Genomic DNA, 57,671 nt, shown 5'->3' with positions numbered 1-57,671 from the left:
GGATAACCGTCGAGCATTACCACTACGCTGTAGTCTTTCAGCTTTTCGTAGGTGTATGTGGAGAGATCCATGGTGAAGTCCAGTACAAAGCCGTCACCATAGTTCAGTTTCTTGAAGAACTCTACTGCCTGCAGGGAGAATTGATAGTGTGCTTCTTCCGCATGTTGCGTATAATAAACCAGTGCTTTGAAACGCGGTGCATTGGCATAATTGGCCGGATAGCCTTGAGGAGTTTGCGCATTTACCAGAAATGTGCAGACAGCAAACAATAGAGTAAGATAGAATTTGATTGTTCTCATAGCATGTATATTTTATATGATTAATAATTTCTTTCTTAATATTCAGCGATAAGCGATAACCATTTTCCGGCGGAGGTCACCCACACTTCCTTGTAACAGGCATTGTTGGTCTGCGGCCAGTAGGGGATGTCATCATTGCCCAGTGTACGGATACCGACAGGCATCTCGCCGGTCATCTCGCCGGAAGAAAAAGTGTTCATCTGAGGATAATTGTACCCTTCACCGTATATCAGCGATTGCCCGAAAGGATTCTTGCCGACGGTCCAGTAAAGTTGTTCCCGCCCGATAGTCAGCAACTCTTCGTCTTTGAGGAAGTTTCCGCAGATGGCGGCGGATTTTCCGGTGGAAAGATGGATGGCTGTGTTACCGTTGAAAATGCTGAACCATACGGGGAAACGTTTCAGATAGTGTTCTTTATCGAGCCTGACTCCACGCATCACCTGTTCCGTATATAGTTCTTTAGCATTGGCAGGCGGGAAAAGATGGAGAGAGTAGAAGCTGGCGGAATCTTTATATTCTTCCGCATGATATACCCCGCTCGGAACCATTCCGTAAGGTTGGGTGTATTTCATCAGACCTTTCAGGTAGTTGCCGTACAGTTGTATGGAGTTCGCCCACTTCTGATAATCGGGATGCTCTTTCTGCGTTTCGCAGAGTAAGGTCATGGCTTGCATGTAAACCTGCTCGCGCGACTGATGGATATAGTGTACGATAGATTTCCGTGATTTATCCCGATAGAAGAATCCGCAGGTCCTGCCTTTGTCTTTCAACGGTTCGGTGCGCTGGCAATCGAGTACATACCGGATGGCTTCCGCAGCAGTTTCCGCATAGCAGGATTTCCCCGTCAGTTTATAGAGCATGCTGGCGGACCAGGATATGGTTGCCATATACTGGCTGTGAGAGGTGTTGTAGCTATGTTCGTACATCTGTTTGAACAGGTCGAAACCATCTTTTTTGAACTTCTCCATAGCGAATGAGAAGTCCTCTTCCGCCACCTTCCGCAGATGCTCTTGCAGCATCGGGTCCCGGTCTATGGTCATAGCGGCATAAGCCTCGTAGCCTGCATAGAGGAAGTTGTCGAATGCCATGTTCTGAACACGTACCGAATGAATATCATCCAATGTATTTAGAACACCATCTTGCCAGATAAGTAATCCCATGCTGCTGGCACGGTAACCATCCCCGTAACGGTTCTTCAAGATAAACTCGACTCCCCATTCAGCCTCTTCCAGTAGGCGTGCTGCCAGTGGTGCATTGATTTCTTTGAGGCGGTTGTAGGCTTCCAATAAGGAGAAAGTCACATCTCCGGTTTGTAATGTCTGTTGCGATAAGTCGCCTGCATCGTGCCATCCGCCCGAGTAAGAGATACTTTTTCCGTCATGCCGGGAAAATAAATCCGTGTGACAGGCGGCGTGTTTGCCGGGAACGGGGTGGCCGCAGCGTTGGCAAAACAGGAAGTTCAGCACTCTCCAAAGGGAGTTATCCCATACGTTTTCACCTATCCGGAACGGGGACGTCATGATGTCGCCTACTTTCAGTTGATAATCTCCCGGCTGATTGAAAGCGGTAAAGTCGATAACTCCGAATTCTCCGATAGTTGTTTGCTGCCGCTCCAGTGAACCTTCGTAGGCAACCTGGTCGTTAGCAGCATTAATCAGTTGGAAATGTTTCCATTGACCACACAATCCGGTGTTGACGATGGCTGTTTTCCGGTCACCTGTTTCATATCCTGTGGTGGAATAAGCAATTGTATGCTTTGCCGGACTCCATCCGCTTACCTGCTCAGGGTTCTTGATTTGTTGCAGTTGGAGGTTATCGATATAATAAACGGCAGAATCACCTGTAGTCCGGTCTTTCCCTTTCAGGGCCGTATCAAAGCTGATTGCCATGACTTTATCCCGTTGATACTCATCTATCTCGAGGAAACAATGGTTCCACGTCTTGTTCACGAGATTGATGAGATGCGAACCGCTGGGAGGGTTATATCCTGCTTTGGGGGTGGAACTGTCGTTTGTAAATGTCAGGTTCATATTGACCACGCGGGCTCCGTCACAGTCGGGATAGATGGAAAAGAAAATCCTATTGTATCCTTCCCAGTTTTTTCCATTGACGTGATAGGTGACGCGGCTGTTTCCATAGGTTGCATAATCGGGGTCGGAGGGGGAACCGGTAGCCCTTTCTCCTGTAGATGTAGGAAAGGACAGACGGATGCTTCCCTTACCCGATACGGACTTCTCTTTAGAAAAAGACATTTCCCCTTGTCCGGAGTGGCGCCATCCATCCGTTCCGCCGGATACCGTAAGCAGTTGGCTGGACAGGATTTCTTTTTTCAGGGCTTTTTCTTCGAAAGACCGGGTGGTGTTCAAGGGTAGCGGAGCATGAATCAATCCTGTTTCATAAACTTGCTTTTCCAGTTGGGTATCCCCCGTCAGAAGATTTTGGCTGAATAGAGAAGAATTGCCGATGAACAACAAGAGTAATATGAATGTTTTTTTTCTCATGATTATGTTAACCTTTTGTTTCCAATGCAAGGTTAGCTATTATTTAGCAAAAGAAGGTTTGATAACCGCCATAAAACCTTTAAATATCATCAAAATGAAGGAAAATGATAGAATCTCGACGTCTTATGATAATATTTAAACTAAGGTATCCTTCTCTTCTTCTTAATTCCCTCTTCCTTTGTCTACGTTCTTTTCTCTTCCGTATATATTGGATATTTTCTCTTAGCAGATTCGGTTCACTCCCGTTAAATATACCATTTAACCGAATTTGTACCGAGTATATACCGAGTTTATACCGAATTTGCTATATACATAATCTTTCCCGATACTTTCTGAATATCATCTTTATTCACTCTGCCCTTCTTCTTGGCTACTGGTTTTCCTTTCCCTCTGCATTAAATGCAATTTAAAATATAATTATAGGATAAACCCTTGTTTCCTATTGGTTGTTTTTGTATTTTTAACGCCTGAATTTGGTGAGACGTTTTCACGACAATTCTCAAAAAAGAATGAACAATCATCTCCTATTTATGTATAATATGAAAAAAGTAATTTTATTCGCAACCGGTGTCATCATGATGTCATGTGCTCAACAACAACAGAAGATTACGTATCCTGAAACCGCGAAGGTGGATACTGTAGATGTTTATTTTGGAACAGAAGTTCCCGACCCGTATCGGTGGTTGGAAAATGATACTTCTGCTGCAACTGCCGCATGGGTGGAAGCCCAGAACAAGGTAACAAACGATTACTTGTCTAAAATTCCCTTCCGTGATGCTTTGCTGAAACGGTTGACGGATGTGGCTAATTATGAAAAGATTGGTACGCCATTCAAAAAACATGGTAAGTATTATTTCTATAAGAACGACGGCTTGCAGAATCAGAGCGTGCTCTATGTGCAGGATAATCTGGATGGCGAACCTCGTGTATTCCTTGACCCCAACAAACTATCGGATGACGGTACCGTGGCCCTGACCGGTATTTCTTTCTCAAATGATGGTAAATATACAGCATATACTATCTCGCGTAGCGGTTCGGACTGGACGGAAATCTACGTACTGGACACGGCAACCGGCAAGCTGCTGGACGACCATATTCAGTGGGCCAAGTTCTCGGGTGCTTCCTGGCAGGGAGACGGATTTTATTATAGCGCCTATGATGCTCCGGTGAAAGGAAAAGAGTTCTCCAATGTCAATGAGAAACATAAGATTTACTATCATAAGATGGGTACGCCACAGTCGGAAGATAAGTTGATTTATCAGAACCCGGCTCACCCGAAACGCTTTTATAGTGCCAGCGTGAATGAAGATGAAACAGTTATGTTCCTGTATGAATCGGGAGACGGACGCGGAAATGCTCTGCACATGAAGGATTTACGCAAACCGAATGCGCCGTTTGTGGCAATGGCTACGGATATGGACTATAACTATTATCCGCTTGAAATAATCGGGGATAAGATGTATATGTTCACCAATTACGATGCACCCAAATACCGCCTGATGGTGGCGGACATCAATAAGCCTGCCTTGAAAGATTGGACAGAACTGATTCCTGAAACGGAAAATGTACTTTCCGGTGCCCAGATAATCGGCGGAAAACTTTTCCTGACATATGATAAGGATGTTGCCAACCATGCCTATGTATATGACCTGGATGGGAAGGAAATACAGGAAATTCAGTTGCCGTCACTCGGCACTGTCGGTTTCAGCGGTGACAAGGATGATAAGGAATGTTTCTTTGGCTTTACGTCGTTCACTACTCCCGGAGCTACTTATAAGTATGACATGGATAAGAATACATACGAACTTTTCCGTGCTCCTAAAGTAGCGTTCAATCCCGATGAATACGTCACCGAACAGGTGTTCTATCCCAGCAAGGACGGTACGAAAATACCTATGTTCCTGACTTATAAGAAAGATTTGAAGAAAGACGGTAAGAATCCGGTGTATCTGTACGCTTACGGTGGTTTCAACATCAGCCTCTATCCAAGCTTCTCCACTTCGCGTATTCCGTTCCTGGAAAATGGTGGTATTTATGCGCAGGCTAACTTGCGCGGTGGTGGCGAGTATGGTGAAGACTGGCATGTAGCCGGCACGAAGATGCAGAAACAGAATGTGTTTGACGACTTCATTTCGGCTGCCGAATACCTTATTAATAATAATTATACTAATAAAGATAAGATTGCTATTGTGGGTGGTTCCAATGGCGGTTTGCTGGTGGGTGCCTGCATGACGCAGCGTCCCGACCTTTTCCGTGTGGCTATTCCGCAGGTGGGTGTGATGGATATGCTTCGTTATCATAAGTTCACCATTGGCTGGAACTGGGCAAGCGATTACGGTACGAGTGAGGACAGCAAGGAAATGTTTGAGTACCTGAAAGGCTATTCTCCACTACACAACCTGAAACCGGGTACCAAGTATCCTGCAACCATGGTTACTACAGCCGACCATGACGACCGCGTAGTTCCTGCCCACTCATTCAAATTTGCAGCTACCCTGCAAGAGTGTAACGACGGAACGAATCCTACCCTTATTCGTATCGACAGCAAAGCCGGACACGGTGCAGGCAAGCCTATGGCTAAAGTTCTGGAAGAACAGGCAGACATTTATGGCTTCATTATGTATAACTTGGGAATGGGAGTGAATTGAAAATTGAGAATTGAAAATTAAAAAATAATAGACTTTGAAGCAGGACAACGCAGTCTATTATTTTTTAATTTTCAATTCTCAATTTTTAATTCACCTGACGTTTTATCATTATTTAATCAAAATGTCGCCGAAAAATGTAGGTAAATTCAAAAGTTTCCCTATATTTGCAGTGTTATTCGTTGACACTTTGTTCGAATGACCTTGAAATCACGAAAGGATAAACCTTTTAAAACGTAATATTATGAATATCGAACGAATTATGTCCTCTTTAGAGGCAAAGCATCCCGGCGAGTCTGAATATCTTCAAGCCGTAAAGGAAGTACTTCTTTCCATCGAAGATATCTATAATCAGCATCCAGAGTTCGAGAAAGCTAAAATTATAGAACGCTTGGTTGAACCGGATCGCATCTTCACGTTCCGTGTTACGTGGGTAGACGATAAAGGTGAAGTGCAAACTAACCTCGGTTACCGTGTGCAATTTAACAACGCCATTGGCCCGTACAAAGGCGGTATTCGTTTCCATGCGTCCGTAAACCTTTCCATTTTGAAATTCTTGGGTTTCGAACAGACTTTCAAGAATGCACTGACTACTCTGCCTATGGGTGGTGGTAAAGGTGGTTCCGACTTCTCTCCGCGCGGTAAGAGCGATGCTGAAATCATGCGCTTCTGCCAGGCTTTCATGCTTGAATTGTGGCGTCATCTTGGTCCGGATATGGATGTGCCTGCCGGTGATATCGGTGTAGGCGGTCGTGAAGTAGGCTATATGTTCGGTATGTATAAGAAGCTGACGCGTGAATTTACCGGTACCTTTACCGGGAAAGGTATGGAATTTGGCGGTTCACTGATTCGTCCGGAGGCTACTGGTTTCGGTGGATTGTATTTCGTGAATCAGATGTTGCAAGCTAAAGGCATTGATATCAAAGGTAAAACCGTTGCTATTTCCGGTTTCGGGAATGTGGCTTGGGGTGCTGCTACCAAAGCAACCGAACTGGGCGCTAAAGTGGTTACTATCTCCGGTCCGGACGGTTACATCTATGACCCGAACGGTATCAGTGGTGAAAAGATAGAATATATGCTTGAACTCCGTGCATCGGGTAATGATATAGTAGCTCCGTATGCAGACGAATTCCCCGGCTCTACATTTGTTGCCGGCAAGCGTCCTTGGGAAGTGAAAGCTGATATTGCGTTGCCTTGCGCTACGCAGAATGAACTGAACGGCGACGATGCCCGCCAGTTGATTGAGAATAAAGTGATGTGTGTAGGTGAAATATCCAACATGGGCTGTACGCCGGAAGCTATCGACCTGTTCATCGAACATAAGATTATGTATGCTCCGGGTAAGGCGGTCAATGCCGGTGGTGTTGCCACTTCCGGTCTGGAAATGTCGCAAAACGCAATGCACCTCAGTTGGAGTGCTGCCGAAGTGGACGAGAAACTGCACGCTATTATGCACGGCATTCATGCGCAATGCGTAAAATATGGGACAGAACCTGACGGTTACATCAACTACGTGAAGGGTGCCAACATTGCAGGCTTCATGAAGGTGGCTCACGCTATGATGGGTCAGGGAATTATTTAAAGGAAAACTTTGTTTAGTTGTATTTGTATTTGTGGTTTGTGCTGCCCTGCCTGCGAAGGTGTAGGGCAGTACTTTTTTAATGAAGAATGAAGAATTTCCGTGCGGTGTACTTGTATAGTGCAACCAAATTCTTCATTCTTCATTCTTTATTCTTCATTTTTTAGTCTACCTTTGCATCTCGAAATTATAAATAACAAAGAGATGTTACAACCGGAATTGAAGTTGAGACGCGATAAGATACGTGTTCTCATGGCTCAACAAGAGATTGACGCCGCTCTTATTACCTGCAATGTAAATTTAATCTATACGTATGGACGTGTTGTCAGTGGTTATTTGTATTTACCGTTGAATGCTCCGGCTCGTTTGTTCATTAAGCGTCCTAATAATATTGAGGGTGAGCATATACACCCTATCCGTAAACCTGAACAATTACCTGAGTTGCTGAAAGAATGCGGCTTACCGTTACCAACAAAGTTGATGTTGGAAGGAGATGAACTGTCTTATACGGAATATACCCGTTTGGCAGCTTGCTTCCCGGAGGCTACTGTGGTGAATGGAACACCTCTTATTCGTAAAGCACGCAGTGTAAAGACGAATATTGAGCTTGAAATGTTCCGTCGCTCAGGCATTGCTCACACAAAGGCATATGAACAGATTCCTACCGTTTATCAGCCGGGAATGACCGACCGTCAGTTGTCTATTGAGATAGAGCGTTTGATGCGTTTGGAAGGTTGTCTCGGAATTTTCCGCACATTTGGTCAGAGTATGGAGATATTCATGGGCAGTTTGTTGGCAGGAGATAATGCTACGGCACCTGCACCTTATGACTTTGCTTTGGGTGGCGAGGGACTGGACCCGTCACTGCCTATCGGTGCAAACGGCGCATTGTTGCAACCCGGGCAGAGCCTGATGGTGGATATGGGTGGAAACTTCAACGGTTATATGGGAGACATGAGTCGTGTGTTCTCTATCGGCAAATTACCGGAAAAGGCGTATGCAGCACATCAGACTTGTCTGGAAATACAGGAAGCCGTCATTGAGAAAGCAAAGCCCGGCGCCGTATGCGAGGAGCTTTATAATACAGCTATCGATTTGGTGACCAAGGCTGGTTTTGCAGATTATTTCATGGGAGCAGGGCAGAAAGCAAAGTTCATCGGTCATGGCATTGGCTTGGAAATCAATGAAGCTCCTGTGTTGGCCCCTCGCATGAAACAGGAATTGGAGCCGGGTATGGTGTTTGCTCTCGAACCGAAGATTGTATTACCGGGTGTCGGTCCGTTGGGTATTGAGAACTCATGGGCAGTGACGGCAGAGGGGGTAGAGAAGTTGACGCTGTGCAAGGAGGAAATAGTAGAAATCTAATTTTTAGAAAAAAAGTAGTTTTTACTTTAGTATATTTATATTCTGCTTTGTATTAGTTATAGAAGCTCGGAGTTAATAGAGACTTTGGGTAGTCTATAACTAATATGAAGTAAATGATGAATATAAATGAAGATTTATTAATACGCTATCTTCAGGGTGAATGTACCTCTGAAGAATCTGTCACCGTTGAGGCTTGGGAAAGTCAGTCGGATGATAATAAAAAGACATTGGAACAATTATATTTTATATTGCAGGCATTTGAACGTTTGCAGAATATGAATGCTGCTTCTCCTGAGTCTGCTTTACTGAACCTGAAACAGAAAATAAGTAGCCGGAGATACTCTTTTCTTTTCCATCAAATTCTCATGGTTACACAGCGCATTGCTGCCGTTTTATTTATTCCTATTCTTATTCTTGCAGGCTACCTTATATTGCAAGATTACAATAACACTCAGCGTTATGTAGAAGTGAAGACAAATTCAGGAATGATATCTTCTTTTGATTTACCTGATGGTTCAAAAGTATGGTTAAATTCTGGTGGTAAGCTTAAATATCCGGCAGAGTTTTCTTCGAAAAAAAGAGAGGTGCATCTTGAAGGGCAAGGATATTTCAGTGTGAAAAGGGATGAAGATACTCCGTTTGTAGTACGTATCGATGATTTTTATTCTGTTGAAGTCTTGGGAACAGAATTCAATATTACTGCCTACGAGGATGATCATTTGATTGAAACGACTCTTGTTACCGGTAAAGTCAAACTAAATATTCATCTTGTCGATGGGCGACTCATCCAGAAACTTCTTGAGCCTAATGAAAAGGCGACATATAACCGTGAAACACATCGGTTATGTATTGCTACCGTTAACACAGAAAGCGATAAGGTATGGAGAGAAGGAAAAATCATATTTTGCCAACATCCCATGGATCAGGTTCTCAAAGTGTTGAGCCGCTATTATAATGTACGTTTTGCGGTGAAGAACCCAAAAATTATGCAATCGGAGATTACTGCTAAGTTCACCAATGAACCTTTGCAGCAAGTATTGGGCTATCTTGAACTAGCTTCAGGTATTAAATTCAAAATCAAGCGTCCTGATAAAATTGAAAATGATACGCTTTCTACAAGTGTTATCGAAGTATATAAGTAAAAGTAGTATTAATCCATAAAATAGAATTGCCTATGAAATAGTAACTCAGAGAATGCAAAAACACGGAAAGATGTTGACGCATCTTCCCGTATCCAAGCTATCAGCTGTTGACGCAGCCAATAATAACTTTTTAAATCCATTTCAAAAGTATGAATAATGTTGTAACCTTAAATGGATTAAGGAATAATTTATATTTTTTTATCCATAAAATCCCCCTTGCCATGAGATTAACTGTAGCCTTTTTATTTCTGTTCATAGGAGGAGCTATCGCAGAAAACACACTTGCACAGAATACGAAAGTATCTTTTCGTGTGCAAAATGAAACCATTGCAGATGTATTGGAAGTTGTGGAAAAACAAACCGATTTTATTTTCATTTATGACAATGAGAATGTGGATGTAAACCGGAAAGTAACGTTGGAAGTAAAGCAACTTTCTCTCTTTGACGTTCTTAACAAGCTTTTCAGAAATACGGATATTGCTTATACAATAGTTAATGAAAAGATAATTCTTAATAAAGAGAAAGCTTTTCTTTCCATGCAACAGCAACAGAAACAAGTGACTGGTACTGTGAAAGATGAAAATGGTAACTCTGTAATCGGAGCAACAGTCTTTGTGGAAGGAACCACAATAGGTGCTGTGACTGATGTAGACGGACGATTTACCATTGAGGCAGATGGAAATAGCACACTCCAAGTGCGCTATATCGGATATATTACAGCCTATGTTCCTGTGCAGAAACGTCAAAATATTGTTATCACCCTAAAAGAGGATAATCAAAGTCTTGATGAAGTAGTAGTAATTGGATATGGAACAGTGAAAAAGAGAGACCTTACAGGGGCTATTTCCGTAGTTAATACTAAAACAATGGGTGAAATCCCCAGCACTTCTGTACTTGAATCGATGAATGGTATGATACCGGGTATTGAGATTAGTATGAATGCCCGCCCCGGAGATACAGGATTTGCTACAATTCGTGGTATTAGTAATTTTACCAACAATACTCCATTGTACGTGATTGATGGTTTGCCTACTAATGATATTCGTGATATGAATGTCAATGATATTGAATCTATGCAAGTACTTAAGGATGCTTCAGCGGCTGCAATCTATGGTTCGCGTGCTGCTAATGGAGTGATCATTATTACTACTAAAAAAGGCTCAAATGGAGCTGTAAAGGTGGATTTCTCTGCTTCTTATGCTATCCAGCATTATTCGCGTCCCTTTGAGCTAGCAGGTGCTGACGAGTGGTCTAAGATTAATACAGTGGCTCGGCAGAATGCCGGACTACCTGTAATGTCACATGATTTGTCTGTAGACACTGACTGGTGGGATGCTATTATTCGTACCGGAAATATTCAGCAATATAATGTCAGTCTTTCGGGAGGTAATGATACGGGCAATTATTATGTATCCGGAGAATATTATACCAATAAAGGTGTACTTTATGGTTCGGGATATGATCGCTTCAGTGTTCGAATCAATACAAATGCTAAAAAGGGGATTTTTAGCATGGGACAAGCCTTAACTTTAAGCAATAATGTGGTTGATCCAACCGTTGCCAATACTATTATGGATGCTCTTTCTATGGCCCCTGTAGTTCCTATTTATAATCAGGAGAATCCGGGTGGTTATGGCTATGGTGATCCGAAGACGAATAATAATATAGGTAATAATCCGATAGCCCAGGATGATCTTGTAGACCGGACTAATAAAAATTTCAGAATCAGAGGTACTATATGGGGAGAGATAGCAATTCTGAAGAGTTTGAAATATAAACTGAATGTTGGTTATGAACTTAATTTTGATAATTCTAAAACTCTCCGGCGTGAAGGGGATTGGCGTATGAATATGGCTTATCAGCCTTCTTATGTCAGTGAAAGTTCGGGACGGTTTGACAAACCTTTGGTTGAAAATACACTTACCTTTGATGAGAAGTTTGGAAAGCATGCCATAAATGTAATGGTAGGTAATTCTTACCAGAAGGAAACTTATAATCAGATTTCCGGTGAAATACAGGATATTCTTCAGACTTCCAGTGGAAAGTATTATGATGTAATGGATGCAGGTACGAGTTTGCCGCAAGCTGGTGGATACCGTAATGTTGCTGTACTACTCTCATATTTAGGGCGTTTGAATTACACCTATGATGATAAATACCTATTGACAGCTACATTCAGGCGTGATGCTTCTTCAAGAGTTAAAAAAGAGAACCGCTGGGGTAATTTCCCTTCTGTATCTGCTGCGTGGAGAATCAGTAAAGAGAAGTTTTTTGCTCCGGTGAAATGGGTGGATGATTTAAAGGTGCGTGCAAGCTATGGTACACTTGGTAGCCTTAATATTGGTTACTGGGATTATGCCCCTGTCATCAATACATTCCTGGCTGCTACTTTCGGTACGGAACAGTTGCAACAGAATGCTGCTATCCAAACGAATCTTGTAAATGAGAATCTTAAATGGGAGTCACAGACTCAACTTGATTTTGGATTTGATGCGACTGCCTTTAATAATCGGCTTACTTTTTCGGCTGATTATTACATATCCAAAACTAAGGATGTGCTTACAGCCATGCCGATTTTAATGACTACAGGTAATGGTGCAGGTAATCCGGTGGTAAATGCTGCATCATTAGAGAACCGCGGATTTGAGTTTAGTCTTGGATGGCGCGAAAAACGCAAGGATTTCTCTTATTATGCTAATCTTAATTTCTCTACGGTGAAAAATAAAGTAACCAGCTTAGGATATGGTCGGGTAGATATTATTTCAGGACAAGGACGTACAGCTGTGGGACGGCCTATCGGAGAATTCTATCTGATAAAGACTGATGGTATATTCCAGAATGACGATGAAATACAATCTTATAAAAATTCAGAGGGAAAGGTGATACAACCGGATGCTAAACCGGGCGATATCAAATATATTGATTTTAATGATGATGGTAAGATTACTGATGCCGACCGCCAAGTATTGGGATCGCCCCACTCTCTTTTCCAAGCCGGTATAAATATGGGCTTTGCATGGAAGAATTTTGATCTGAAGATGAACTGGTTTATGGATATTGGCTCGGATGTATTTAATGCTACTAAACAATACATGATTGGAGCTGATGCTGCCGGAAATGGAGACAGTAATTATTTGAAGAATTTCAACTACTGGACACCGGAACGGCCGACTGATATTCCGAGACCTATTGCCGGGAAGATTACAAATCGCCGTGACAGTGATTACTGGCTTGAAAATGGTAGCTGGGTGAAGTTAAAAACACTTTCTATCGGTTATACTATCCCTGAGAAGTTGTTACATAAAATTCATTTTAATACTTGCCGGGTATATGTGACTTGTCAGAACTTGCTTACTATTTCCAGTTTCAGTATGCAAGATCCTGAATACAGAAAAGACAATATCTGGAACAAAGGTTATCGCGGTGTGGCAGCTTATCCGAATCCTTTTGCCATAAACTTTGGAGTTCAGTTTCAATTTTAATATCTAATGCCATGAAAAAAATATATGTAATAATCTGTTTGTTAGGCCTTACATTAAGTGCATTGCTTAATCAGGCATGTAATCCTGATTTGTTGGATACCGTTAATCCGAACAAACTCACGACTAAGGAATTTTGGCGTACTGAAAAAGATGCTCAACTGGGAGTGAATGCTTGTTATGCCATTTTTTATCGGTTAGGTTCTTGGCATCGATATCTGCATTGGCGTTTTGACCTTCTTTCTGATGAAGGGTATAGTATGAGTCCTATGGTACAAACCGGTGAATGGACTAAATTTATATATTCTGATTATAATCATGATAATAATCAGACCGTGATTTGGAGAGAAGCTTACCGGGGAATATTCCGTGCGAACCAAGTACTGACTTATGTTCCTGGTATTGAAATAGCTGATGCTAAAAAGAAAGATGCTTATTTGGGACAAGCTTATTTCCATCGTGCTTACAATTATTTCCATTTAGCTGTGTTGTGGGAGGAAGTGCCTTTGGTGACCGAATTGCAGAATCCGGGCGATCAACCTCAACAAGTAACATTACCAGAGATTTGGGGGCAGGTTGAGAAGGATTTGTTGGAAGCAAGTAATCTTTTACCGGAGGAATGGACAGGGGCAGAAAAAGGCAGGATAACTAAGGGGGCGGCTAAGGCTTTATTAGCTCGTGCCTATATGCAACAACATTTATGGGGAAAAGCGAAAGAGCAATTATATTGGCTGGTTGAAGGTGAGGGAAAGAAGTACTATGGATTAGTAGATAATTATAAGCATAATTTTTCTCACTTGACAGAAAATAACATAGAATCAGTTTTTGAAATTCAGTTCAGCGATGCCCTTAATGGTGGAGAAAGTGATGATAAAGGGGCGACGAATGGGCATCAACGTTCTATTATTTTCGGACTTAGTGGCATCGGTTTTCGTGATGGCCTTGCTCGTACGTGGTTAGTAGATGAGTATAAGAAAGAACGTACGATTGATGGCAAGCTTGATCCTCGTTTACGCGTTAGTCTTTTATATAAGGACGTAGCAACAGATTTTCCAGATGAAGAAACCGGAAAGTTTTATGGTAAAACCTGGGATGAAGGTAAATGGGGGAATGATGTATATTATCGTAAATATTCACGTGATGATTTCCGTACTACGGAAGATAGGCATTCTCAATTGAATTTCCGGGTAATTCGTTATGCTGATGTCTTGCTGATGTATGCCGAGTGTCTGAATGAGTTGGGAAATACAGAAGATGCTTATACTTATGTTAATAGGGTACGTGCACGTGCTCAGATGCGTCCTTTGCAGGAGGCTTATCCTGAGATAGGAAGTGACAAACAGAAATTCTTGTCCCGTTTACAGACAGAGCGTGTTCTGGAGCTTAATGGTGAGTGTGTACGTTGGTTTGATATCAAGCGTTGGGAACTTTATAATACTCCTGAAGGATTGGCAGCCTTGATAGCCCGTGATCCGGACTATAAAAACTTTGTAGTCGGAGTTTCTCACCGGCAACCACTGCCTTCCAATGAAGTTGCTAATAATCCTAATATGAAGCAGCTTGACGGTTATTAATTAATTAAATAGAAAACGAATGATAAACATATATAAATATATGAACTTATTAGTACTCATATTCCTGAGTACGGGAGCTGTGGCACAATCAATAGGTATTCAAAATAAACCAGCTTTTCTAAATCAGGAAATGAGTATGGAAGCCAGAGTAGCCGACTTGATGAGTCGGCTCACCCTGGAACAGAAAGCTCAGTTGCTTAATCATAGTGGCAAGACAGTGGTTGTTGATGGCTTCTCTATCCGGGCAGATCAATGGAATCAATGTTTACATGGGGTGAAATGGACTGAACCTACTACTAATTTTCCTACAAGTATTGCGTTGGGAGCAACTTGGGATACTGAACTTATTCATCGTGTAGCAACTGCTATTTCTGATGAAGCCCGTGCCATATATAATGGTTGGAAACAAGATCCGGAGTTTCGTGGTGAACATAAAGGATTGATTTACCGCTCTCCTGTCATTAATATCAGCCGTAATCCTTATTGGGGCAGAATTAATGAAATCTTTGGTGAAGATCCTTATCATACGGGAAGGATGGGAGTAGCGTACGTAAAGGGACTGCAAGGTGATGATCCTTGTTATCTTAAATTAGCTTCCACCCTTAAACATTATGCAGTGAATAATGTAGAGGTAGACCGGATGAAACTCAGTGCTCAGGTTCCTGAAAGGATGTTGTACGAATATTGGCTTCCCCATTTTAAAGATTGTATTGTAGAAGGCAAAGCACAGTCTGTGATGGCATCCTATAATGCTATTAATGGTGTGCCTAATAATATAAATAAGTTGCTTTTGACTGATATTTTAAAGAATCAGTGGGGACATGAAGGATTTGTAGTATCTGATTTAGGTGGAGTGAAAACAATGGTTGAAGGGCATCATCAACGTCAAATTTCATATGAAGAGGCTGTTGGACGTAGTATCATGGCAGGGTGTGATTTCTCGGATGCTGAATATGAAAAATATATTCCTAATGCTCTCAGAAAGGGTTATTTAACAGAAGAAAGATTGAATGACGCTCTTCGCCGGGTTTTGCTGGTACGTTTTCGATTGGGGGAATTTGATGACTTTAAGTCGGTTCCCTATAGTCGTATTTCCCCCGATGTTATCGGTTGTAAAGAACATAGGAACCTATCTTTGGAAGCTGCGCGTAAGTCCATTGTTTTGCTTAAGAATGAAAAGAGGTTATTGCCGATAGATAGAAGCATCATTAAACGTGTTGCCGTAATAGGTCCGTATGCTGATTTGTTCAATCAGGGTAATTATGGTGGAGTTCCGAAAAATCCGGTAACCCCCTTACAAGGAATTAAACACGCTGTAGGGAATAATGTGGAAGTGCTTTATTGCAAAGGAGCTCAGATAACTCCGGTAAGGGTACGTAAAGGTCGGCTCATTCCACCTCGGTTCGATAAAGAAGCTGAAATGAAAAAGGCGGTTGAGATGGCAAGAAATAGTGATATAGTCTTTTTGTTCGTTGGTACCACAGCGGACATTGAAGTTGAAGGACGTGATCGCAAAACTTTGATTCTTCCCGGAAACCAGAATGAACTGATAAAGGCGGTTTACGAGGTTAATAAGAAAGTGGTAGTGGTGCTTATGAGTGCCGGTCCTCTCGCAGTTCCTGAAGTTAAAAAAAATATACCGGCTGTTTTACAAGCTTGGTGGCCTGGAGATGAGGGAGGAAATGCCATTGCCGATGTACTTTTCGGAGATTACAATCCTGGGGGAAAACTTCCTTATACGATGTATGCATCTGATGAGCAGGTTCCCTCTACGGATGAATATGATATCTCTAAGGGATTCACTTATATGTATTTAAAGAAGAAACCGCTTTTTGCTTTCGGGTATGGGTTAAGTTATTCGAAATTCCATTATTCGGATTTACAAATATCTTCTCCCGTTGTATCGGTCAATGATACGGTTTCGGTGGCCTTAAAAGTAAAAAATATGGGAAATAGAGCAGGAGAAGAAGTGGTTCAACTCTATGTGAGAGATGTGAAAGCGAAAGTAGTACGCCCAACTAAAGAACTCCGTGGTTTTAAGAGAATAGCTCTTCAACCCAATGAAGAACAAGAAATCCGACTGATGCTTCCGGTTAAGTCCCTTGCTTTTTATGATGAATCTATTGGAAACTTTTTCGTGGAGCCCGGAAAGTTTGAGATTCTTTTGGGAAGTGCCAGTGATGATATCAGGCTTCAAAGTAAATTAATCGTTAACTAAATAAAATTAAAAAGAATATGAAATATCTCCATTCTATAATTAAGAGTTTTATTCTCTGTTGTTTTATGTGTGTTAATCTCTGTTTAACAGCTCAAGAAATGCAGCCCGCACAGACTGTCACTTTCGAAGTTGATGTACAGAAAAAGATAGAACCAATGAAACCTATTTGGGCATGGTTCGGGTATGATGAACCCAATTATACCTATATGAAGGATGGCAAAAAACTTCTTACCGAGTTGTCCGAGATGAGCTATACTTCGGTTAATGTACGTGTACATAATCTTTTGACTACAGGTGATGGAACTCCGGCATTAAAATGGGGTTCGACCAATGCTTATACCGAAGATAAGAAAGGGCGTCCTATATATGATTGGACCATTGTGGACAGTATTTTTGATACTTTTATTGTTCGTGGAATGAAGCCTTTGGTAGAGATTGGATTTATGCCCAAAGCACTTTCCGTCAAGCCTGATCCTTATCAGCATAATTGGAGTCCTGCTAATGCTTATAATGATATTTATACAGGTTGGGCATATCCACCGAAAGATTATAATAAATGGCGCGAACTTGTGTACCAGTGGGTGAAGCACTGTGTTGAAAGATATGGTGAAAACGAAGTCGCTTCTTGGTATTGGGAAGTGTGGAATGAGCCTAATATTGGTTATTGGAAAGGAACCTTCGAAGAGTATTGTAAACTTTATGACTATGCAGCTGATGGTCTTAAAAAAGCTTTTCCGAGGGCACGTATAGGAGGACCACATAGTACAGATCCAAGTAATGAAGGTGCTAATGCTTTCTTACGCCGTTTTCTTGAACATTGTGTACGTGGTAAGAATTATGCAACGGGAAAGATTGGTTCCCCATTGGATTATGTTGGTTTTCATGCTAAAGGCGGTCCTCGTGTAGTGGATAATCGTGTTCAAATGAATATTGGACGTCAACTGCTTAATATCTCCAAGGGATTTGAAGCTGTGGCTTCATTTCCGGAATTGAAACATCTGCCTATTATTATCGGAGAATCTGATCCGGAAGGTTGTGCAGCTTGTTCTATTGAACATCATCCGCAAAATGCGTATCGTAACGGAACCATGTATTCCAGCTATACGGCTGCTTCTTTTGCCCGCAAATATGAACTGGCAAGGAAATATGGGGTTAATTTTATTGGTGCTGTTTCATGGTCATTCGAGTTTGAAAATCAGGCATGGTATGCGGGTTTCCGTGATTTGGCAACCAATGGTATAGATAAACCTGTACTGAATGTATTCCGTATGTTTGGTATGATGAAGGGTGATTTGGTTTCCGTTAAATCTTCCGCACCTTTATCAGCAGATGAAATGTGCAAGAATAGTGTAAGGAAGACTGCTGATATTAATAGTATTGCGAGTACCGATAATAATAGTGTTGCTGTTATGGTATGGAATTATCATGATGATGATCTTTCTGCTCCATCTTCTGATATAAGTATTAATGTAAAGAACATAACAGGACGACGTGTATTAGTAACACACTATCGGATTGATGATCAGTTCAGTAATTCTTATGAAGTGTGGAAAGCAATGGGAGAACCTCAAAATCCGTCACCGGAACAATTGAAAATATTGGAGCGTAGCGGACAGTTGCAGATGTATTCTTCACCTGTTTGGAAGGATGTGACTGGTGGAAAAATTAATGTGGATTTTTCGTTGCCTCGTCAAGGTGTGTCACTCATCAAATTGACTTGGTAAAGGAGTTTTTTTCTAAGTTTTAGTATTTCTTGATAAAAGTTTTGTTGGCAGCCCTATTTTTAGGGCTGCCAGGGAACTTATTTTCTTTATTGTGAAAAAGAATCTTTATTTTAAAGTATATATTATGGAAAAATCAAATAAAAAAATGATAGGAATTATTCATGCTGCCCTTATCTCAAGCAAATCGGTCCAACCCTTTATTGATGATATTATTCCTGATGTAACTGTGGCGCATGTGGTGGATGATACAATTCAGAATACCAATTTTGCTTCTAAACCAGGTGTGATTCCTAAAAGCAACTTTTATAAGTTCACAACATACGCTCATTTTCTTGAAGAGGCTGGCGCCAACTTGATTTTACTGGCATGTTCCACTTTTAATCAGGCTGTGGAACTGGCACGTCCCATGATAAATGTTCCGTTACTACAGATAGATCGTCCTATGATGGATCTGGCTGTAAAACAAGGAAGCCGTATTGGATTATTGGCTACTGTCCCCACTACTGTTCCCGCTTCAGAAAGGTTACTTTATACGGCAGCGGCAGAAAGTGGAAAAGAGATTGAAGTTACGACTATACTTTGCTCGGAAGCATTTGAAGCTATAAAACGGGGAGACATTGATTTACATAACCGTTTGCTATTGACTCAAATAGATTGTTTGTCTGAAACAGTAGATGCAATTGTTCTTGCACAGATATCTATGAGTGCATTGGAACCGATGCTTGTCAATACTAAAGTGCCTGTGTATAATAGTGGGCGTACTGGATTTGAAAGAGTGAAACAGATGTTGGATACTTTATAAAAGGATAATGATATGAAAGTTGCAATCGGTTGTGATCCCAATGCTCTTGAGTTGAAAAATATACTAAAAGAGAGTATAATTGCTCAAGGATATGAAGTCGTGGATTATGGAGGAGAGGACCCTATTTATGCAAATACTGCTTTATTGGTAGCTCGTGCCGTTTCTTCTAAAGAATGTGAAAGAGGAATTTTACTCTGTGGAACAGGTTTGGGGATGTGTTTAGCTGCTAATAAAGTTCCTGGAGCCTATGCAGTGGTATGTTCTGATAATTATTCGGTAGAACGTTCTATTTTAAGCAATAATGCAAACATTTTAGCTTTGGGAGCCCAAGTGCTTGGGATAGAGGTGGTAAAACAAATTGTTTTCCATTGGCTGGAACTGCGATATGAACATGGTGGGCGTTCTGAGGTAAAGATACAGCGTATCTATTCCATTGAGAGTGAGTATATGAAGTCTGAATAATTATTCAAAGAATTGCCATGTTTAGGAAAACGAAATTGTTTGATATGCCTGATATTTATACGGTCAATGCTTTTTCTTTAGGTAGTAAATTTTATATTGGTATGGGACCAGAAAAGTCAGGGAATCCATATTTGATAACTTATCCTTCATTGAATAAAATAGAGGCTGGAATAGCTCCTGGAGGGATGATGAGTCTGATTCCCGTTCCAGATAGGACTGATATGCTTGTTTCTGTAATGGGGCTTTTTCCGCCCTTTCAGGGACAAGATGCTGGAGTTTATAGGCATACCTGTTCAGGGGGGATTTGGAATGTAGAGAAAGTGCTGCATTTACCTTTTGCACATCGGTGTGAGATTCTTCGTAAAAATCAGATAAATTATCTTTTTATATCGACTGTAAGCAAATGTAAGCGTGAGCCGACTGACTGGTCGGAGGCTGGAGAAGTATTTCTTACTATATTAACGAGTCCCTTTCAGCCAATGTGGAACGCAGAAAAGATAATGGGAAATATCTTTCGCAATCATGGTATGCTGAAAACCGTTTTGCATGAAAAAGAGGTTGTTTGCGTATCAGGTACCGAGGGAATATTTTCTCTTTGTCCGGAGAGTCATGAAGTAAGAGTTACACAAGTCTTCGATAAAGAAGTTAGTGAATTTACTTTTATAGATATGGATGGAGATGGACAAAATGAGTTGGTGACTATAGAGCCTTTTCATGGTGATTCTTTGAATATTTATAAATTCTTACCTACCGGTTGGGAAAGAATCTATGATGCTCCTTTAGCTTTTGGGCATGGCTTGAATTCCGGAAAATTGTCAGGAATTCCTGTTGTGGTTGTCGGGAATAGGGCTGGTGTGTCCTCTTTAGATTTGTTTTGTATGATACGAGAGGGAAACAAATTCAGACGTTATTGCATAGAAAAAGGCACTGGGACAACCCAAACTCAGATATTTCACTATTTGGATGAGGATTATATACTCAGTGCCAATCAACTTAAAGGTGAAGCAGCCTTATATTGTCTGAGACAGGGGGCTCTTACAGAGTGATTTTTTCTTTTAGAACTGGTGTGGATAAAAAATATAAACTGATTCGTAGAACTGATTAATAAACAATTTAATGAAAAATGTAGTATATGAAAATCAAGTGGAAGTACAGCATCTTCCAGGAAGAGATCTTCAATGGCTTTTTACACCGAAACAGAATGTGTCTGAAGCTTTTTCAATGAATGTGGTTGTAATAAAACCCGATTGTACAGTAACTCCGGCACATTCACATCCGGAAAAAGAGGAAGTAATTTATATTGTCGATGGAAGCGGGAAAACATACATTAATGGAGATGTATATGATGTCTGTAAAGGTACTGCGGTTTTATTTCCTAAAAAATCTATACATATGCTTAGGAATACGGGAAAGGTGGATATGAAAGTGGTTTGTTTCTTTACGCCTCAGGCTACTTTAGCAGATTATGAATTCCATGAACAAGTAGTATTCCCCGAATAATATTTATCAATTTATTTAAAGAATAGTATATATGCAACGAATTATAAATAATACTGATCATGTGGTAGAAGATATGTTAGAGGGCTTTATCGCTGCGCATGAAGATATTGTCAGCAGAACTCAAAATCCTCGTGTTTTGAAATATAATCAGGCTCCTGTTCCTGGTAAAGTTGGGATTGTGACAGGTGGAGGTTCTGGCCATAAGCCTGCTTTTATCGGCTATTTGGGTAAAAATATGATAGATGCTGTAGCGGTTGGTGAGATATTTTCGTCTCCTACGGCAAAAGCATTTCTTGATGCTATCAGAGAAGCTGATTCGGGTCATGGGGTGGCTTGTCTTTATGGAAATTATTCCGGTGATAATATGAACGTGAAAATGGCTCGTATGCTTGCTGAAGAAGAAGGCATTGTAGTTAGAACAGTGGTCGCTAATGATGATGTAGCATCTGCTCCTAAAAGTGAAAGAGAAAAAAGGAGAGGAGTAGCTGGGGAGATCTTAATGTGGAAAACGGCAGGTGCTAAAGCTGCCTTGGGAGGTACTCTTGATGAAATAGTACAGGTAGCTCAAAGAACAATTGATAATACTCGTAGTATAGGTATAGGGTTAACCCCTTGTACTATACCAGCAGTGGGTAAGCCCAATTTTTCCATAGCACCCGGTTATATGGAGTTAGGGATTGGTCATCATGGAGAGCCGGGAATAAAGGTCACTGAACTAGTGACTGCTAAAGAAATGGCCGAGGTCTGTACGGAAAAGATTCTTGATGATATACTGATAGAAGAAGAGAGTGAAGTAGTGGTTCTCGTGTCCGGTTTGGGGAGTACGCCTGTGATGGAATTATATATATTCTTTAATGAGGTGCGCCAATTGTTGGAGAAGTATAAAATACATATCCATCGCTCATATGTGGGTGATTATTTTACTTCGCTCGATATGATGGGGGTTACGCTGACTATTCTTAAACTTGATAAAGAAATGGCGGAATTGATAGATTTTGAAACAAATGCTGTTTCGTTTAAACAATTATAAATAATAAGATATGGAATATTTTTATAATGATCATAATGCAGGTATCGTAATGGATATTATTACTGCTATCCAACTTAACAAGGCATACCTGAGCGATATTGATGGACAAATAGGTGATGGTGATCATGGAATAAATATGAATAAGGGATTCACTATGGCTGGTGAACGTATATCAGCCAGTCAGTCCTTTACAACAGCAATGAAAATATTGGGAGATACTCTTTTGTTGGAAGTCGGTGGTTCAATGGGACCTATTTATGGTACTTTCTTTCGCAAGTGTGCTTTTGCTGTCAAAGATGTATCGGAAATAAATGCTGACTCTTTCTCTCAAATGTTAGAGAGTGCTCTTGAAGGTGTTAAAGATATTGGCGGAGCTAAAATAGGGGATAAGACATTGATAGATACCATGGAACCGGCTACGGTTGCTTTCAAAAGAGAGTGGGATATTTCAAAAGAATTTAGGAAAGCATTGAAAGTTGCTACAGTTGCTGCAGAAACGGGTAAAGAGTCAACAAGGGATATGATTGCTCGGATAGGGCGAGCTGCCAGGCTGGGCGAGCGTTCCTTAGGAGTGCTGGATGCGGGAGCTACCTCTTGTTATATAATCCTAAAGGCTATGTTTGAATCTGTAGCATCTGTTTTAAAATGATATTTTATGAAGTTGAATAGTCGATTATATTTATTCGTACTCCCTTTGCTATTACTGTCTGGATGCACTTCGAATCAGGTAAGTGAACCTGTGGAAAATACTCCCAAACTGGTGTTCCGTCTTTCCAATGAATTAAAGCCAGATAGTAGGATATGGGAAATTTCCAATCTTTTTCGTAATGAATTGGAGAAAGCTTCACCTGATGGGGAAATCAAAGCCGGGGAAATAAAGGTTGTGTTTTATGATCAGGGAACTGTGGGCTCTGAACGACAATTGTTGGAGAGTTGCTATTTTGATGTACTCGAAATGGTTCAGGTTAATTCATCAATTCTAACTACGATTGATCCTGCATATAGTATTTTGGATTTACCTTATTTGTTTGTTACGGAGGAACAACATGCAAAAGTACTAAATGGTGAAATAGGGAGAAAGTTTCTTCAACGTTTGGCTAGATTCAATTTACAGGGTCTGGGCTTTTATAGTACAGGATTCCGTAATCTGTTTTATAAATATCCGGTTGATAGTATAGAAGTAAAGAGTCCTCATGATTTTCATGGGCTTAAGATACGAGTTATGGAGAGTCCTGTTATGATAAATTCTATTAATGCTATTGGAGCTACTGCTACCCCGATTCCTTTTTCGGAACTTTTTCAATCAATGAAAACTGGGGTTGTGGATGGAGCGGAGAATAGTGCCAGGATCTTTATGGCTTATAAGTACTATGAGGCTGGTTGTAATCAGTTTACTTTAACCGAGCATTTTGCCAATCAGCACATTTTGATAGCTAATGCCAAGTGGTTTGCATCTTTGGAGCCTAAGTATCAAAAAAGAATAACTGAGGTCATTGCTATCTCTCAGCAAAAGTTCGATGATATTTGGAGGCATACTACCGAGGAATCGCTATGTGAAATGCAAAAACATGGGGTTATGATCAATGAGATTAAAGATAAGACTCCTTTTATTACTGAAGCCAATAAGGTTATTGAGCGATTCAGTGATAGGTATCCGGTGGAATCGGAAGAATTACTTTTGGATATAATGAATATGCGTAACGAATCTTTTGAAAATAAATAATTATGAAATATATTAATATCGTTTTAGATTACCTCTTATTTATTATTTTGGGAGTGATGTCATTTACTATGGCGATTAATGTAATATGTCGTTTTGGTCTTAATTTCTCGATTTATTGGGCAGATGAGTTGACACAGTCATTGATGTTGTGGCTTACTTTTCTAGGAGCAGCTGTTGCTATACGTGAGCATTTGCATTATTCTTTTAACTATATAGAACAAGTTGCTAAAGGACAAAGGAAAAAGATATTCACAACTATTAATAAGAGTATTACTTTGATTGGTATTTGTGTCTTGTTTTTCTGGAGTATAGAAGTGACCGAGGGTATTGTGGATTGGGTTATGCCTGCCATGGAATTCAGCCGTGCCTGGATATATGGGGCTTGTCCGGTGGGATGTGTATTCATGTTGATTTATTGTATTACTGATATAATATCCAGTTTAAAAACTTCAAATTTATGACAGCTGTATTATTAATAACTTTTCTTGTTTTGCTACTACTAAACGTACCGATAGCATTCTGCATGTTATTGTCTTCATTGGCTGCTTTGCTTTATGCGGATATTAATCCTATAATGGTAGCTTTGGAAACGACTCGTTCATTATCTAATTTCTATTCATTTTTGGCGGTTCCTTTTTTTATCCTTGCAGGTGAAATTATGAGCCAAGGTGGATTATCAATGCGTCTGATTTCATTTGTAAAATCATTTTTAGGGCATAAAAAAAGTGGTCTGCCCTTTGTAACTATTGTGGCATCTCAGTTGTTTGGTGCAGTTTCCGGTGCTTCTGCCGCAACTTGTGCTGCAATTGGAGGAATGATGATACCTGCATTAGAACGTAATGGATATCCGCGTCCGTTTTCTTCTGCATTATCGGCTTGTGCAGGAACAACAGGGGCTTTAATACCACCTAGCATTGCTCTTCTTTTGTATGGAACCATTGCTAATGTTTCTATAGAAAAACTTTTTGTGGGTGGAATTATGCCTGGAATATTGATTGGAATTGGACTAATGACTATAACCAGCAGGTATGCGAAGAAATTTAATGTGGTAGTTGAAGAGAAAACCTGTTTGAAGGAACGAATGAGATGTATTGCTAAGTCTATATGGGTGATTTTATTGATGCTTATTATCTTTGGAGGAATTATGGGCGGTCTCTTTACTGCTACGGAAGCATCGGCTGTAGCAGTTTTGTATGCTTTGCTTGTGAGTATGATTGTCTATCGACAAATAACATTTAAGAACCTTCCAAGTTTGTTTGTTTCTGCTGCAAAAACTACGGCTGCTCTTAGCTTTTTATTGGCGTGTGCGAGTCTATTTGCATGGACATTGAGTATAGGACAAATTCCCGTAATAATATCTAATGCTTTAATATCTTCAAGTGATAGTATTATTGGTTTCTTCAGTGCTGATTTATCACCTGAAACTTATTTTTTCTGGAAAAAGATTATTATTCTTGCTTTATTGAATATTGCTTTATTTTTTATCAGTATGTTTATTGATGTAGCCCCAGGATTATTAATTGTAGTTCCTGTGTTGCTACCTGTAAGTGAGGCTATTGGAATGGCTACAGGATTATCTGCTGTACATTTTGGAGTACTTGTTGTCTCCAATATGATTATAGGTCTTGTGACTCCTCCCGTCGGTAGTACTCTTTTTGTAGCCAGTGGAGTAGGTAAAACTAGTATCAACGAGATGCTTCCTTATGTTTTTCGTTTTCTGATTGTAATGTTGATTGTGCAGTTATTGATTACATACATACCTTTTGTCTCTACTGCACTACCGTCATTGATGGAGTAAATAATTGTGTTAATTACGTTGTTTTTTTATTTGCCCATAATATAATTGCTTAAATTTGTTCTATACGAAGGAAAACACTAGTGATAAACGAAGATAGAGAAATTTTAGAAAAGTTGAAAGCGGGAGATACACAAGCTTTTGACATTATATATACGCAATACTATAGGGGGCTATTTGCATTTGCTTCTCAGTATGTGGATAGATCGGATTGTGAGGAGATTATTCAGGATGTCATGCTTTGGCTATGGGAAAATCACCATGTTCTTATACCTGAATTATCCTTAAAATCTCTGCTATTTTCTGCTGTTAAAAACAAGTGCTTAAATAGAATAGCTCATTTGCAAATGCAACAACGTGTACATGAAAGATTATATGATAAGTATAAGGAAATGTTTGAAGATCCCGAATTCTATATAGAAGGTGAAATTATCAATTTAATTTCTAAAGCTATAAGTGAGTTACCTGCAGACTATCGGAAAGCTTTTGAATTGAATCGATTTGAAAATCTTACTTATAATGAGATAGCGGAAAAGACAGGAGTTTCATTCAAAACCGTAGCTTATCGGATTTCTCAGTCTTTGAGGATATTGAGGGTGAAGTTGAAAGATTATCTTCCATTGGTATTATGGTTATAAGGTAGTAGTTGATAATTCGTATTAGTGATTAGTAATGTACAGATATACTGTAAGTACTAATCACTAATAATTATCCTCACTCTCCTTCGTAATATTCACACAGGAAGTATCGTGCAATAAAGTCCCAATAGTCATGTAACACTTCTTTTCCACCGGGGAAGGGGAGTTGCAGGTCGGGGAATAATCCTTTTGCCATACCATATTTCAGGGCATCAAAAGGACAGGCGCTTGGATAAGTGAATAATTTATATCCTTGGGTTGCGGCTTTTGCTGCATCGTAAGTTGGATTATTAGGATCGCAGAAACAATAAGAAGCATTCGGGGCTATCAGCATACCTTTAGCATTGGCGTAAATCACAAAATTCTTATCATCTCTTAAGTTGGGTAACAGGTTCTCATTTCTGTTAGCCCATTTCAGTTCTTCTACAAAGAACTTGCGTAGCTCATTATAAGTGGCGAAATAAAGTAATGGTTCTCCTTTACTATATGCCAGGCAATTCTCCACATCCTTTGTGAGGGGCGTGCCGGGCTTTATCTCAGGAAGCGGCACCATATCCATTTCCAGTAAATCCAGCCCCATTACCCAAATCGGAATAGATGGCTCATCACTTATGAGAGCTTCCTCGAAAGAGGCATCCATTACATCATATATCTTTTGGCTGAGATCCAATAAATCAGGGTCATGAGGATTGTGGAAAATCACTGTATCTTCCGCAAAAATAGCATATTGGGAGAGGAGAGTCCATAGGACAAATGAGATGTCTTCCACATTGATTTCATCGGGGACATACGAATCTGACAATTTATAGAAAGGCAGATAGGATTTGTATAATTTGTAGTATGCATTCGAGAACTCTTTCCAACCGCCGGATTGGGCGATGGCATCATGCATATAGAGAGTTAACGAGATGGCTGCATCCACTTTCTCATCTTCAGACTTTTTACTGTATAAAGGAGATTGGTCAATTAAGGAAAGTAGTTGGTCGGCGAAGTCCAGATACCAGGAGTCTGTCGATACTTGTTTGGCGCGCTCGTTAGCTCCTAACCAACGCTTCATGTAAATTCTTACTTGTTTCATAATGCTTGTTGTTTATTAGGACAAAGATAGGGCTTTCCCCCGAACTTATTCCCGGGTAGTCGATTTTATTTACCGTGTTAGTGAGAATTTCATACTGAAACCGAAGTCGGCACTGACCACCGGATAGGAACTGGCGGATATTAGCGGAGTGTTTTGCTGGCGGTCGTAGTAAAGGCGTAGTGTCAGCAGACGGCTCAGGGTGTAGTCTGCCGAACAAGAAATTTTCAGGGCTTTGTTGCCATTGGTGGCTTGTGCAAAGCCTTGCTGGATGTCTCGGCAGAGGGCGGACTGGTTGCGGAATGAGATGTCGGCACGGAGGGCAAGGTCATGATTGATACGGTTTTTACTGTCTTTCACATTGCGGCGGCTGAAGAGGTTGAAGTTTATAATTTTATATCCCAGTCCGATAACAAAGTCACGGGAGGCGGTTTCCACCAGTTGGCAGGCGCTCATACTGAGGTTGAGGATGCGGCTGGTTTTATATTCCACTTTGGCGGTGAGCCCGTTTTTGAGGGTGGCATCCATACCGATGAGCGGTGAGAATTGCTCGTTGATGGATACCATGCTTATATCGAAACGCGATGAAGGAATAGGATTTCCCGTTTGCACATCTTCCACAAAGCCGATGTCGCCCATATAGCTCATGAAACTTTGGAAGGTGTTGTAGCTGCCCACGCTGTAGGTACTGCGGTAGGCATGGTTCAGATTGACACTGCGGAAGTTCTTCTTGAACCAAGCTATCTTGGTGAGCCCGGTATAGGTGACGCGCCAGTTTGGCATCATGGAGAACAGGCTGGGGAAGAAGTCGAGGGCGGAGTTACGGGCGCCCCTGCCGGTGTAAGCGGAGAGGAAGGCCGGTATCATGACATCGGGTGAATGCTTGCTGATGGTTCCGTTTGCCGGGTCGAAGGGCTTTCCGGCAAGAGTGCTGCCTTGCGGATTTTGGCTGCCGATGTAGCGGGCTTCCACACGGTTGCGGATGACTTCGAGGTTGTTGCGGAAACGCTCGAAGGTGCCGGAGTGGTAACCGTCACTTGCACTGGGGCGCTCAAAGGCACTGCCTATTGAGATGATACTCATGGAGAAATTACCGCTACGGGTGTCTGGCATCCCCTCGAACATATACTGCATTTCGCGACTACGGTTGCGGGTACGATTAGCTGTGAGGTCTATCTTGAGGTCGCGTATCGGTTCGAGGGAGATGCGCAATTGCAGGTCTTCGAGGGCATTGCTGCTGGCGGGACTGACGACGGAGTCATTGCAGATGAGCCAATCATTTTGCAGGGCACGGTCGATGTAGCCATCACCGGTGAAGCCGAAGGCAAAGTCCATTCCAGGGGCAAGGAAACCTCCGTGCTTCTTCTGCCCGAACATGTCACCCACTTCGGGACGGAAGCCGGGGAGGGTCATGGCATACGTATTCTTATAAGTAAAGCTGAAATTGCGCACACTCATGGCAAAGCGGGCGGCATGCTGGCCGAACTTATACCACCAGCCGTCTTCCGGATTGGGACCGGGAATGACGGTGAGTTTGATGCGTGCCGTGTCCTGCGTGTCGATGCGGAGGGAGTTGGCGTTCAATACCTTGTAGCGCACAGGGTAATGACGCCCGTCTACCGTGAGTGCTGACACTTTGGGACGGCGGGAGTTCATGCCATGGTTGACGGTCAACGTGGTATCTGCCCGTAACTGTATTTCTTTGTCAAAACGGCGCGGCTTTTGCTCTTTGGTCGGGGTGGGTTTACGATAGGAGGCAGAGAAGCGGCGGTTCACCTTCTTTAAATAAGGTATCTTATTGTAGAATGCTTCAAGGTTGAAGCGGGAATTCACGTCGATACTGCGTTGATTGCTGACGGTGTTTCCCATTTCTATACCATCGGACAGTGAGACACCACGATCCCAGTTGTAGGAAGAGGCAAAGCGGAAGTCGGCACTAATCCAGTCGGTGATGGGGAATTTGTCGAACGGGAGTTTATAGGTGGCATTAAATGTTTGCTGGAAGTCGATGGGACGGCCGAGTGATAGCAGGCTGCGGCGCACGGTATCCTTCCAGGCGGTATATTCATCGGGGTAGAGGTCTTTGTTTACTACGCCGTAGGGTTCTTGAATCTCGGCATGGGTGGCGGAAGTGAAGTTGAGGCGCAGATTCTTCGTCAAGTCCCAACGCAGGGCGAAGTCACGGTTCCAGAGGAATTCTTTGGCGATGGAGATGGGGATACTTTCGATGCCTGTATTTCCGTTGTCAACGGATATCCCGGATGTGAGGGCTTCGAGGTCGCGAAGCTGGAGCTCATAATAATGGCGCGTCATGTCGGTGTTGAACGCGATGCTTTGGGGCAACCAGTTCAGATTGAGCTCTTTGATGAAACGCATCCACGGGGATTTGCTTTCCATCTTTTTGAAGGGCTCCCAAGGACGGTAGACGGGAGCGTAATTGTAGCTCATGGCGGCGCGCCAGTCGGTTTCGTTCTCGTAGGCGGTGGTGCTACCCTGGTTGTGGCGCAGGGAGCGTGAATAGCTGATGGTAAAGTTACCCGGGTCGTATGGCATCGGGTTCTTACTGATGATGCCTAGGCGGGCGTTGCTCAGGCTGAAGTTGCGGTAAGTTGTTATCTCACGGGCAATGTTCATCAGCGAGTCGCGTTCCCAGTCGGTGGTGAAGGCATCGAGGGCATCGTCCAGCAACATATCTTTGTCCAGCGGATTATACTTGGGCGTAGTGGCTTCCTTGGAGTAGGAGAAATAGATGGGCGCGGTGAGCCGGGCTTTCTTGGGAAAGAAGCGTCCGAGGTCGAACGTGGTGGTGAAACTATACTGATAATAATCGTCCAGCCGGCGTTCGCTGACGCTTTGTTCTAGTCCGCCGAAGCCTGCCGTTTCCACATGTCCGGCAAGGTTGATGCTGCCGATGTCGGAAAGTTGCACGTTGAGGTTGCCTTGTGCCGCCCAGCCGCCATCTTCATTGAACTCGGTGAGGCGAAGTTCATTCACCCAAATCTCTGCCGACTTGACGGTGCGGGCATTGTTTCGCACACCAATCATCAGAGTTTTTACTTCCGCCAGTGAGGGGTTGCCGATGACGCTTATCTTATTGGCAGGTTTGTCAGGGTCGTATTCGGAGTAGACCTTGGCATAGGTCACACCACTATTCGGGGTGTTCTTCAGTCGGTTGCGGTTTTTTTTCACATTGGTGAGTAGGCTGAGGTCGATGTCCAGATTGTTGGCTTTGGGCCAGACGGCGAGGCATCCGGCGGTGGTGCTTCCGTTGTATTCTCCGTGCGGGGTGAGGGTGAGGGGGATTTCATACTCGTAATAGTTGCCGCGATAGTCCGAGCCGAGGCGGATGAAGACGGACAGTTCACCGTCCTGCGGGTCGGTGGTTAGGTCGGGTAGGGCTTCGGCATGGGCAAACATTTGCAGGCGTCGGTACTGGCGCATGTCCATACCGGTGTTTTTGTAGACGGCACGGGCATCACCGGGAGCCAGCTTCTCAAGTTTCAGGCTCATGGCCTGCTCGTTCTGTTGGCGTAGTTGCGGCTGTCCGGGGTCGATGACGCGCGAGATACCCGGAGGCATGATATAATTCACCGGGGTGCGGTCGCCGTTTTCTTCAATGTTGACGGCGGACACTTCGAGTGTGGCGGAGCTGGTGGTAGAGGCGCCTTGCTGGGTGTTGTTCAGCGCATCGGTATAGGTGCGCCACTCGCCGCGTATCAGTTCCAGCGTGGCGAAGCGCAGCACGACGGGTTTCTCAAATCCGGTCAGGAACATGCGCATGAAGCGGATGGACTTGAAATCTTTGATGCTTCCCACGGCTTCACCACTGCGCACGGGTACTTTGAACTGATACCAGCTCACTTCTTCCGTTTGTCCGTTGCGCAGGCGAACGCTGACAGTACGTTTGTCTGTGATATAGTTTTGACCTACTTTTAAGTCAGCAGGGGCGAGGTGGATTTTATACTGGAAATACTTCTCCGTTTCGTTCAGGGTGTTGTCCTGATTGATGTCCTCTACATCGGGCACGGTTTTTGAAGAAATGTCATATCGTTCCGGAGAGTCTTCCGAGGCAGTGGAGTTGCCTTCGGTATTGTTGTAGTACTTGTAGCGTTCCAGAATGCTACGTTCCTCTCGGTCGTAGTCGCTACCGCGGAAGTAATGATAGTTGTCGCCCGAGGGGTCGTTATAGAACTTCTGATAGGTTTCAGTATCAACCAGGCCTTGCACTTGCGACAGATACTTCTGATAGGTAGGAAAAGTGCGTTCGTCATCGGTTGAAAGTCCGTTCAGACCGACATCCTGGCGGCGGCGGGCACCGGCAGCGTTGTCGAAAGCATATACCACGCTACGGTCGCGCGGCACACGTCCCCAGACGGTTTCTTCGGTCTTAGTCACGTCTCCGTCCGTGGGCAGACCGTTCTCAAAGAACTTCTTGCCGTCTTTCAGGATGTCTTCGGATACCTCGCCCAGATTGAGGTAAAGATACCCTCCGCGAGAGGCTGAAAGTGCCGCCTTAGATGTCACTGAGGGTGCTGAGTCTGATGTTACTGTGGATGCTTTAAATTCTTTATTATCAGTGTCTTCATAAATGAAGGGGTCGAGCAACCAGAACGTGACATATTCAATGTTCGCCGCTTCAAAATCACTCGTGTCCAGTTTGCGCATCATGCCCCCCCAACGCTTCTCCGGATTGCGCAACGTGCCGTCGGCATTTAGGTTTGTATCCAGGTTGTAGGGACCCCGTTCCTGCGGATAGTATGCCAGGTTCAGCACGTTCATGGCGGCGGATTCCTGATAAGGAGTTTCCTTATTTGGGAAAAGCTCCTGTTCGTACACTTCGCGCACGTAATGGTTGCTGAGCTGGTTGAGGTCGTTCTTGATGTGCGTGGGTGTCAGCGAGGAGTTGCGGCGGGTGAAGAGACCGTCGATGTGATACCACGCCAGCAATGCCCGGTTTTTCCCGTAGGCGATATTGTTGCTGAGCGATGCCTCCGGGAAAAGGGCGGAGGCGGAAGGGCTGTAAGGCGTGCTTGCCAGCATCCAGTACGATGGTTGGCGCAGGTCGATGCCACTTTGCGTGCTTTCGAAGTCGTCGATGTACGAAGCATTCTGTTGCAGGCCTTTGGCATGTCCCGGGACGAGGTGGGCAAATTCCACGCCAAGGTTGATGCTACTGGGTGCGGTGGCGGTGACGAAAGGCAGCTTGTCCAGCATGTTCGTTAGCCATTGGCTTTCTTTCTTCCACGAAGCATTCAGTCCCCACAGGGTGTTGGAGAGCGGCTCATCACCCATTGCCACTTTGCTTGTCAACGGCTTCTCGCTGAGGTGCATGATACTTCCGCCGAAGGAGAAGTTCTGCGAAAAGTCGTAGGTGAAGTTCAAACCCATCATCGTTTTGCGCTGCATGCTGTAGAGGGTGTTACTTTCCAGATTTACGCTGATGGCAGTGCCCGCATCAATAATGCCTTGGTTGAGGATGGTGACCACGCCCAGTGTATAATCCACCGTGTAGTCTGAGTTTTCCATGAGCGTCATGCCACCTGCCGTCACCCGTACCGACCCTTGCGGAACGTTCATGGCTCCCAGACGTATCTCGTTAGCGTTTGAAGCACGGTATTCTCCCGTCAGGCGGTATTTATTCTTTTCTGCCGTCTGCCGTGCCACGGTGCGGGTGGAGTCGTATAGTTCCTGAAACACATATTTGTCTGCCAGTGCATCGTTCCCGATAGCTTTGCGCAGGTGGCTGCCGAAAGGTTCCACTACAGGAAAATAGATGCGACCATCGGATGCCGTTACCGTATACCCCTCTACGAAGTCGAAGAAACCATCCGCGCCCGTCTGGTTCCGGCTGTTCAGCCGGTCGAGGTTCATGACGCGTAACAGAGGCATTCGGGCAATCTTACCTTCGGGGATATAGCGTAGATATACTCCTGTCGTATCACTCTGGTAAGTGATGTTCAACTGGAATTTTTCTTTCTGCACCGAGTAAGCGTTGAGGCTGTAGACGTTCTTCATCATCAGGTCCCAGCAGGCGGCATCGGGAGAGTTGGCGGTGTTTTTCAATAGCTTCACGAATAGGCTCTGCCCCGTCTCCTTGATGTCCGAAGAAAATTCTCCCACCTGGTAGCTTCTTCCCCCGAGCGTAAATTCGAAAGCGACTGCCAATACCTCATCCGGTTGCAAGGTTTGTTTCAGCGAAAGGTAGCCCAGTTTGCTGTTCAGTGTGTATTCCGAGGAAGTGAGCAGGCGGGCACTTTCTATCTTTTCATAATCCATGCCGCCTTCCACACCAGGAATGCTGTTCATGGTGTTGCTCACCTGACTGATGTCGCGAGCTGCGGCATACTGACTAATCATTTCCGCATAAAGATTATTGGCGCTGTTGGCGGGCACATTGACGTTTGATATTGGATTGGATGGATTCCCCGTTCCGTGCCAGGCGGTGGTATTACCAATGTGGAAAGCCTCCCCAAGGTCGGTCAGCGCTACGATGTTCCTTGGATTATCGTAATTATTCCGCTTATTGGTCACCCATACTTCGATACGGTTAATCGTAACTCCCGAAAGAATATTCGGAAGTTGGGCCAGATTCTTGTCGTATGCATCCCGGAAGTAGTGGGCGAGGAAAAAGTGGCGATTCTCTTCGTAGTTGTCAGCAGAGAAATCGAAAGTGGTGGTTTGTGCACCGCCTCGGCTTGTCACAGTCTTGGCTTCACTCTCTTGCTGGCTGATGACTGCTTGCAGCTTCAACTTGCCGAATTGCAAATCCGTGCGAATACCGAATAGAGCCGATGCCCCCCGTATCAGTGAGTTGTTGGTGGACATGTTTACGTTTCCCGCTTCGATTAGTTTGATGATTTCGTCTTCCTTGCCTTCATACTTTAGCTTTAGTTGTTTGGTGTCGAAATCAAATGTAGCGTCCGTATTGTAGTTCATGTTCAGGTTCACCTTGTCGCCCACTTTTCCGTTGACGTTGATATTGATTTTCTCGTCGAAGTCGAAGCCAAGTGTTTTGCGCTGGCTTTCAGGGAGCGAAGGATTCTTCACATTCTTGTAATTCATGCCGAAGCTAAGTTCCGCATTGCCTTGCGTGCGTATTTGCACCCCGCCGGGGCCGAAAAGCTTCTCTGCCGGACCAAGGTTGAACTTCATATCCATAGAGTCGAAGGCTTCTTTTCCTTTACCAATTTGTTCCCCATTCTTCTGGCGATAATATGCCTGCATGGACTGTTTCAGTGTCCAGTCCAGGTATTCTTCGGGAGTGAGTAGCATCGGCACTCCAATCTCCTTGTTACCCAGTTTGGTACGTAGGAGGTATTTGTCTGTTTTAGCATCATATTCCGCTTCTGTCCGCAGGTTCACCGGCGATTGCAGGTCGGCGGGGCGGGGCGAAAGATCCTTTAGTGTGCTTGGCACAGTTTTACGGACGGAGTATCGGGGAGGGATGGTATCTTGTGCAGTTGTTGCTTCTTGTGTATTATTTATATTTGTGCTTTGTTGTGCATTCTGTCCCATAACGACAAAACTGCCGGGCGTTAGCCACAGCAGTAATAACCAGATTATATGTCGTATGTATGAAGACTTCATGTGTATTCAGTTGTACAAATGATAATTTAGCGCGGAGCGCTAAATTAAGTTACGAGCTACGAGCTACCAGTAACGAGTTGCTGCGCTGTACTCGTGGCTGAATAATTATTCGCCCGGCTATCACACTGAAAGGCACTTGTCACTCGTAGCTTGTAGCTTGTCACTTATCGCGCGAAGCGCGATAAATTATCATTTATCAAAGCCGTTTCAGTGCCAGTTTAATCACCTGTTCCACCGGTGCATCCGGTTCTTCCTTCAGTATTGCCAGCACCACCTTTTGCGACGGCGCCTGTGCAAATCCCAGCATTGTCAACGCAGCAATTGCTTCTTCTTGTACCTGTGCATTGGCAGCCGTCAGCATTCCGCCCAGATTTCCTATTGTACTTCCTGCAGCGGCAGCACCTGTCTTGATTTTATCTTTCAAATCCACAATCACCCGTTGCGCAGTCTTTAGCCCGATACCTTTCACCGTCTTCAGCATGTTCGCATTCTCCGTACTGATTACATTCACCAGTTCCGCCGGTGAAAGTGCTGAGAGTATCATTCGTGCTGTATTTCCACCGATGCCCGATACGGAAATCAGTAACAGGAATAACTCCCGTTCCTGTTTGTCCGCGAAGCCATAGAGAATATATGCATCCTCACGTATAGCCTCGTAGATATACAATTTGCACTCCTTTTTACCCTGAATGGCAGCATACGTATTCAATGAAATATTAACGGCATATCCCAAACCGTTACAGTCGATAACTGCGGTTGCCGGGCTGAGCTCGGCAAGTCCGCCTTTGATGTATTCTATCATAATGCTTATATAACGGGCGCGCGCGACGAATATTGTGTTTCCCCATTATAGAGTCGGGAGAGTTTAACAGAACTTTTTCCTTTGGAAATTGTTTTAGAGGGTAAGTAATTGAAGGTGCATAAGTTTGAAACAAGTCTTAATAAAGGAAAAACTCTGTGGAACTCTGTGTTGTTTTGTAGTGAAATTAAATGAAAATGCTTACTTTTGTGCCGATAAGATAGAAAACTGATAAATAAATCCAATAAAAGAATGAAAAAAGTAAGAGCAGCCATCGTTGGCTATGGCAATATCGGGCAATACGTGCTCGAAGCATTGCAAGCAGCTCCCGACTTTGAAATCGCAGGTGTTGTACGCCGTGCAGGAGCAGAAAACCGTCCCACAGAACTGAGTGAATACCCCGTAGTGAAGAATATCAAGGAATTGGAAAGCGTTGATGTAGCTATCCTTTGTACACCGACCCGTAGCGTGGAATCTTTTGCTAAAGAAATCCTTGCCCTCGGCATTAATACGGTTGATAGTTTTGATATCCATACCGGTATCGTAGATTTGCGTCGTACGCTGAACGCTGCTGCCAAAGAGCATAATGCAGTTTCTATCATCTCTGCCGGTTGGGACCCGGGAAGCGATTCGATTGTGCGTACTTTGCTGGAAGCTATTGCTCCGAAAGGAATTACATATACCAATTTCGGTCCTGGAATGAGCATGGGACATACTGTTGCTGTAAAAGCTGTTGACGGTGTGAAAGCGGCCCTTTCCATGACAATTCCTACAGGAACAGGCATCCATCGCCGTATGGTTTACATTGAGCTGAAAGACGGTTATGAGTTTGACAAAGTAGCTGCTGCCATCAAGGCCGACGCTTACTTTGTGAATGATGAAACACATGTGAAGCAAGTTCCCAGTGTAGACGCTTTGCTTGATATGGGACATGGCGTAAACCTCACTCGCAAAGGAGTTTCCGGTAAAACTCAGAATCAATTGTTCGAATTCAATATGCGCATCAATAATCCTGCACTCACAGCACAGGTATTGGTTTGTGTGGCACGTGCTTCCATGCGTCAGCAACCCGGTTGCTATACCATGGTGGAAGTTCCGGTTATTGACCTTCTTCCGGGTGATCGTGAAGAATGGATCGGTCACTTAGTGTAAATAAATAAGACTGGTATTTTACCTTAATAAAATAGACCATCTATCCGACTGGAATAGATGGTCTATTTGCTTTAAACAGATGGTCTGTTTCATCCGAACAGACCATCTGTTTTTATTAGGTAGACTATATGCTAGAACAGGAACCGCAGAATATCGTTGAAGTTTGCCCAAAGCAATAACCCGAACAACAGGAACATACCTACCATTTGTGCACGTTCCATAAACTTGTCGCTTGGTTTTCGGCGGGCCACAATTTCATAAATAAGGAACAGTACATGTCCGCCATCCAATGCCGGAATAGGCAGGATATTCATGAAGGCAAGGATAATGGAAAGGAATGCCGTCATGTACCAGAACTGATGCCAATCCCATGTAGCGGGGAAGATGCTGCCGATAGTTCCAAAACCACCTAATTGCTTGGCCCCCTCTTTGGAGAAGAGATATTTCATCTGTCCTACATAACCTTTCAGCGTTTTCACACCCAGTGCCGCACCGGCAGGAAAAGAGGCGAAGAAGCTGTATTCCTTTTTTACTACGGGAAGTAATTGATTGGTCGTCATGCGCGCCACTACACCTATTTCATACAAAGAATCTGTAGCAAAAGTTAGGGTATCCGTCACTCCTGCTCGTATATACGTCAATGTGATATCATGAGGAGCCAAACCGTCTTTCTGACGGCGTGCTATTTCTCTTTTGAAGTCGAAATAAGCGATATTCTCTCCATCCAATTGTGTGATGCTGTCACCCGGTTGCAATCCGGCAAGGGCGGCAGGGCGATTGGGAAGTATACTGTCAATCACATATGGATAGCGGAATGAGGCGAAACGTACACTGTCGGCCAGCAAACGCTCCATCATATCCTCCTGAATATAAACCGAGGCTTTCTCTCCGCCACGCAGCACGGTTACTTCGCGGGCATCAACAACACTTGTCAACAGGTCGCCATCGTAACGTTCGAAGGGTACACCATCGGCAGAGATGAGTATGTCACCATCGCGGAAGCCGATGGCTTTTGCTGTTTCGTTGAACTCCATACCCAACGGAGCCTTTTGCACCGGCACGTATTCATCACCCCACGTAAAGAGTATCATGGAGTAAATGAATAACGCCAGCAGGAAGTTGAACACTACGCCACCCACCATAATAAGCAATCGTTGCCACGCCGGTTTGGCTCGGAATTCCCACGGTTGCATAGGCTGTTGCATCTGTTCGGTGTCCATAGACTCATCTATCATACCTGATATCTTCACGTAGCCACCTAGCGGCAGCCAACCGATGCCATATTCTGTATCACTGTTTTTGGGCTTGAACTTGAACAGAGTGAACCAAGGGTCGAAGAACAAGCAAAACTTTTCTACCCGGGTCTTGAAGAGGCGGGCGAAGAGGAAGTGCCCTCCCTCATGGACAATAACGAGCAATGAAAGGCTCATAATGAGTTGCAGGGCACGAATCAAAAATGTTTCCATCTAATAAACTTTCTATTTTACTATTTACAATTTACTATATTAAATGCGGCTTATCACTAATCACTTAGACCGCTAATCACTTTATAAGTTCCTGTGCAATCCGGCGCGCCATCGCATCCGTAGCCACATAATCTTCATATTCCGGCTTTTCTACAAACGCCACAATCGACATTGTCTTCTCTATCACATCGCTCATTCCGAGGAACGAAATTTCATCCCGCAGGAAAGCGGCTACTACCACTTCATTCGCCGCATTGACAATGCAAGGCATATTTCCTCCCTTATGCAAGGCCTCGTAAGCCAGTGCCAGATTGCGGAAACGTGTCGTATCAGGTTGTTCAAAAGTCAGGTTCGTACACATCTTGAAATCCAGACGGGGGAACGAGGCTTTCAGGCGTTGTGGATAAGAAAATGCATACTGGATAGGCAAGCGCATATCTGGCATACCCAATTGCGCCTTCACCGCACCATCTTCAAATTGCACCATCGAATGGATGATAGACTGCGGATGTACCACCACTTCAATCTGGTCAGGGCGCACACCAAACAACCATTTGGCTTCTATCACTTCGAATCCTTTGTTCATCATTGAAGCGGAGTCAATCGTAATTTTCGCTCCCATATCCCAGTTGGGATGTTTCAAGGCTTGCGCCTTGGTAACCGTAGCCAGTTGTTCCATTGTGCAGTTGCGGAATGGGCCGCCGGAAGCCGTAAGAATAACCTTTTCTATCGGATTTCCGAGCTCTCCTGCCAAACACTGAAAAACAGCCGAATGTTCGGAATCTACAGGCAATATAGGTGTACCGGAGAGGCGTGCCAAGTCGTTAATCAGTTCGCCGGCCACTACAAGCGTTTCCTTATTGGCAAGGGCGATAGGCTTACGGGCACGTATGGCGTTCATTGTCGGTTTCAGTCCGGCATAACCCACCATGGCGGTCAGAACGATGTCAATCTCAGCATCTTCCACAATCTGGCAGATGGCTTCCGTTCCTGCATATACTTTGATAGGCAGGTCGGCGAGCGCTTCTTTCAGTTGGGCATATTTGGTTTCGTTGGCTATGACTACTGCTTCAGGCTTGAACTTCCGTGCCTGGGCAATGAGTTCTTCTACCCGGTTATTGGCAGTCAGCACATAAGCTTCGTACTGGTCGGATTGCTCCTCAATGACCTGCAATGCCTGTGTACCGATGGAACCTGTGGAACCGAGTATAGCAATTTGTTTCTTCATTTATATATTTACGATTTGACTACTTTGTTAATCACTAATCACTAAAATACAATGTATTGTTCCGGATTTACCGCCCGCCCTTTGTGCCATAGCTCAAAGTGCAGGTGAGGACCGGTGGTCAGTTGTCCGCTGTTTCCCACCAGTGCAATGGCCTCTCCGGCCTGCACGGTATCACCTTCCCGCTTCAGCAGGGAACTACAATGCTTGTACACGGATACAAAGTCCTGGTTGTGTTGTACTTCTATCACATACCCTGTTTCGGCAGTGTAGGTACTCAGTATGACTGTACCGTCCAGCGTAGCCAGTACACTCTCTCCCGGATTGGCTGCAATGTCCGTACCATAATGTCGTCTATCCGCATCAAACTTCTCCGTAATCATGCCCCGCGTTGGGCGATAAAATATCAATCCCTCTATATCAGGGCGGGCAGTGATACTCGTCAGATTATATTTTTCAGTTTCTTCATACTGTTTGCGGAATTCATCTTCCCGCTGTGTGCGCTCCATCAATGAGTCTTCGCGTACGGTGGTCAGAGAGTCCATAGAATGCACTGTATCAACACGGACTGTCCCACGGAAAATATCCTGTATATTCATGATATACAGATTCTGGCGTTCCACCAACTGTTGGAGTGAGTCTGCGCGCAAGGCATTTTCCACAACCTGGGCACGGATGTCACTGTTCATGTATCCCGGCAGGTAATTGCGTAAAGGAGTAAAAGTAATGATAGCTGCGGCAATCAAAAACAGCACTGTTAGTACGGAAAGCAATACCGAGATACCGTTCAGTTTGGATACACGGATACCTACAACTTCCTCAAGTGTATTCTCGTTGATGATAGTCAGTTTATACTTAAACTTGATATTGCTCCAAAAAGCTTTATGCCGTTTCTTTTTTACCATACGCACTAATCTCTTATCACTTTTTTATACCTCTTCTGTTTCATCCAGTGCCAGCAATCCTTCCGGTAATTCCATCGTAATTACTTTATGTTTCCGGTCAATGTCTTTGATGAATTCTTCTTGTGCAGGGATTAGTAGTTCTTCTCCCTGATAGTCTACTACAAACAAGGTGTTGATGGTTGTATTGTCCACTTCCATCACCTCTCCCAGGTCTCCATGTTTCACTTCTTCCACACGACAACCGACGAAGAAATCCCATGTCAGTTCTCCCGGTGCGGCATCCTCGACATATTGGGCAGGAAAGTAAACTTCCACGTTGGTAAACATCCGCGCACGTTCCGCCGTATCTACTCCCTCCAGCTTCACCAGTGCGGTGGAGTCGGAACGGAACCGATACTCTTCCAGAAAGAAAGGTACAAAAATACCATCCAACTGGCAGATGAGGTATTCCGCTTCCACCCGGTCAAAGATATCGTCGGTGAATGTAAAAGATAACTCGCCATGAATTCCATGCGGTTTGTTGAACACTCCTATCTTATATACATCTTCTTTCTTTATCACTCTATCACTACCTTATATTATATTCTTGTTATTCTCGCCCCGATAGCATTCAGTCTTCTTTCAATATCCTGATATCCCCGGTCTATCTGTTCTATGTTATGAATCCGGCTACTTCCTTCCGCACTCATTGCAGCAATCAGCAGTGCAATACCAGCACGGATATCGGGTGAAGTCATATTTCCACCACGCAGTCGCATGGCATGGTTATGACCAATGACAACTGCCCGGTGAGGGTCGCAAAGGATAATCTGTGCTCCCATATCTATCAACTTATCCACGAAGAATAATCTGCTCTCAAACATCTTTTGATGAATCAGTACGCTGCCTTTGGCCTGAGTAGCAACTACAAGTAGCACACTAAGCAAGTCCGGTGTCAGTCCGGGCCAAGGAGCGTCGGCAATGGTCATGATGGAACCGTCGATGAACGATTCTATCTGATACGTTTCCTGTGCGGGTACATAGATGTCATCTTCCCGCTGTTCGAGTTTGATGCCGAGGCGGCGGAAACTTTCGGGGATGATGCCCAGATTCTCATAAGAAACGTTCTTAATGGTGAGTTCACTTTTTGTCATAGCTGCCATACCGATGAAGCTACCCACTTCAATCATGTCGGGAAGTATGGTGTGCTCGGTGCCGTGCAGTTCGTCCACACCTTCAATTGTCAACAGATTGGATGCAATGCCTTGTATCCGGGCCCCCATGCGGTTCAGCATCTTGCAGAGTTGTTGCAGATACGGTTCGCAGGCAGCGTTGTAAATAGTGGTGGTTCCCTTTGCCAGTACTGCTGCCATGACGATGTTGGCAGTTCCGGTAACCGAAGCCTCGTCCAGTAACATATAAGTACCTTTCAGTTCGCTGGCTGAAATCTCATAAGCCTCGCGTCCGGCATTGTAGGAGAAGGCTGCACCCAGATTCTGTATACCTATAAAGTGGGTGTCCAGACGCCGGCGTCCTATTTTATCCCCACCCGGTTTAGAAATCATCGCCTTATGAAAGCGTGCCACCATCGGACCGATAAGCATCACTGAACCGCGCAGACTGGAGCATTTCTTTAGGAACTCATCACTTTCCAGATAACTCAAATCCAGTTTTTCCGCTTTGAAACTATACGTATTGATACCTTTCTTGGATACCGTGACACCCATGTCGCGCATTAGTTGAATGAGATTGTTGACGTCCAAAATGTCCGGAATGTTATGTACCGTCACCTCTTCGGCAGTCAAGAGCGTGGCGCAGATAATCTGTAATACCTCGTTCTTTGCGCCTTGCGGGTGAATCTCACCGGATAATCTGTGTCCTCCTTCAATTACGAATGATGCCATATATAAATTAAAAATTAAAAATTAAAAATTAAAAGATGGAGAACGGGAATGAAGACCTCTGACTGGTCTATTTCTCTATTCTCAATTTTTAATTTTCAATTTAGTTAGTATTTTCTCTTATTGTTCCGGTTATCTCTCCGGTTATTCAGATTATTCACCTTCGGACGATAATTCTGATTGATACGTTCCGCCATCAGTTTGATGATGTCGTCCGTCATTTGCAGTTTGCCGTTGGAGTATTCTGCCAAGTCTTCTGCTATTTTACGGTCGTCTATCGTATCTTTATTCCAGGTCATATAATCCTTTTTCATGTGGTTGCATATCAGTGCAATCAAGTTCTGTTTTTCGTCACCTTCGGGAAATTCAACCGCTTTCTTAATCAATACTTCCAGCGTACGGCCATAGTGGCGGTAACGGATTTTTGTACTGGGATAGGGAATGGGGCCCGGTTTGGTGTTCAGGTTATCTTTGCGGATAATCTCGTACGGATAATCAATATCCAGCTTGAAGTCGGACATGATGGCCAGATGGTCCCACAACTTATGCTTGAAATCGGGTACATCACGCAGATGGGGGAACATGTTGCCCATAATGTTGATGATGGTGTTGGCGCAACGTTGGCGTTCCGCACGGTCTTCAATTGTCAACGCATGGTTAACCATATTTTGGATGCTGCGTCCGTATTCCGGTAAAGGCATCCGTTTTTGTTGAGTGTTATATTGCATACTTATTAAATAGAAAATTAAGAATTAAAAATTGAAAAATATTAGAGAAGCTTCTTAGGTTGGGAGGCTACGAACTCTTTCAGATAGAACGGCTCGAAATAGGCTACGTCCTTGAAGTCTTTTTCAGCCATCGCCTTTTCGGCAAGGGGAAACATCATCTTTGCCAGCGGACGAATATTGTCGATGAAGTGTGCATTGGGATGCGTAATCTTCTCCTTGCACTTGTCTGCTCCGTCTCCGAGGAAATAAACGGGGTGCTGGTTTAGAAATTCCATATATGAGTTCTCGTCTACAATGTCGGCGGCTATGTCGCGTACAGGTTTCAGGGCGCGGTCGTAGATGGCGGCATATACTTCCATGCGGCGTGCGTCAATCATCGGGCACAGCAATGCATCTTCAGGCAGTTCATCATGATAGAGCAGCACCGGCACGCACTGCACCTTCAACGTAGGCAGACCTATCAACGGAATATTGCGTCCGTAGCAAACGCCTTTTGCCATCGAAACACCTATGCGCAGACCTGTGTAAGAACCCGGTCCGCAGCTCACCGCTACAGCATCAATCGGCATTGCGTGACTGTCGGCAAACGACAGGGCTTCGTCTATAAATACTCCCAGTAAAACTGCATGTGAAGGGCCGTTGAGGTCTTCTTTCGTAAAAACATTTTGTCCATCTTCACTTACGGCAACTGAGCATGCGGAGGTGGACGTTTCAATATGTAAAATGCACGACATAGCTTTCTTAATTATTAATCGCTTCTTTATTCTTGATTTTAAATGTGGCAAATTTACAGGTTTATTTTCAGATACACAAGCGAATCTAAAAAGGGTTCAGTATCTTTCTTATGGCATAATTGGGAGTATTTTTAGATTATTTCTATCTTTGCTTCCGATTTTAGGAATAAATACAGAATTCGTTAACAAAAAATAACCGGCACAAGGAGGCTGTTGTATCTATAATTATGATTATAGCTATTATTATTGTAGTTTTAGTTTTGGTGGTGATTTCCATGTATAACTCGTTGGTGAGGAAGAAAAATCAGATAGAAAATGCTTTTTCAGCTATTGATGTGATGTTGAAACAACGCTTTGACCTGATTCCTAATCTGGTGGCAACAGTACAGCAATATGCCAAGCATGAAGCTGATACTTTCTCGGCAATAACGGAAATGCGGAATAAAACTTACACAGCTCTTAATGACAATGAGAAGGCGGACTTTGACAAGATGTTTTCTAAAGTCCGTACACAGTTTTTCGCCGTAGCGGAGAACTATCCCGAATTGAAAGCGTCAGAGAACTTCCTTCAGTTGCAGCGTTCGCTGAATGAAACAGAAGAACAATTGGCTGCTGCGCGTCGCACCTATAATGCTTCTGTGACCGATTATAATAATGCAGTCCAGTCATTCCCCACAAATCTACTGGCAGGTATGTTTGGTTTTAGCAGAAAAGAAGTACTGACGATTCCGGAAGCGGAACGCACAACTCCCAATGTGAAGAATTTATTTAATTCATAAAAAAACAACCGGGCAATGGGGTATGTTGACTTTGATTCTCTGGCGCAGAAACTGACTCCCACGTTACAAGTTCTGGAGAGTAAACGTAAGGAACTCTTAAAAAAAGGTTATTCCGAAGGGATGCGCTATGCTGCCCTTTTTCTGGTGGTAGGAGTTATTATCTTGATAATATTAAAATTGGAAGGGATTCTTGCTCCGATAGTGATTGCTGTCATATCAGTGATTATTTTTATCACTTGTGTAAATAATAAGTCGAAAATAGTTTCTTCTTTTTATAAGGAAGAAGTGGTAAACGAGGTCATTCATGCCTTTTGTCCTGATGCTACATTTTCTCCGGATTCAGGAATCGCTGAGAGTGTTTTTGAAAATTGCGGGCTATTCATTTCCCCCGACCGTTATCATGCAGAAGACCTGATAGAAGGCTGTTTGGGTAAAACCAGTTTCGTTTGTTCGGAAGTACATGCGGAAGAACGCAGGACACGTTCCACTAAAAATGGCGTGCAGCATTATTGGGTAGATATTTTCAAGGGATTTCTTTTTATTGCTGATTTTCACAAAGATTTTCAGGGAGAGACTACCATTTTGCGGAACAGCCTGTTCAAACTTAAAATGGGAGCATCGAGGGTGAAGATGGAGAGTCCTGAGTTTGAAAAGGTTTTTGATGTCTTTTCCACTGACCAGATTGAGGCACGCTACCTGATTACTCCGTCTATGATGGAAAGAATATTGAAACTGGACAGTAATTTCAAGAAAGGAATTACCATCAGTTTCCGTAATTCAACGATTCTGGTTGCCATACCGGATTCTAAGAACCGTTTTGAAGCTGATGTGTGGAGTTCTTTGAATGATATGAGTCTTCTTAAATCGGATTTTGCAGTGCTCCAGTCTTTGTTGGCCATTGTGGAGGAATTAAACCTGAACACACGTGTTTGGAGTAAAGAGTAAACGGTAAACAATATCACTTATTTCATGAATAATTTTCACTAATGAAATTAATCATGTAATTTTGCAGAAAACTAAAAGAATCTTATGATACAATCCATGACCGGATACGGTAAAGCAACCGCTGAACTGCCCGATAAAAAAATCAATGTAGAAATCAAATCGCTCAATAGTAAAGCGATGGATCTGTCAACCCGCATCGCCCCTCTCTACCGGGAAAAAGAAATAGAAATCCGCAACGAAATTGCTAAGGCACTGGAACGTGGTAAAGTGGATTTCAGTCTGTGGATTGATAAAAAAGATGCCTGTGAATTGGTGACTCCTATCAATCAGGATGTAGTTGTGGCTTATTACGAACGTATCCGGGCAATCTCCGAAGCTACCGGTATTCCCGTACCTGAGGATTGGTTCTCCACTTTGCTCCGCATGCCGGATGTGATGATCAAGAACGATATTCAGGAACTGACTGAAGAAGAATGGAAAGCTGTTCATGCAACAGTGCTTCAAGCCATTCAGAGTTTGGTAGACTTCCGCAGGCAGGAAGGCGCAGCTCTGGAAAAGAAGTTCCGTGAGAAGATTGCCAATATTTCCAATCTGCTGACTACCGTAGAACCTTATGAAAAGGAACGCATAGAGAAAATCAAGGAGCGCATTACGGATGCTTTGGAGAAAACTATCAGTGTGGACTATGACAAGAATCGTCTGGAGCAAGAACTTATTTACCACATTGAAAAGCTTGATATCAATGAAGAAAAACAACGTCTCAGTAATCACCTGAAATACTTCATCAATACGATGGAGGATGGAAGCGGACAAGGTAAGAAGTTGGGTTTCATTGCCCAGGAAATGGGACGCGAGATCAATACGCTTGGCAGTAAATCCAATCATGCTGAAATGCAGAAGATTGTGGTGCAGATGAAGGATGAACTGGAACAAATCAAAGAGCAGGTGTTGAACGTGATGTAAAGCGTGCACAAAGTCATCTTAAAACTTTTAATAATAATTCTAAAGTATGGGCAAACTCATTATATTTTCAGCCCCTTCAGGCTCAGGCAAATCAACTATTATCAACTATCTGTTAACGCAGAATCTTAATCTCGCATTCTCTTGTTCTGCTACCAGTCGTCCGCCGCGCGGAACAGAACAGCACGGTGTAGAGTATTTCTTTCTCTCTCCCGATGAATTTCGTACTCGCATAGCTAATGACGAGTTTCTGGAATATGAGGAAGTATATAAAGACCGTTACTACGGAACATTGAAGTCTCAGGTAGAAAGCCAGTTGGCTGCCGGGCAGAATGTCGTTTTCGATGTAGATGTTGTGGGTGGTTGCAATATAAAGAAGTATTACGGTGACCGTGCTTTGTCGGTCTTCATTCAGCCCCCTTCAGTAGAAGAATTACGTAAGCGTTTGGTTGGACGTGGAACGGATGCGCCCGAGGTGATAGAAAGCCGCGTTTCTAAAGCGGAATATGAACTGACGTTTGCTTCTAGGTTTGATAAGATTATTGTGAACGATGATTTGGAAAAGGCTAAGGCAGAAGCTTTACGCGTGATTACAGAGTTTTTATCCGAATAAATCAATCGTATGTATACACCGAAACCTGTTTCCTCCAGGCAAAATAAAATATTGCTGGTTCTTAATGGAATCCTTATTCCTACGACTCTTGCGCTCGGCGGTGTAAGCATTTACTATAAGCAATGGGTGTCGGTGATAGCGATGCTTTTGGTATTATTATCAGCTGTTCTGAATACCTATAATTGCTGGAAACGCTTAAAAGAGAAATCATGAAAACCGGTATTTTCAGTGGCTCCTTCAATCCGGTACACATCGGACATCTTGCCCTTGCCAATTATCTTTGCGAGTATGAAGGGCTGGATGAAGTGTGGTTTCTTGTAACCCCTCACAATCCGTTAAAGGAAGAAGGCGAATTAATGGATGATGCCTTCCGCTTGAAGCTGGTTCAACTAGCCATTACGGGTTATCCCAAGTTTAAGGCTTCTGATATTGAGTTTTATTTACCCCGTCCGTCCTATACCATTCATACACTGGATAAACTGAAAGAAACCTATCCCGAGCGGGAATTTCATCTGATTATCGGTTCGGATAACTGGGTGCTTTTTCCCCGCTGGTATCAGTCGGAACGTATCCTTGCCGAAAATCATCTTCTTATTTATCCTCGCCCCGGTTATCCGGTTTCTTCCGATTCCATTTCAGAGAATGTAAAAGTTGCTTCTTCGCCTACTTTTGAGATTAGTTCTACCTTTATTCGCCAAGCGATGGAGGAAGGGAAAGATGTTCGTTACTTCCTCCATCCTGCGGTTTACGAGGCATTGTTTTCTGCGTTTTCCCGCTAAAAGGAGTATGGCTTATTCTTGATTCCTCTTTATATAAACTACTGAACGTCCTCCACCCCGTTTGCGAATAATGCCTTCTGTCAGATATTCTTGTAAGTCACAACTGGCACGCCTGTCTGTCACATTCGTCAGGCGGGAGTATTCGGCGCGTGTGATGCAGACATTTGCTTCCAGGAATTTCAGCATCATCTCTTTTCTCTTTTCCGGAGCTACTGCCGGTTTCTTTGCCGAAGCCTTTTTGTCTACTCGTTCCAGTTCCATTTGATATCTCACGTACTTTTTGAAGTCTTTGCTTGGGCGGAACTTCACGGTTTCAAACCGTACGGACTCGGCACGAATATCTTTCTTGTTCATGGCGGTCCGCGTGCATTTCAGCGTAGTGCTGAAGTAACCCAGTTCGTCCAACTCCACATTATAGCCGTCGGCAAGCCAGTCGCCCAACGCATTGCTGATGGCTTGCATGATGCCCACTATCATGGCGTGCGGCATATGTTGTTCTTTCATCACCCGCTCCTGGAACTCTTTTGCCGTAATGGTACCTTTGGGGCGCACACGTGCGTGCAACGGTTTTTTCTTTCCTTCGCCACTGGGGTCCGGTGTTTCGTAGAGGTCATAGTAAGTACTCATAATACATGTTTTTAAGAGGTTTATACTTCCGTAGAAACAAACTGGCACCGAGACTGCAAGAAACTAATGTCGGATGTACTACGAACTAATATTTTTCATACTAGAAAATATTCGTACTACAAATATAGTAGTTTCTTACAATAGTTATACTATTCACTTACGATAATTATATAATTTTCTTACAACAGTTGATGTATGAATAATTTTTAGGCAATAAATTATTAGTTCCTTGCGGTGCGGGGATTAGTTCTTAGCAGGTTTGATATTAGTTTTATGGCAGTGGCGGGAGCTGGCTTGAGATGTGCATGAGGATGCAAATATAGTTTTTAATTTTTCTTCTGTTACTGGCATAATATATTAAAGAATAAAGCTATTGTTGCAAAATAGGGATTATCTTTGGAAAGGCATGCAAAAGGCCGGCTAAAATTCACTTCATATATTTGCAAATTCTCCTATTAGTTTGTTCCTTTGTAGGAAGGAGTTTGAGAGAATATGCAAATGGAGCATTCTATAGATGATAATAAGCTGAAGTACATCATGTAAAGAACCAATTAATACCTGTGTATTATGAAATACATTCCTTTATTATTAATCTGTGCACTAATAAGTTGTACACCCGGTAAGAAACAACAAACTTCGACTACCGAGGTTAATGGTGTTGCTGTGATTAATTTGTCCGAAAATGTATCGGATGCTTCTTCGCTGCCGTTGAGCGATGCCGTTGCTAAAGTAGAGTTTGTGTGTTTGGAGGCAACCAATGAGGCACTGACAGCAGGCATTCATCTGGTGCAAGTAACCGATCATGATATTTGGATAGCGCATTATAAAGATAATCGTATTCTACGTTTTTCCCGTTCGGGAAAGTTCTTAAACATGGTGGGCAACATAGGACAAGGACCTGGTGAGTACGTCACTCTGGGTGAATTCTTCATTGACGAAAATCATAAAGAAGTCTATATTGTAGGTGGAGGCATTCTGGTGTATGATTTTGAAGGGAACTTTAAGAGAAACGTTATAGGGTATAATCACTATAATAAATTTGCAGCAACTTATATGCAACATGCACTGTTTGAAAACAACTTTTTCATCGCGCAAAACACAGCTCTGTACAGACCGGTACCCAAAGACTCTTTATGGTCTTTTGCGCTGGTAGACAGTTGCTTTCATTTAAAAAAGATGTTCAAGAATCCGGTTCATAAGGGTAGAGAAGAAGGCATCATTAAGAATCGTGCTCAGATGGATTATTTCGCTAATTATTGGAAAGAGAATCCGACCAATATAGATACTTATGGTAACCAATTAACCCTTAAATATCCCGATACTGATACTATCTATCGATATGACGTTGCTCATGAAAGTTTGAGCTCTCAATATTCCATCTTTACAAAAGAAGAAAAAGGAGATTACGAGCAGACTCATTTATGGTTTAGAGAAAGAAAAGCCTTCGATTACTTCTCTATCTTCTCTTATTATCCAAGCAAAGATTATATCTATTTGGTGGGGAGCAAAGGGGACAAGGTACTGACTTATTGCTACAACAAACAGGATGGAACAGTGAGGGAGCAAAAGCGGCAAGGCGAAATTAAAGAACGCCAAGTGCCCTGGTTCAACATACCTTTACGGCGCATAGAACGTCCTTTTGTTTTGGATAATGACTTGTTGGGAGGTGAATTTACTGTCGATTATCGTTCTGCCGGTAAGTATTGGATAGATGTGCTGGAACCTTTTAGTGAAGATAACTGGATTGATATAGACCGGATAAAAGCCTCCAAGGTAAAGGATGAAGCTAAAAAGAAAGAACTTGTTGAGGCCTTGGAAAATGTTGGCGAGGAAAGTAATCCGATAGTATTGATTGCGACATTGAAGCAGTAAAAAAAGCGGATTTAAGGATGAAGTCTAAGTTGATGAAGAAAATGACGATGACTTATAAAGAGAATCCCCTTCACACCGGGTGCAAAGGGGATTCTCATATATAACAACTATAGCTTTCTTTACACGATACCTTGTGCCATCATAGCTTTCGCCACCTTCATGAATCCGGCAACGTTAGCGCCTTTCACGTAGTTCACATAACCGTCAGCTTCTGTACCATACTGTACGCAGGCTTCGTGAATGTTCTTCATGATGCTCTTCAGTTTTTCGTCTACCTCTTCAGAACTCCAGCTCAGTTTGATAGAGTTCTGAGTCATTTCGAGGCCGGATACTGATACACCACCTGCATTGGCAGCCTTACCCGGGGCATACAGAATTTTGGCATCCTGGAATACTTTGATAGCTTCCGGAGTAGAAGGCATGTTAGCACCTTCGGAAACAGCCATACAGCCGTTTGCTACTAACTGGCGAGCATGATCGCCGTTCAGTTCGTTCTGAGTTGCAGAAGGCAGAGCGATGTCAGCTTTTTCACCCCAAGGTTTAGCTCCTTCTACATACTTAACACCCGGATATTGCTCTGCATATTCGCGGATACGTCCACGGTAGAGGTTTTTCAATTCCATGATGTAATCCAGTTTCTCGCGGTCGATACCTGCCGGGTCGTAAACGTAACCGTCAGAGTCGGACATTGTCAGAACTTTACCACCCAGTTCGAGAACTTTTTCTGCAGTATATTGAGCTACGTTACCGGAACCTGAAATCAGACAAGTCTTGCCTTTCAAGTCGGTACCTTGCTTCTTCAGCATTTCCATCAGGAAGTAGATGTTACCGTAACCGGTAGCTTCCGGACGAATCAGTGAACCACCGAACTCACGGCCTTTACCAGTGAATGTACCGGTAAATTCACGAGTCAGCTTCTTGTACATACCGAACATGAAACCTACTTCACGACCACCTACACCGATATCACCGGCAGGAACGTCAGTTTCAGGACCAATGTGACGCCACAGTTCCAGCATGAATGCTTGTACGAAACGCATTACTTCGGCATTGGATTTACCGCGCGGAGAGAAGTCGGAACCACCTTTACCACCACCCATAGGCAGCGTAGTCAGTGAGTTTTTGAAAGTCTGCTCGAAAGCAAGGAATTTCAGGATTGAAAGGTTTACAGAAGCGTGGAAACGGATACCACCTTTGTACGGGCCGATAGCGTTGTTGTGTTGAACGCGGTAACCCATGTTGGTCTGAATGTTACCCTTATCGTCCATCCAAGTCACGCGGAACTGGTAAACACGATCGGGGATGCAAAGACGTTCAATCAGATTGACTTTGTCAAATTCCGGGTGTTTGTTGTACTCTTCTTCAATTGTAGAAAGTACTTCTTCCACTGCCTGATGATACTCTGGTTCGTTGGGGAACCGTCTCTTCAAATCTTCTAATACCTTAGCTGCGTTCATAATCTATTTCTTTTATTGGTTATTTTTCAGTTGACGAGAGTTCAGTTGACAAGTTGACGAGGGGTTCAGTTGATAAGGCATTTGCGCTGCCGCAGGGAATTCCTTGTAACTTGTTTCCTCGTATCTCGTTTCCCTTTTTCTCTGTTGCGGTTGCAAAAGTACACATAAAAATGAGACAAACAAACAATTTATAAAGAAAATGCGGTAGAAAACAACATTTTTATTGTTTTCTACCGCAAAAAGGAATAAAAAGACATTATTTATCCTCTCTTTAATGATTTTATTACCGGAATGAACACTAACGCTGCCGAAATGATAAGCGTCATGATGACTGGGCCATCAATTCGTTCGACAGTAGTCAGAACTATGTAGCAAAGTGCTGCCCAAAGCAGCACAATGCAAACACTTTGTGATTTCGATAACGGACGTCTCATTTACCTGCTTTCTTTTTGTCCACGATAGCATCGATAACGGCTACTGCGGTGATATTTACGATGTCGCGCACGGAACTTTCGAAGTCGGTGAAGTGGATAGGTTTGTTCAGTCCCATCTGTATCGGGCCAATCAATTCCATTTCCGTATTCATGGCTTGTAACAGTTTGTATGCGGAGTTGGCAGAGCTCAGGTTCGGGAATACGAGGGTGTTCACATCCTTGCCTTTCAAGCGGGTGAAAGGATATTTGGCGTCACGCATCTTGCGGTCCATGGCGAAGTTCACCTGCATTTCACCGTCGATGGCGAGGTCAGGATAGTTCTGCTGCATATATTCCACGGCTTCGTGTACGCTTACCGGACTACCTTCGGTGTCTGCGCCAAAGTTGGAGTAACTCAGCATGGCCATTACCGGGGTATGGTTGAAGAAACGCACGGTATGCTCCGACAGTTTGGCAATATCAATCAATGTTTCGGCATTGGGGTGACGGTTGATTAACGTGTCGGCAAGGAAATACGTTCCTTTCTTGGAGTTCAGGATGTGCATCGTACCGAAATGCTTGTATTGCGGTTGTATGCCGATAACTTCCTTGGCTACCTTGATGGTGTTGCTGTACTTCGTATAAAGACCGGTGATGAATGCATCCGCATCGCCTGTTTCCACCATCATCATACCGAAGTAGTTGCGTTCGAACATCTTGTCGTTGGCTTCCTCGTAGGTGGCACCCTGGCGGGCACGCTTTTCAGAAAGGATGCGGGCATAACGTTCGCGGCGTGCTGCTTCGTTCGGATGGCGCAGGTTTACGATTTCGATGCCTTCCAGGCTGAGGTCGAGTTCCTTTGCCAGTTTCTCGATGGTCTCGTCGTTACCTAAAACAATGGGATGGCAGATACCTTCGGCTTTGGCTTCTACGGCTGCTTTCAGCATATTGGGGTGGGAACCTTCGGCAAATACCACGCGTTGCGGATTGCGGCGGGCTGTGTCGTAAAGCTGGCGGGTGAGTTTGCTTTCGTAACCCATGAGTTCGCGGAGTTGTACGCAGTAAGCATCCCAGTCCTCGATGTTCTTGCGGGCTACACCGCTTTCCATAGCTGCACGTGCCACGGCGCAGGAAACTTCGGTGATGAGGCGCGGGTCAACCGGTTTCGGAATGAAGTATTCGGGACCGAAACTGAAGTTGTTTACGTGGTAAGCCTCGTTCACAACATCGGGTACAGGCTGTTTTGCCAGGTTGGCGATGGCGTGTACGGCGGCAATTTTCATTTCCTCGTTGATGGCCTTTGCCTGAGTGTCGAGCGCGCCACGGAAGATATAGGGGAAACCGATTACATTGTTAATCTGATTCGGATAGTCCGAACGTCCGGTTGCCATCAATACATCGGGGCGGGCTGCCATGGCATCTTCGTAAGAGATTTCCGGTGTCGGGTTGGCGAGTGCGAAAACGATAGGAGACGGGGCCATGCTGCGTACCATGTCTTGTGACAGTACATTGCCTTTGGATAATCCCAAAAATACGTCTGCGCCTTTGATGGCTTCTTCAAGGGTATGGATGTCGGTACGGTCGGTGGCGAAGTAACGCTTCTGTTCGTTGAGGTCGGTACGTGTCTTGCTGATAACCCCTTTGCTATCCACCATTACGATGTTTTCCAGGCGGGCACCCAGCGAAACGTACAGCTTCGTGCAGGATACAGCCGATGCACCGGCACCGTTCACAACGATTTTCACATCTTCAATCTTCTTGCCTGCTACTTGTAAAGCGTTCACAAGTCCGGCACTGGAGATGATGGCCGTTCCATGTTGGTCGTCGTGCATCACGGGGATGTCGAGTTCTTCTTTCAGGCGGCGTTCTATTTCGAAACATTCGGGAGCTTTGATGTCTTCCAGGTTGATACCACCGAAGGTAGGAGCGATGGCTTTTACAGCTTCGATAAACTTTTCAGGGTCTTTCTCGTTCACTTCGATGTCGAACACGTCGATGCCGGCGTAAATCTTGAAAAGCAATCCTTTACCTTCCATTACGGGTTTGCCGCTCAATGCGCCTATATCGCCCAGACCGAGCACTGCGGTACCGTTGGAGATTACAGCTACCAGATTACCTTTCGCTGTATATTTGTATGCGTCCTGCGGGTTCTTTTCTATTTCAAGACATGGTTCCGCCACGCCGGGGGAGTATGCAAGTGAAAGGTCGGTTTGGGTACTGTAGGGCTTGGTGGGCACTACTTCTATCTTACCAGGTTTGCCTTGTGAGTGATACAGCAAGGCGGCTTCTTTAGTTATCTTAGCCATGGTCGTTGAATCTAAGTTGTTAGTTAAAAGTTATAATTTGGGCGCAAAGGTAGGAATAAATGTGATAAAATGTAAGTGTGTGTGCGATAAAAACTATTAAATTGTATGTTTCTTTGGGCTTTTTCCGGAGGAACAGTCGGTTGTTTACTCCATAATATCCCTTATTTCCTTGTCCACATCCGCCCCCTCCGGCAATTCCAGTTTTATCCGCAGCCGATACCTTATTTTCGACACACTGCGCACGCTTATTCCCAGCGTATGTGCCATTTCCTCATTGTTCTGTTTCAGCATGACAAGCATACAGAATAGTTCTTCGTTGCGCGTCAACTCCGGATGTCGGTTACGCAATCGGTTCAGTGCCGAAGGATAGACGGCGGAGAAGTTGCGGCGGAAACGTTCGGTATCTTCTTTGCTGAACAGGCTCTTCTGAAGGCTCTCCATCACAAGGTCCAAATCGCAGGTGTAGTTGCTGGCGGCCTGAATGTCGGAGAGTTGGCGCAGTAGGTCGAGGTTACGGTTGTACAATTGCAGGCGGTTTTCGATGATGCTGTGCAACTGCGTTTCCTTTTCGCGCAGTAGCGTGGCGGCGGATTCCTTCTCCTGTTCGTTCAGCCGGTGGCGCAAGGTGAGGGCACGGTTACGCATCACTCCCCATACAATGATGCTGCCCGCCACCAGTAGACAGAGCGCGCCTATCAGAAATGTAGTGCGCAGGCGGCTGTCCTTCAATATCACCTCGGCGGCAAGGGTACGATTCTCCTGTTCCTTCTTCTCTGTCTCATAACGGATATTGGCGGATGCGAGCTGGCGGATTTTTGCATCGCTTGCCATGGAGTCGGCAAGTACCTGGTAGTGAGGTAGGAACTCGGCGAGCCGGGCATGACGCCCTGCGCGATGATAGCATTCCGTGAGTTGGCGGGCGGCTTCGTAGGCCATCAGACGTTCGGAGATGTTTTCCGATTCGGGCACGGCACGCTCCAGCAACGGTATGGCGCGGGCATACTGCTCCGCACGGACGAGGGCGCTGCCATAATAATAATGATAGAATGCCTGCCGATGTGCCGGTATCTGCCCTTCGTAAGAGGCGAAGATGCGCAGGCTGGCATCCAGCGAGTCGGGCAGGTTGCTCAGTAAATGGGCACGTTCAAGGGTTACTTGCAGTTGGAAGTATTTGTTGTCCGTGCGGTCGAAGCAACTGTCGGCCTGTTGCAGGGCGATGAGGGCTTCGTCAATGCGCTGCATGTCGGCGAGGACGGCGGCTTTGGTGATGTAAGAGCGTCCGTGCAGATTGTTCAGCACTTCATATCTTCTGGGAGCATCGGTGACGATGGAGCTGTAGTGCAGGGCATCTTCGTAAAGTCCCAGCCGACGGTAGATTTCGGTCAGGTTCTCGGCGGCTACGTAATGCCCCTGGTCGCCGAGCTGGCAGTGGTCGAGGGCTTCTTTGCAGAGGGTGATGGCGTCTTCGTATCTGCCCTGGTGCAGGTAGATGTCCGCCAGACGCGCTGTGAAATGGGAGTGGAACTTGCTGCGGAAGGAGGTGCGGCGGGTGATGTCGGCTACGCGTAGTAGGGCATGCTCGGCACGGGTGCTGATGGTATCTACACCCATGTAGGTGCAGCCGGCGGTGCCGCTCCAGTAGCTGTCGTATTCCGGGGCTTCGTTGTCCGTTTCGGCCAGTTTCATGGCAAGGTTCAGGTAGTGCAGGGCCTCGCTGTGGCGGTCCAGGGGCATCAGCATCTGGGCTTTGGCCACGTACAGGCCGCGCAGGCAGTAGCGTTGCATGAAGGGGATGCGCAGGTTGTCCAGGCTGTCGAAGTGTTGCAGGCCGGTGCCGTAGTCCATCAGGATGTTGTAGGTTACCATCAGTTCGTGCAGGGCGCGGTTGCAGAGTGAGCGGGCTTCGAGGGTGGTGAGGCTGTCGGGGTGGTGACTGTCGGGGTTCATGCAGGCGGGTAGCCGGAAGGTGGAGTCCAGGCTGGGGATGGCGTCGCGGTCGCGTTTCTCGGCGTAAAAGATGCGGGCACGTCCCAGGGTACTCATGCTGTCGGCATGGTAGCGGGGGGAATGGGCGCTGGCGTCGCGCCGGGGAGGACTTGCAGGCTGACAGGCGGAGAAAAAGATAATAATAAGGAATGATAGTAGTGTGAGTTTGGTCATATCGTAATGATTATAGGATTATTGATGTTCAATCAGCCACTCGCCCGGGTTCCACTTCTCTTTGTCGAAGGACATTTGTATTCATAACCATGGGATTTGATGAACTGTTTGCAAAGTTAATCCATTCTTGCCGACTAACAAATGTTTTTCTTGCTTTGTTTGCAGGCGTTTACCCGGAAATGTGGTATCGGACGGCCGGGCTGTTCTTTCTATTTTGAACTATACAGCAAGCGGCCGCCCCCCTTCAAGGATGGAAAGTTTTCCCTCTTCCGGGGCAACCGCTTGTGTTTTCTTTGGCTCACCTCTCTTTTTTATCCCGAAGGAGATTGTCTTCAATCTTCATGGTCACTACTCCGGCATCTTCTTTATTATTCATCGGTGCGGGGCTGATGGCCTTCATTGCATTCCGTAACGACACCACCACCTAAGCGGTTTGCATCGCTCGCGGCAGCTCCATCCACAGTGGCAAGATTGGTACAGCAATTGTAGATGGCTCCAAGGATACTTGCATTGCCTGCCAGACCACCGGTATAGGTAGTACCACCACTTCCTCCGGTCACAGTTGCCGATGCTGCGTTGAGGCAGAGATGTAGCGTACCTATGTTGCCTACCAGTCCGCCGCAGTAACTTATGTTGCCTTCAGCTACCTGTCCGCCGGTCACTTTACCTGTGTTTGTACAGCCGGTAAAGGTGAAGGTGGCAGTCGTTCCTGCTAAACCGCCAACGAAACAGT

41 protein-coding genes and 1 pseudogene (1 of these 42 running past the window's edge) are annotated in these 57,671 nt (G+C 44.2%); 25 read left to right on the top strand and 17 right to left on the bottom strand.

Going from position 1 to position 57,671, the window contains the following annotated elements; genetic code table 11:
• Nucleotides 1-299, bottom strand: the beginning of a protein-coding gene (locus QZ135_RS00210; protein ID WP_294604673.1) for a ThuA domain-containing protein. The gene continues 514 nt to the left of window position 1, outside the view; the window shows 299 of its 813 coding nt (coding positions 1-299); its start codon is at nt 297-299; its stop codon lies off the left edge, out of view.
• Nucleotides 300-334: 35 nt separating this feature from the next.
• Nucleotides 335-2,800, bottom strand: coding sequence for a glycoside hydrolase family 9 protein (locus QZ135_RS00205; RefSeq protein WP_294604671.1), 2,466 nt, complete (start codon nt 2,798-2,800; stop codon nt 335-337).
• Between the two features lie 539 nt (nt 2,801-3,339).
• Here QZ135_RS00205 and QZ135_RS00200 point away from each other — a divergent pair.
• The 18 genes from QZ135_RS00200 to QZ135_RS00115 all read left to right on the top strand — a co-directional run bounded on the left by QZ135_RS00200 (nt 3,340) and on the right by QZ135_RS00115 (nt 26,476).
• The gene (locus QZ135_RS00200; protein ID WP_294604667.1) at nt 3,340-5,448 is read left to right on the top strand and encodes a prolyl oligopeptidase family serine peptidase; all 2,109 of its coding nucleotides are present in this window, start codon (nt 3,340-3,342) and stop codon (nt 5,446-5,448) included.
• 241 nt (nt 5,449-5,689) lie between these two features.
• A complete protein-coding gene (gene gdhA, locus QZ135_RS00195) occupies nt 5,690-7,027 on the top strand; it encodes an NADP-specific glutamate dehydrogenase (protein WP_294604664.1) in 1,338 nt (445 codons plus the stop codon).
• Between the two features lie 201 nt (nt 7,028-7,228).
• Nucleotides 7,229-8,389 (top strand): Xaa-Pro peptidase family protein, encoded by a 1,161-nt coding sequence (locus QZ135_RS00190; protein WP_294604663.1) that lies wholly within the window; start codon nt 7,229-7,231, stop codon nt 8,387-8,389.
• Nucleotides 8,390-8,502: 113 nt separating this feature from the next.
• Nucleotides 8,503-9,531 (top strand): FecR family protein, encoded by a 1,029-nt coding sequence (locus tag QZ135_RS00185; protein WP_294604661.1) that lies wholly within the window; start codon nt 8,503-8,505, stop codon nt 9,529-9,531.
• 221 nt (nt 9,532-9,752) lie between these two features.
• Nucleotides 9,753-13,013: a TonB-dependent receptor gene (locus QZ135_RS00180; RefSeq protein WP_294604658.1), complete on the top strand. Its 3,261-nt coding sequence runs from the start codon at nt 9,753-9,755 to the stop codon at nt 13,011-13,013.
• A gap of 11 nt (nt 13,014-13,024) precedes the next feature.
• Nucleotides 13,025-14,584, top strand: a complete 1,560-nt coding sequence (locus QZ135_RS00175) for a RagB/SusD family nutrient uptake outer membrane protein (RefSeq protein WP_294604655.1) — start codon at nt 13,025-13,027, stop codon at nt 14,582-14,584.
• Nucleotides 14,585-14,624: 40 nt separating this feature from the next.
• Nucleotides 14,625-16,802: a glycoside hydrolase family 3 C-terminal domain-containing protein gene (locus tag QZ135_RS00170; protein WP_294604652.1), complete on the top strand. Its 2,178-nt coding sequence runs from the start codon at nt 14,625-14,627 to the stop codon at nt 16,800-16,802.
• Nucleotides 16,803-16,819: 17 nt separating this feature from the next.
• A complete protein-coding gene (locus tag QZ135_RS00165) occupies nt 16,820-18,526 on the top strand; it encodes a beta-xylosidase (RefSeq protein ID WP_294604649.1) in 1,707 nt (568 codons plus the stop codon).
• 124 nt (nt 18,527-18,650) lie between these two features.
• On the top strand, nt 18,651-19,328 hold the full coding sequence (locus QZ135_RS00160) for an aspartate/glutamate racemase family protein (protein ID WP_294604647.1): 678 nt from the start codon (nt 18,651-18,653) through the stop codon (nt 19,326-19,328).
• Between the two features lie 12 nt (nt 19,329-19,340).
• The gene (locus QZ135_RS00155; protein WP_294604644.1) at nt 19,341-19,790 is read left to right on the top strand and encodes an RpiB/LacA/LacB family sugar-phosphate isomerase; all 450 of its coding nucleotides are present in this window, start codon (nt 19,341-19,343) and stop codon (nt 19,788-19,790) included.
• A gap of 44 nt (nt 19,791-19,834) precedes the next feature.
• Nucleotides 19,835-20,836, top strand: a complete 1,002-nt coding sequence (locus tag QZ135_RS00150; protein ID WP_294604641.1) for a hypothetical protein — start codon at nt 19,835-19,837, stop codon at nt 20,834-20,836.
• A gap of 70 nt (nt 20,837-20,906) precedes the next feature.
• A complete protein-coding gene (locus QZ135_RS00145; protein WP_294604638.1) occupies nt 20,907-21,290 on the top strand; it encodes a cupin domain-containing protein in 384 nt (127 codons plus the stop codon).
• Between the two features lie 31 nt (nt 21,291-21,321).
• Nucleotides 21,322-22,320, top strand: coding sequence for a dihydroxyacetone kinase subunit DhaK (locus tag QZ135_RS00140; RefSeq protein ID WP_294604636.1), 999 nt, complete (start codon nt 21,322-21,324; stop codon nt 22,318-22,320).
• A 10-nt stretch (nt 22,321-22,330) separates the two neighbouring features.
• The gene (dhaL, locus tag QZ135_RS00135; protein WP_294604634.1) at nt 22,331-22,969 is read left to right on the top strand and encodes a dihydroxyacetone kinase subunit DhaL; all 639 of its coding nucleotides are present in this window, start codon (nt 22,331-22,333) and stop codon (nt 22,967-22,969) included.
• A gap of 6 nt (nt 22,970-22,975) precedes the next feature.
• Nucleotides 22,976-24,043 (top strand): TRAP transporter substrate-binding protein, encoded by a 1,068-nt coding sequence (locus QZ135_RS00130; RefSeq protein WP_294604631.1) that lies wholly within the window; start codon nt 22,976-22,978, stop codon nt 24,041-24,043.
• 2 nt (nt 24,044-24,045) lie between these two features.
• On the top strand, nt 24,046-24,504 hold the full coding sequence (locus QZ135_RS00125; protein WP_294604628.1) for a TRAP transporter small permease: 459 nt from the start codon (nt 24,046-24,048) through the stop codon (nt 24,502-24,504).
• A complete protein-coding gene (locus tag QZ135_RS00120; RefSeq protein ID WP_294604625.1) occupies nt 24,501-25,841 on the top strand; it encodes a TRAP transporter large permease in 1,341 nt (446 codons plus the stop codon). Before QZ135_RS00125 ends, QZ135_RS00120 begins: the two co-directional genes overlap by 4 nt.
• Before the next feature lie 83 nt (nt 25,842-25,924).
• The gene (locus tag QZ135_RS00115) at nt 25,925-26,476 is read left to right on the top strand and encodes an RNA polymerase sigma-70 factor (RefSeq protein ID WP_294604986.1); all 552 of its coding nucleotides are present in this window, start codon (nt 25,925-25,927) and stop codon (nt 26,474-26,476) included.
• Nucleotides 26,477-26,552: 76 nt separating this feature from the next.
• Here QZ135_RS00115 and QZ135_RS00110 read toward each other — a convergent pair whose 3' ends face one another.
• From QZ135_RS00110 to ruvA, 3 genes are all read right to left on the bottom strand, one after another.
• Nucleotides 26,553-27,554, bottom strand: coding sequence for a DUF3843 family protein (locus QZ135_RS00110; protein ID WP_294604622.1), 1,002 nt, complete (start codon nt 27,552-27,554; stop codon nt 26,553-26,555).
• A 69-nt stretch (nt 27,555-27,623) separates the two neighbouring features.
• Nucleotides 27,624-35,138, bottom strand: a complete 7,515-nt coding sequence (gene sprA / locus QZ135_RS00105; RefSeq protein WP_294604620.1) for a cell surface protein SprA — start codon at nt 35,136-35,138, stop codon at nt 27,624-27,626.
• A 196-nt stretch (nt 35,139-35,334) separates the two neighbouring features.
• The gene (ruvA, locus tag QZ135_RS00100; protein ID WP_294604617.1) at nt 35,335-35,940 is read right to left on the bottom strand and encodes a Holliday junction branch migration protein RuvA; all 606 of its coding nucleotides are present in this window, start codon (nt 35,938-35,940) and stop codon (nt 35,335-35,337) included.
• A gap of 249 nt (nt 35,941-36,189) precedes the next feature.
• On the opposite strand from ruvA, the gene QZ135_RS00095 reads away from it, so the two are divergent.
• Entirely contained in the window at nt 36,190-37,089 is a 900-nt protein-coding gene (locus QZ135_RS00095) for a diaminopimelate dehydrogenase (RefSeq protein ID WP_294604615.1), read from the top strand.
• Between the two features lie 131 nt (nt 37,090-37,220).
• Here the strand turns inward: QZ135_RS00095 and rseP are convergent, their stop codons facing one another.
• The 7 genes from rseP to tsaB all read right to left on the bottom strand — a co-directional run bounded on the left by rseP (nt 37,221) and on the right by tsaB (nt 44,027).
• Nucleotides 37,221-38,555 carry an RIP metalloprotease RseP gene (gene rseP, locus QZ135_RS00090; protein ID WP_009130822.1) on the bottom strand — a complete coding sequence of 445 codons (1,335 nt, stop codon included), beginning with the start codon at nt 38,553-38,555 and terminating at the stop codon, nt 37,221-37,223.
• A gap of 76 nt (nt 38,556-38,631) precedes the next feature.
• The gene (locus QZ135_RS00085; RefSeq protein WP_294604610.1) at nt 38,632-39,783 is read right to left on the bottom strand and encodes a 1-deoxy-D-xylulose-5-phosphate reductoisomerase; all 1,152 of its coding nucleotides are present in this window, start codon (nt 39,781-39,783) and stop codon (nt 38,632-38,634) included.
• Between the two features lie 41 nt (nt 39,784-39,824).
• Entirely contained in the window at nt 39,825-40,685 is an 861-nt protein-coding gene (locus QZ135_RS00080; RefSeq protein ID WP_294604608.1) for a M23 family metallopeptidase, read from the bottom strand.
• A gap of 24 nt (nt 40,686-40,709) precedes the next feature.
• Complete coding sequence (gene rimM / locus QZ135_RS00075) at nt 40,710-41,246, bottom strand: ribosome maturation factor RimM (RefSeq protein ID WP_294604605.1); 537 nt, start codon at nt 41,244-41,246, stop codon at nt 40,710-40,712.
• Between the two features lie 17 nt (nt 41,247-41,263).
• On the bottom strand, nt 41,264-42,568 hold the full coding sequence (murA, locus tag QZ135_RS00070; protein ID WP_294604602.1) for a UDP-N-acetylglucosamine 1-carboxyvinyltransferase: 1,305 nt from the start codon (nt 42,566-42,568) through the stop codon (nt 41,264-41,266).
• A 104-nt stretch (nt 42,569-42,672) separates the two neighbouring features.
• Complete coding sequence (locus QZ135_RS00065) at nt 42,673-43,293, bottom strand: DUF4290 domain-containing protein (protein ID WP_294604599.1); 621 nt, start codon at nt 43,291-43,293, stop codon at nt 42,673-42,675.
• 41 nt (nt 43,294-43,334) lie between these two features.
• On the bottom strand, nt 43,335-44,027 hold the full coding sequence (gene tsaB / locus QZ135_RS00060) for a tRNA (adenosine(37)-N6)-threonylcarbamoyltransferase complex dimerization subunit type 1 TsaB (RefSeq protein WP_294604597.1): 693 nt from the start codon (nt 44,025-44,027) through the stop codon (nt 43,335-43,337).
• Between the two features lie 227 nt (nt 44,028-44,254).
• Here tsaB and QZ135_RS00055 point away from each other — a divergent pair, with 227 nt between their 5' ends.
• From QZ135_RS00055 to nadD, 5 genes are all read left to right on the top strand, one after another.
• The gene (locus tag QZ135_RS00055; RefSeq protein WP_294604594.1) at nt 44,255-44,806 is read left to right on the top strand and encodes a LemA family protein; all 552 of its coding nucleotides are present in this window, start codon (nt 44,255-44,257) and stop codon (nt 44,804-44,806) included.
• A gap of 15 nt (nt 44,807-44,821) precedes the next feature.
• Nucleotides 44,822-45,751: a DUF3137 domain-containing protein gene (locus QZ135_RS00050; RefSeq protein ID WP_294604592.1), complete on the top strand. Its 930-nt coding sequence runs from the start codon at nt 44,822-44,824 to the stop codon at nt 45,749-45,751.
• Between the two features lie 84 nt (nt 45,752-45,835).
• On the top strand, nt 45,836-46,714 hold the full coding sequence (locus QZ135_RS00045) for a YicC/YloC family endoribonuclease (RefSeq protein WP_294604590.1): 879 nt from the start codon (nt 45,836-45,838) through the stop codon (nt 46,712-46,714).
• Nucleotides 46,715-46,760: 46 nt separating this feature from the next.
• Nucleotides 46,761-47,324: a guanylate kinase gene (gene gmk / locus QZ135_RS00040; RefSeq protein ID WP_294604587.1), complete on the top strand. Its 564-nt coding sequence runs from the start codon at nt 46,761-46,763 to the stop codon at nt 47,322-47,324.
• Nucleotides 47,325-47,533: 209 nt separating this feature from the next.
• Complete coding sequence (nadD, locus tag QZ135_RS00035; protein ID WP_294604585.1) at nt 47,534-48,103, top strand: nicotinate (nicotinamide) nucleotide adenylyltransferase; 570 nt, start codon at nt 47,534-47,536, stop codon at nt 48,101-48,103.
• 12 nt (nt 48,104-48,115) lie between these two features.
• Here the strand turns inward: nadD and QZ135_RS00030 are convergent, their stop codons facing one another.
• Nucleotides 48,116-48,730 (bottom strand): HU family DNA-binding protein, encoded by a 615-nt coding sequence (locus tag QZ135_RS00030; protein ID WP_294604583.1) that lies wholly within the window; start codon nt 48,728-48,730, stop codon nt 48,116-48,118.
• A 567-nt stretch (nt 48,731-49,297) separates the two neighbouring features.
• On the opposite strand from QZ135_RS00030, the gene QZ135_RS00025 reads away from it, so the two are divergent.
• Nucleotides 49,298-50,602 carry a 6-bladed beta-propeller gene (locus QZ135_RS00025; protein ID WP_294604580.1) on the top strand — a complete coding sequence of 435 codons (1,305 nt, stop codon included), beginning with the start codon at nt 49,298-49,300 and terminating at the stop codon, nt 50,600-50,602.
• Nucleotides 50,603-50,721: 119 nt separating this feature from the next.
• Here the strand turns inward: QZ135_RS00025 and QZ135_RS00020 are convergent, their stop codons facing one another.
• The 4 genes and pseudogenes from QZ135_RS00020 to QZ135_RS00005 all read right to left on the bottom strand — a co-directional run.
• On the bottom strand, nt 50,722-52,059 hold the full coding sequence (locus QZ135_RS00020) for an NADP-specific glutamate dehydrogenase (protein WP_025834146.1): 1,338 nt from the start codon (nt 52,057-52,059) through the stop codon (nt 50,722-50,724).
• A 430-nt stretch (nt 52,060-52,489) separates the two neighbouring features.
• Nucleotides 52,490-54,778 carry an NADP-dependent malic enzyme gene (locus QZ135_RS00015; protein WP_294604578.1) on the bottom strand — a complete coding sequence of 763 codons (2,289 nt, stop codon included), beginning with the start codon at nt 54,776-54,778 and terminating at the stop codon, nt 52,490-52,492.
• Between the two features lie 144 nt (nt 54,779-54,922).
• Nucleotides 54,923-56,644, bottom strand: coding sequence for a tetratricopeptide repeat protein (locus QZ135_RS00010; protein ID WP_294604575.1), 1,722 nt, complete (start codon nt 56,642-56,644; stop codon nt 54,923-54,925).
• 662 nt (nt 56,645-57,306) lie between these two features.
• A pseudogene (locus QZ135_RS00005) lies at nt 57,307-57,671 on the bottom strand (hypothetical protein); the annotation flags it as partial.

It is taken from the genome of uncultured Bacteroides sp., from assembly GCF_905207245.1.
Classification (GTDB): Bacteria; Bacteroidota; Bacteroidia; order Bacteroidales; family Bacteroidaceae; genus Bacteroides.
This window is presented reverse-complemented; position numbering and strand designations above follow the sequence as displayed.

Bases quoted from the DNA above. Each gene is read 5' to 3' on its own strand.
- QZ135_RS00205 (WP_294604671.1), bottom strand. From the start codon at position 2,800: ATGAGAAAAAAAACATTCATATTACTCTTGTTGTTCATCGGCAATTCT.
- QZ135_RS00200 (WP_294604667.1), top strand. From the start codon at position 3,340: ATGAAAAAAGTAATTTTATTCGCAACCGGTGTCATCATGATGTCATGT.
- gdhA (WP_294604664.1), top strand. From the start codon at position 5,690: ATGAATATCGAACGAATTATGTCCTCTTTAGAGGCAAAGCATCCCGGC.
- QZ135_RS00190 (WP_294604663.1), top strand. From the start codon at position 7,229: ATGTTACAACCGGAATTGAAGTTGAGACGCGATAAGATACGTGTTCTC.
- QZ135_RS00185 (WP_294604661.1), top strand. From the start codon at position 8,503: ATGATGAATATAAATGAAGATTTATTAATACGCTATCTTCAGGGTGAA.
- QZ135_RS00180 (WP_294604658.1), top strand. From the start codon at position 9,753: ATGAGATTAACTGTAGCCTTTTTATTTCTGTTCATAGGAGGAGCTATC.
- QZ135_RS00175 (WP_294604655.1), top strand. From the start codon at position 13,025: ATGAAAAAAATATATGTAATAATCTGTTTGTTAGGCCTTACATTAAGT.
- QZ135_RS00170 (WP_294604652.1), top strand. From the start codon at position 14,625: ATGAACTTATTAGTACTCATATTCCTGAGTACGGGAGCTGTGGCACAA.
- QZ135_RS00165 (WP_294604649.1), top strand. From the start codon at position 16,820: ATGAAATATCTCCATTCTATAATTAAGAGTTTTATTCTCTGTTGTTTT.
- QZ135_RS00160 (WP_294604647.1), top strand. From the start codon at position 18,651: ATGGAAAAATCAAATAAAAAAATGATAGGAATTATTCATGCTGCCCTT.
- QZ135_RS00155 (WP_294604644.1), top strand. From the start codon at position 19,341: ATGAAAGTTGCAATCGGTTGTGATCCCAATGCTCTTGAGTTGAAAAAT.
- QZ135_RS00150 (WP_294604641.1), top strand. From the start codon at position 19,835: ATGCCTGATATTTATACGGTCAATGCTTTTTCTTTAGGTAGTAAATTT.
- QZ135_RS00145 (WP_294604638.1), top strand. From the start codon at position 20,907: ATGAAAAATGTAGTATATGAAAATCAAGTGGAAGTACAGCATCTTCCA.
- QZ135_RS00140 (WP_294604636.1), top strand. From the start codon at position 21,322: ATGCAACGAATTATAAATAATACTGATCATGTGGTAGAAGATATGTTA.
- dhaL (WP_294604634.1), top strand. From the start codon at position 22,331: ATGGAATATTTTTATAATGATCATAATGCAGGTATCGTAATGGATATT.
- QZ135_RS00130 (WP_294604631.1), top strand. From the start codon at position 22,976: ATGAAGTTGAATAGTCGATTATATTTATTCGTACTCCCTTTGCTATTA.
- QZ135_RS00125 (WP_294604628.1), top strand. From the start codon at position 24,046: ATGAAATATATTAATATCGTTTTAGATTACCTCTTATTTATTATTTTG.
- QZ135_RS00120 (WP_294604625.1), top strand. From the start codon at position 24,501: ATGACAGCTGTATTATTAATAACTTTTCTTGTTTTGCTACTACTAAAC.
- QZ135_RS00110 (WP_294604622.1), bottom strand. From the start codon at position 27,554: ATGAAACAAGTAAGAATTTACATGAAGCGTTGGTTAGGAGCTAACGAG.
- sprA (WP_294604620.1), bottom strand. From the start codon at position 35,138: ATGAAGTCTTCATACATACGACATATAATCTGGTTATTACTGCTGTGG.
- ruvA (WP_294604617.1), bottom strand. From the start codon at position 35,940: ATGATAGAATACATCAAAGGCGGACTTGCCGAGCTCAGCCCGGCAACC.
- QZ135_RS00095 (WP_294604615.1), top strand. From the start codon at position 36,190: ATGAAAAAAGTAAGAGCAGCCATCGTTGGCTATGGCAATATCGGGCAA.
- rseP (WP_009130822.1), bottom strand. From the start codon at position 38,555: ATGGAAACATTTTTGATTCGTGCCCTGCAACTCATTATGAGCCTTTCA.
- QZ135_RS00085 (WP_294604610.1), bottom strand. From the start codon at position 39,783: ATGAAGAAACAAATTGCTATACTCGGTTCCACAGGTTCCATCGGTACA.
- QZ135_RS00080 (WP_294604608.1), bottom strand. From the start codon at position 40,685: ATGGTAAAAAAGAAACGGCATAAAGCTTTTTGGAGCAATATCAAGTTT.
- murA (WP_294604602.1), bottom strand. From the start codon at position 42,568: ATGGCATCATTCGTAATTGAAGGAGGACACAGATTATCCGGTGAGATT.
- QZ135_RS00065 (WP_294604599.1), bottom strand. From the start codon at position 43,293: ATGCAATATAACACTCAACAAAAACGGATGCCTTTACCGGAATACGGA.
- tsaB (WP_294604597.1), bottom strand. From the start codon at position 44,027: ATGTCGTGCATTTTACATATTGAAACGTCCACCTCCGCATGCTCAGTT.
- QZ135_RS00055 (WP_294604594.1), top strand. From the start codon at position 44,255: ATGATTATAGCTATTATTATTGTAGTTTTAGTTTTGGTGGTGATTTCC.
- QZ135_RS00050 (WP_294604592.1), top strand. From the start codon at position 44,822: ATGGGGTATGTTGACTTTGATTCTCTGGCGCAGAAACTGACTCCCACG.
- QZ135_RS00045 (WP_294604590.1), top strand. From the start codon at position 45,836: ATGATACAATCCATGACCGGATACGGTAAAGCAACCGCTGAACTGCCC.
- gmk (WP_294604587.1), top strand. From the start codon at position 46,761: ATGGGCAAACTCATTATATTTTCAGCCCCTTCAGGCTCAGGCAAATCA.
- nadD (WP_294604585.1), top strand. From the start codon at position 47,534: ATGAAAACCGGTATTTTCAGTGGCTCCTTCAATCCGGTACACATCGGA.
- QZ135_RS00030 (WP_294604583.1), bottom strand. From the start codon at position 48,730: ATGAGTACTTACTATGACCTCTACGAAACACCGGACCCCAGTGGCGAA.
- QZ135_RS00025 (WP_294604580.1), top strand. From the start codon at position 49,298: ATGAAATACATTCCTTTATTATTAATCTGTGCACTAATAAGTTGTACA.
- QZ135_RS00020 (WP_025834146.1), bottom strand. From the start codon at position 52,059: ATGAACGCAGCTAAGGTATTAGAAGATTTGAAGAGACGGTTCCCCAAC.
- QZ135_RS00015 (WP_294604578.1), bottom strand. From the start codon at position 54,778: ATGGCTAAGATAACTAAAGAAGCCGCCTTGCTGTATCACTCACAAGGC.
- QZ135_RS00010 (WP_294604575.1), bottom strand. From the start codon at position 56,644: ATGGTAACCTACAACATCCTGATGGACTACGGCACCGGCCTGCAACAC.